The organism is Paenibacillus sp. AGC31, from assembly GCF_057334655.1.
In genome coordinates, this window is the sequence record NZ_JBHFJH010000001.1 from 1 (window position 1) to 57671 (window position 57671).

47 protein-coding genes and 1 other annotated feature (1 of these 48 running past the window's edge) are annotated in these 57671 nt (G+C 47.5%); of the genes, 5 read left to right on the forward strand and 42 right to left on the reverse strand.

The genetic code is table 11. The features are described from left to right. The 5 genes from ACE04G_RS00005 to ACE04G_RS00025 form a co-directional block, all read right to left on the reverse strand. On the reverse strand, positions 1 to 1822 hold a 1822-nt coding region (locus tag ACE04G_RS00005), incomplete at its 3' end, for an ATP-binding protein (protein ID WP_486094107.1). Beyond that, positions 1819 to 3003 (reverse strand): exonuclease SbcCD subunit D, encoded by a 1185-nt coding sequence (locus tag ACE04G_RS00010; protein WP_237174355.1) that lies wholly within the window; start codon positions 3001 to 3003, stop codon positions 1819 to 1821. The genes ACE04G_RS00010 and ACE04G_RS00005, both read right to left, overlap by 4 nt. 59 nt (positions 3004 to 3062) lie before the next feature. Beyond that, positions 3063 to 7490, reverse strand: coding sequence for a helicase-exonuclease AddAB subunit AddA (gene addA / locus ACE04G_RS00015; protein ID WP_449003567.1), 4428 nt, complete (start codon positions 7488 to 7490; stop codon positions 3063 to 3065). After that, on the reverse strand, positions 7487 to 10990 hold the full coding sequence (gene addB / locus ACE04G_RS00020) for a helicase-exonuclease AddAB subunit AddB (protein WP_449003566.1): 3504 nt from the start codon (positions 10988 to 10990) through the stop codon (positions 7487 to 7489). The genes addA and addB overlap by 4 nt, the downstream gene beginning before the upstream one ends. A 232-nt stretch (positions 10991 to 11222) precedes the next feature. After that, positions 11223 to 12599 carry a class I SAM-dependent rRNA methyltransferase gene (locus ACE04G_RS00025; protein WP_449003565.1) on the reverse strand — a complete coding sequence of 459 codons (1377 nt, stop codon included), beginning with the start codon at positions 12597 to 12599 and terminating at the stop codon, positions 11223 to 11225. A gap of 561 nt (positions 12600 to 13160) precedes the next feature. Here ACE04G_RS00025 and ACE04G_RS00030 point away from each other — a divergent pair. Beyond that, positions 13161 to 14162 (forward strand): Na/Pi cotransporter family protein, encoded by a 1002-nt coding sequence (locus tag ACE04G_RS00030; protein ID WP_017687227.1) that lies wholly within the window; start codon positions 13161 to 13163, stop codon positions 14160 to 14162. A gap of 57 nt (positions 14163 to 14219) precedes the next feature. On the opposite strand, the gene ACE04G_RS00035 is transcribed toward ACE04G_RS00030, so the two are convergent. From ACE04G_RS00035 to gpr, 18 genes are all read right to left on the reverse strand, one after another. After that, a complete protein-coding gene (locus ACE04G_RS00035) occupies positions 14220 to 14654 on the reverse strand; it encodes an NUDIX hydrolase (protein ID WP_449003563.1) in 435 nt (144 codons plus the stop codon). Positions 14655 to 14767: 113 nt separating this feature from the next. Next, entirely contained in the window at positions 14768 to 16114 is a 1347-nt protein-coding gene (gene mtaB / locus ACE04G_RS00040; RefSeq protein WP_237174351.1) for a tRNA (N(6)-L-threonylcarbamoyladenosine(37)-C(2))-methylthiotransferase MtaB, read from the reverse strand. Between the two features lie 2 nt (positions 16115 to 16116). Continuing rightward, positions 16117 to 16881, reverse strand: coding sequence for a 16S rRNA (uracil(1498)-N(3))-methyltransferase (locus ACE04G_RS00045; protein WP_449003562.1), 765 nt, complete (start codon positions 16879 to 16881; stop codon positions 16117 to 16119). Between the two features lie 138 nt (positions 16882 to 17019). Then, positions 17020 to 17700 carry a site-2 protease family protein gene (locus ACE04G_RS00050; RefSeq protein WP_339178074.1) on the reverse strand — a complete coding sequence of 227 codons (681 nt, stop codon included), beginning with the start codon at positions 17698 to 17700 and terminating at the stop codon, positions 17020 to 17022. A gap of 3 nt (positions 17701 to 17703) precedes the next feature. Further along, a complete protein-coding gene (gene prmA / locus ACE04G_RS00055) occupies positions 17704 to 18669 on the reverse strand; it encodes a 50S ribosomal protein L11 methyltransferase (protein WP_221821968.1) in 966 nt (321 codons plus the stop codon). A 190-nt stretch (positions 18670 to 18859) separates the two neighbouring features. Next, positions 18860 to 19252, reverse strand: a complete 393-nt coding sequence (locus ACE04G_RS00060) for a hypothetical protein (RefSeq protein ID WP_221821967.1) — start codon at positions 19250 to 19252, stop codon at positions 18860 to 18862. After that, the gene (locus tag ACE04G_RS00065; protein WP_339178079.1) at positions 19245 to 19424 is read right to left on the reverse strand and encodes a YfhD family protein; all 180 of its coding nucleotides are present in this window, start codon (positions 19422 to 19424) and stop codon (positions 19245 to 19247) included. The genes ACE04G_RS00060 and ACE04G_RS00065 overlap by 8 nt, the downstream gene beginning before the upstream one ends. Positions 19425 to 19452: 28 nt before the next feature. After that, positions 19453 to 19821, reverse strand: a complete 369-nt coding sequence (locus ACE04G_RS00070; protein ID WP_017687219.1) for a hypothetical protein — start codon at positions 19819 to 19821, stop codon at positions 19453 to 19455. A 240-nt stretch (positions 19822 to 20061) separates the two neighbouring features. Next, a complete protein-coding gene (dnaJ, locus tag ACE04G_RS00075) occupies positions 20062 to 21186 on the reverse strand; it encodes a molecular chaperone DnaJ (protein WP_062835521.1) in 1125 nt (374 codons plus the stop codon). Between the two features lie 129 nt (positions 21187 to 21315). Continuing rightward, on the reverse strand, positions 21316 to 23160 hold the full coding sequence (dnaK, locus tag ACE04G_RS00080; protein WP_221821964.1) for a molecular chaperone DnaK: 1845 nt from the start codon (positions 23158 to 23160) through the stop codon (positions 21316 to 21318). Between the two features lie 160 nt (positions 23161 to 23320). Beyond that, positions 23321 to 23884: a nucleotide exchange factor GrpE gene (gene grpE, locus ACE04G_RS00085; RefSeq protein WP_221821963.1), complete on the reverse strand. Its 564-nt coding sequence runs from the start codon at positions 23882 to 23884 to the stop codon at positions 23321 to 23323. Positions 23885 to 23928: 44 nt separating this feature from the next. Continuing rightward, positions 23929 to 24960, reverse strand: a complete 1032-nt coding sequence (gene hrcA, locus ACE04G_RS00090; RefSeq protein WP_076211670.1) for a heat-inducible transcriptional repressor HrcA — start codon at positions 24958 to 24960, stop codon at positions 23929 to 23931. Between the two features lie 255 nt (positions 24961 to 25215). Next, positions 25216 to 25686, reverse strand: coding sequence for an N-acetyltransferase (locus ACE04G_RS00095; protein ID WP_036668566.1), 471 nt, complete (start codon positions 25684 to 25686; stop codon positions 25216 to 25218). Between the two features lie 118 nt (positions 25687 to 25804). Beyond that, on the reverse strand, positions 25805 to 26989 hold the full coding sequence (gene hemW, locus ACE04G_RS00100) for a radical SAM family heme chaperone HemW (RefSeq protein WP_036668565.1): 1185 nt from the start codon (positions 26987 to 26989) through the stop codon (positions 25805 to 25807). A 153-nt stretch (positions 26990 to 27142) separates the two neighbouring features. Continuing rightward, positions 27143 to 28957: a translation elongation factor 4 gene (lepA, locus tag ACE04G_RS00105; protein WP_215076479.1), complete on the reverse strand. Its 1815-nt coding sequence runs from the start codon at positions 28955 to 28957 to the stop codon at positions 27143 to 27145. A gap of 145 nt (positions 28958 to 29102) precedes the next feature. After that, positions 29103 to 29462: a hypothetical protein gene (locus ACE04G_RS00110; protein WP_076211674.1), complete on the reverse strand. Its 360-nt coding sequence runs from the start codon at positions 29460 to 29462 to the stop codon at positions 29103 to 29105. Positions 29463 to 29516: 54 nt separating this feature from the next. Then, on the reverse strand, positions 29517 to 30812 hold the full coding sequence (locus ACE04G_RS00115) for a stage II sporulation protein P (RefSeq protein ID WP_076211676.1): 1296 nt from the start codon (positions 30810 to 30812) through the stop codon (positions 29517 to 29519). A gap of 145 nt (positions 30813 to 30957) precedes the next feature. Beyond that, positions 30958 to 31959: a GPR endopeptidase gene (gene gpr / locus ACE04G_RS00120; protein ID WP_076211678.1), complete on the reverse strand. Its 1002-nt coding sequence runs from the start codon at positions 31957 to 31959 to the stop codon at positions 30958 to 30960. A 175-nt stretch (positions 31960 to 32134) separates the two neighbouring features. Here gpr and rpsT point away from each other — a divergent pair, with 175 nt between their 5' ends. After that, positions 32135 to 32407 carry a 30S ribosomal protein S20 gene (gene rpsT / locus ACE04G_RS00125; protein ID WP_024628504.1) on the forward strand — a complete coding sequence of 91 codons (273 nt, stop codon included), beginning with the start codon at positions 32135 to 32137 and terminating at the stop codon, positions 32405 to 32407. A 189-nt stretch (positions 32408 to 32596) separates the two neighbouring features. On the opposite strand, the gene holA is transcribed toward rpsT, so the two are convergent. From holA to ACE04G_RS00140, 3 genes are all read right to left on the reverse strand, one after another. Continuing rightward, positions 32597 to 33613 (reverse strand): DNA polymerase III subunit delta, encoded by a 1017-nt coding sequence (gene holA, locus ACE04G_RS00130; RefSeq protein ID WP_036668560.1) that lies wholly within the window; start codon positions 33611 to 33613, stop codon positions 32597 to 32599. A gap of 256 nt (positions 33614 to 33869) precedes the next feature. Then, the gene (locus ACE04G_RS00135; RefSeq protein ID WP_449003560.1) at positions 33870 to 35156 is read right to left on the reverse strand and encodes an anti-sigma factor family protein; all 1287 of its coding nucleotides are present in this window, start codon (positions 35154 to 35156) and stop codon (positions 33870 to 33872) included. Then, positions 35153 to 35701, reverse strand: coding sequence for an RNA polymerase sigma factor (locus ACE04G_RS00140; RefSeq protein ID WP_017687205.1), 549 nt, complete (start codon positions 35699 to 35701; stop codon positions 35153 to 35155). The genes ACE04G_RS00135 and ACE04G_RS00140 overlap by 4 nt, the downstream gene beginning before the upstream one ends. 351 nt (positions 35702 to 36052) lie before the next feature. Between ACE04G_RS00140 and ACE04G_RS00145 the strand changes: the two genes are divergently transcribed. Beyond that, positions 36053 to 36355, forward strand: a complete 303-nt coding sequence (locus ACE04G_RS00145) for a hypothetical protein (protein ID WP_145323317.1) — start codon at positions 36053 to 36055, stop codon at positions 36353 to 36355. Between the two features lie 136 nt (positions 36356 to 36491). On the opposite strand, the gene ACE04G_RS00150 is transcribed toward ACE04G_RS00145, so the two are convergent. Beyond that, the gene (locus tag ACE04G_RS00150) at positions 36492 to 38510 is read right to left on the reverse strand and encodes a copper amine oxidase N-terminal domain-containing protein (RefSeq protein ID WP_449003559.1); all 2019 of its coding nucleotides are present in this window, start codon (positions 38508 to 38510) and stop codon (positions 36492 to 36494) included. 720 nt (positions 38511 to 39230) lie between these two features. Here ACE04G_RS00150 and ACE04G_RS00155 point away from each other — a divergent pair. Then, positions 39231 to 39683, forward strand: coding sequence for a hypothetical protein (locus ACE04G_RS00155; protein WP_449003558.1), 453 nt, complete (start codon positions 39231 to 39233; stop codon positions 39681 to 39683). 15 nt (positions 39684 to 39698) lie between these two features. Here the strand turns inward: ACE04G_RS00155 and ACE04G_RS00160 are convergent, their stop codons facing one another. The 3 genes from ACE04G_RS00160 to ACE04G_RS00170 all read right to left on the reverse strand — a co-directional run bounded on the left by ACE04G_RS00160 (position 39699) and on the right by ACE04G_RS00170 (position 43870). Continuing rightward, on the reverse strand, positions 39699 to 42572 hold the full coding sequence (locus ACE04G_RS00160; RefSeq protein ID WP_449003557.1) for a ComEC/Rec2 family competence protein: 2874 nt from the start codon (positions 42570 to 42572) through the stop codon (positions 39699 to 39701). Positions 42573 to 42674: 102 nt separating this feature from the next. Beyond that, positions 42675 to 43193, reverse strand: a complete 519-nt coding sequence (locus ACE04G_RS00165) for a deoxycytidylate deaminase (protein WP_017687196.1) — start codon at positions 43191 to 43193, stop codon at positions 42675 to 42677. A gap of 41 nt (positions 43194 to 43234) precedes the next feature. Continuing rightward, positions 43235 to 43870, reverse strand: a complete 636-nt coding sequence (locus ACE04G_RS00170) for a ComEA family DNA-binding protein (protein ID WP_449003556.1) — start codon at positions 43868 to 43870, stop codon at positions 43235 to 43237. Positions 43871 to 44055: 185 nt separating this feature from the next. On the opposite strand from ACE04G_RS00170, the gene comER reads away from it, so the two are divergent. Then, positions 44056 to 44901, forward strand: coding sequence for a late competence protein ComER (gene comER, locus ACE04G_RS00175; RefSeq protein WP_036615122.1), 846 nt, complete (start codon positions 44056 to 44058; stop codon positions 44899 to 44901). Here comER and leuS read toward each other — a convergent pair. The 12 genes from leuS to ACE04G_RS00235 form a co-directional block, all read right to left on the reverse strand. Next, on the reverse strand, positions 44882 to 47326 hold the full coding sequence (gene leuS / locus ACE04G_RS00180) for a leucine--tRNA ligase (RefSeq protein ID WP_449003555.1): 2445 nt from the start codon (positions 47324 to 47326) through the stop codon (positions 44882 to 44884). The genes comER and leuS overlap by 20 nt on opposite strands. A 78-nt stretch (positions 47327 to 47404) precedes the next feature. Then, positions 47405 to 47675: a binding site (T-box leader), on the reverse strand. Positions 47676 to 47786: 111 nt separating this feature from the next. Continuing rightward, positions 47787 to 48743 (reverse strand): phosphotransferase family protein, encoded by a 957-nt coding sequence (locus ACE04G_RS00185; protein WP_449003554.1) that lies wholly within the window; start codon positions 48741 to 48743, stop codon positions 47787 to 47789. Between the two features lie 226 nt (positions 48744 to 48969). Beyond that, complete coding sequence (locus tag ACE04G_RS00190) at positions 48970 to 49740, reverse strand: class I SAM-dependent DNA methyltransferase (protein ID WP_449003553.1); 771 nt, start codon at positions 49738 to 49740, stop codon at positions 48970 to 48972. A gap of 129 nt (positions 49741 to 49869) precedes the next feature. Beyond that, positions 49870 to 50775: a CvfB family protein gene (locus ACE04G_RS00195; RefSeq protein WP_405130486.1), complete on the reverse strand. Its 906-nt coding sequence runs from the start codon at positions 50773 to 50775 to the stop codon at positions 49870 to 49872. Continuing rightward, on the reverse strand, positions 50772 to 51119 hold the full coding sequence (rsfS, locus tag ACE04G_RS00200) for a ribosome silencing factor (protein ID WP_221821945.1): 348 nt from the start codon (positions 51117 to 51119) through the stop codon (positions 50772 to 50774). Before rsfS ends, ACE04G_RS00195 begins: the two co-directional genes overlap by 4 nt. Positions 51120 to 51319: 200 nt before the next feature. Beyond that, on the reverse strand, positions 51320 to 51886 hold the full coding sequence (gene yqeK, locus ACE04G_RS00205; protein WP_449003552.1) for a bis(5'-nucleosyl)-tetraphosphatase (symmetrical) YqeK: 567 nt from the start codon (positions 51884 to 51886) through the stop codon (positions 51320 to 51322). Further along, positions 51870 to 52460 carry a nicotinate-nucleotide adenylyltransferase gene (locus ACE04G_RS00210; protein WP_076328126.1) on the reverse strand — a complete coding sequence of 197 codons (591 nt, stop codon included), beginning with the start codon at positions 52458 to 52460 and terminating at the stop codon, positions 51870 to 51872. Before ACE04G_RS00210 ends, yqeK begins: the two co-directional genes overlap by 17 nt. 15 nt (positions 52461 to 52475) lie before the next feature. Beyond that, a complete protein-coding gene (yhbY, locus tag ACE04G_RS00215; protein ID WP_017687186.1) occupies positions 52476 to 52769 on the reverse strand; it encodes a ribosome assembly RNA-binding protein YhbY in 294 nt (97 codons plus the stop codon). An 81-nt stretch (positions 52770 to 52850) separates the two neighbouring features. After that, positions 52851 to 53720, reverse strand: coding sequence for a shikimate dehydrogenase (gene aroE / locus ACE04G_RS00220; protein ID WP_449003551.1), 870 nt, complete (start codon positions 53718 to 53720; stop codon positions 52851 to 52853). Between the two features lie 45 nt (positions 53721 to 53765). Beyond that, a complete protein-coding gene (gene yqeH, locus ACE04G_RS00225) occupies positions 53766 to 54893 on the reverse strand; it encodes a ribosome biogenesis GTPase YqeH (protein ID WP_017687184.1) in 1128 nt (375 codons plus the stop codon). After that, positions 54890 to 55417, reverse strand: coding sequence for a YqeG family HAD IIIA-type phosphatase (locus ACE04G_RS00230; RefSeq protein WP_221822062.1), 528 nt, complete (start codon positions 55415 to 55417; stop codon positions 54890 to 54892). Before ACE04G_RS00230 ends, yqeH begins: the two co-directional genes overlap by 4 nt. 110 nt (positions 55418 to 55527) lie before the next feature. Then, a protein-coding gene (locus ACE04G_RS00235; protein WP_449003550.1) for a DUF4129 domain-containing transglutaminase family protein crosses the window boundary here: on the reverse strand, positions 55528 to 57671 show its 3' portion. It continues 70 nt past the right edge of the window; 2144 of the gene's 2214 nt are visible here — the last part of the coding sequence; its start codon lies beyond the right edge, outside the window — the gene reads right to left on this strand; it ends in the stop codon at positions 55528 to 55530.

Sequence of the window (57671 nt, forward strand, 5' to 3'; positions counted from 1 at the left end):
CGGCTGCGGCAGGAGCTTCGCCGGCCGCAGCGCCAAGCTGCGTCAGCAGGCTGCGACATTCGTGCAGCTGCTGGCGCAGCCCAAAGCGCAGCTCCTGCAGCTCCGCGTGCAGGCTGCGCAGCAGTTCCAGGTCCGCATCGCCTGCGTGCGGACCTTCTCCCGGCGGCGCAGCCGGGAGCGGGTGGTGCGGCGAGCCGCACACCGGGCATGGCTCGCCGTCGTGCAGTTCGGCGCGCAAAGCGGAGGACAGCCGGTGCAGCTCCTGCTCGCGCATCGTGCCACGCAGCTGTTCCTCCGCAAGGGCCAGCAGGCTTTGTTCGCGGCTAATATCCTGCTCACAGGCAAGCAAGGCCTCAAGACCTGCTGACGCCTGTTCTACCAGATGCTGCCGCTGATCACTCAGGCGTTTTTCTTCCTCAGCCGACGCCTTCAGCTTGTCGGCTCCCTGTTCTGCCGACTGCTTATAAGCTTGCATGTCAGCCTTGTTTTGCTGCAATTGCTCCACGGCAGTATCCACACGATGCATCAGTTCAAGCGCAGCCTGAAGCTGCCTGCGTTCCTCTGACTTCACTTCATTTGGCTTGAGGCTCTCCTGTAGTTCCTCACGCCGTTTGCGTCCACGCTGTTGCAATTCCTTTTCTTTCTCAAGCTGCTGTCCCAGCGCAGTTTGTTCGCTCTGCCCCTGTTTCAGCAACTGCGCGAGGCGCGAGCAATCGGCCTGGAGCCCGTCCCGTTCCCGTTGCAGCTCTTTCGCTTGTTCGAGTTGCTCCAGGCGCAGCAAAAGTTTCGGTTCTTCCTCAGTCATTTGCTTGCGTGCCGTCTCAGCCTTCTCCGCTTCCTGAACAGCCAGACGCTCATGTTCCAGTGCTTGCTGATGAGCTGTCTCGGCGGTATCCTGCCGCTGCTTCTGTGTAGCTGTGGCATCTCGAACCGTCTGCAGCGCAGGCAGTATTGCATCTGCCGCAACGGATTGTTTCAGCCGTTGTTCGCCTGCCTCAACCTGCGGTTCCAGCGCTTTCAGCTTCTGCTGTTCATCCGTACGGGCCTGCCGTTCGTTACTTAACTCACGGATTTTACCCAGTTGTTCAGCTTCCTTTGCAGCTTCATCCAGCGCTTTGCGGGACAATTCAGACTGCTGAACAGCGGTTTGAAGAAGACGTTTCGTTTCTTCCAGCGTCTCCTTACTGGCATTGCCTAGTCCCTGTTGCTCCGCAGCAAGAGAGTGGTGAACCATATCATTATCCTTGACCCGCCGACTTAATTTGATGGCCAACTGGTCCCCATACTTCTCCAGATGGAATAATCGTTGCAGCATCTGGCGACGTTCACTGCCTTTGAGTGACAAAAACTCGGCAAACTTTCCTTGCGGAAGCACCACTGCCCGTGTAAAATCATCCATCTTCAAACCGATCACATCTTCAACACAGCGATTCACATCTGCCAATTTGTCGGCAAGTACCTGTTCTTCGCCATTAACCGTCTCTATGAATTTGCTGATCGTGTTACTCACCGAAACTTCATTATTTCGTTTGAAACGTCGCTCTACCCGGAACCTTCGAGTGCCTTCCGCCGACATCAGTTCAAATGTAAAAGCAACCGACAACGAATCCTCTGCATGATTCATAATGCCTTGCGTCCCGTTCACAGCACGTTCCACTTTTCCATACATGGCGAGTGTGATGGCATCGAGCAAGGAAGATTTACCACTACCCGTTGGACCGAAAATACCGAATAGCCCCGTCTCTGTAAGCACGGTAAAATCAATCTCCTGCATCTCCCGATAACTTTGCAGTCCGGCAACTTTTAATAGAATTGGCTTCATCTTTCCTCGACCTCCTCACGCACTCCCGGCTCGTCTTCATCCACAAGTTCCAGGAAAAGCTGTACCAAACTGTCTTCCGGTTGTGCACCACCGGTCTGACGCTGATAAAATTTACGGAACAGTTCGTGGACCGGCAGTTCCGATCGTTGCTCCAAAAGTCCTGCTGCAGCCATCTCGGGATACACGGGGCGTATGTGAATGATACCTTCATGTGATTTTCGCAGCTGCTGAATCTCCTTCAGGGACATCGCCTCGTCCAGCCACACTTCCATGTCGATAAAAGCCTGCGGATCACGTCCCTCATCCAGCCAGCGATATACTTCTGCCAGACCACCACGGGCCTGCCAACGCACAAGCGGACGCCCGGATGTTAACAAAACTTCCTCTACCTGTGCAGCTCCGCCCGGTGCCAGATCAACCATCGTGACAGACTTGCTCTGCCCTGCTTCCGAGAAGCTGTAGGCGAGAGGAGAACCGCTATATCGAATCAGACCGTCTCCCTTGACAGCCTGTGCACGGTGAAGATGCCCGAGTGCGGTGTATTGCGCACCAGTCGCTAAAGATGAAGGGTCCACCGTGTAGGCCCCACCGATCTGAATCGGACGTTCCGAATCACTCTCAAGTCCACCGAGCACATAGATATGACTCATGGCCAAGTTCACGGTATCCGGGCGAAAAGAAGCTGCCAGACGCTGCATTAACATGCCCACCCGGTGGCTATATGCCTGACGAAGCACATTTTCATCCCCATCTGTTGTCAGCAGTTCATTCAATCTGGCTTCAGAAGGATAAGGTAATGCGGCAATCTGTGCAATCTCTCCGGTACGTTGTGCATGGATGGTTACTGCTTCTGAAGTAGGCATGCCTACGAGTGTGATGCCTTGTCTGTTCACAAGCGGAGTCACAGAAGCCACCCGCTCTGGCTGATCATGATTTCCTGCAATCACCACGAGGGGTCTTCCATGCTCCGTCAGACGCGCTGCCGCTTCATAAAAAAGTTGTTCCGCCGCTGCGGGAGGATTCACCGAATCATACACATCTCCAGCCATTAATATGGCATCCGCCTGCTGCTCATCAGCCAACCTGACGAGTTCATCAACGAAATCTTCCTGTTCACGCAGTCGGCTTCGTCCTTCAAGCGTTTTTCCCAAATGCCAGTCCCCTGTATGCAAAATACGCATCGTCCGTTCCACCCCTCTCCCATATGAAATCCATGGTTTACAATTCCGATCCAGTTCTTTTACAATTCCACTGCATGTCCACCATCAAAAAAGTACAGCCATTTCCGATCAACTTTCCGTCCCAATATATCTTCAATGGCCCGTCCATACAGATCTAGCTGGAAGCGATAATTTTTGGTGAGTTCACCCAAACCACCACGATGCTCCAATACCCGATCCGTCTTGTAATCAAGCAAGACAAGCTCGCCGTCCACCTCATACAGACAATCGATAATCCCCTGTACAAGCACGGTTTCATTTTCAATCGTTGCCTGCATTTTGCTATCTTCTTTTAACATCTGTATATCTGAGTTCGTCGCCCGTTCATGTAGCCATTCCACTGGAGACTGATGTGCCGGAAGTCCATACACAAACGGAATTTCCCGTTTCACCCACGTTGCACGCAATAATTCTTTCCCTGGTTCTGTATTGAAAAATCCGGCCAGTTCTTCAGGTTCGATAGCCGCAGCATGATGGGGCAGCAAAATCTGAAGCTTAATCAACCGCTCAATCGTCTGTTCAATAAGCTGTGAATCAACGGATGATCCATCTATAGGAAGATGCTGCATCAACGTATGATACACATTCCCCCGTTCTGCTCCTGTCAGCTGCGTTGCCTCCATGAATTTTGGACGACGCAGGTGCAGTTTGAAAGACGTACCCACAGATCCCGCATCCGGAACGTTCACCGTAGGGTTTGAATCTGACCCTGATCCAGTCTCGCGCTCGTTAAATTCATCGGATACGCCACGTAGTACATGGCCTGCTTCATCTTTGGTGTAATTGATTCCTGGGGTGTTGTGAGCCAATAATTTCTCGGACTGTTCTCCCAGTTCCTCCATCACCTCTACGGACTGGATATCCTGCATCGCAAGTAACGTTTTCAACTCCGTGACAGATGTACTGGCTGCTACTTGAGTTGCTGCTTCGTAGGGGTACGTCCATGAAAGCCGTTGATCAACCTCGTGGATCAGTTCTGTCTCCTCTAGTTGAAGAGCTACTGTATCGGCACCTTCATCTTCAATGTTTTGGTTAGCCGTATCTTGTGCACTCTTCGTCAGCTCTTCTACCGTTGAAGATGTAACCAACTTCACGGGTTGAACCGCTTTTAGTGCAGCAATTCGCTCTTTCCGAACCGCAGTCATCCCGTCTTCTTCTCCGAGTGTCTGATCCACCACATGGTCACGGGACACCTGATCGGCGGAAATAATAGAGATTGCCCATCGTGATTGATCATCTGCAAGACAAGCTGAGAACGAATCATTGCTTCCAGCAAGTTCACGCAGCACAACCGCATCTGGATGTCTCATCAGGGATGGTCCAATCCAGTCCAGGTAACTCCGTCCAGCAGCAAGCAGATAGTCTGGCAATGCCAGTTCAGGGCTGTCCTTGACCTGAGACCACGCGAGCGCTTTTTTTGCGGCATCTTTTACAGTACCCAGCAAAATCATTTTCTCTTTGGGACGGGTCAACGCAACATACAGCACACGCATCTCTTCAGCAAGCAGTTCAAATTGCGCACGACGACGAATCGCCAGATTGGCTAATGTAGGATAGGCAACCCGGTTCTCACGATCCACAAACCTCGGACCAAATCCCAGTTCCTTATGCATTAGAAACGGTGCGTTCAAGTCCTGCTGATTGAACATCTTGGATATGCCACCGACAAAGACAATTGGAAACTCCAAACCCTTACTCCGGTGAATCGTCATGATACGTACGGCGTTGTCCTGCTCCCCAGAACTACTTGTTACAGTCCCGAGGTCTCCCCCGTTTTCCCGCAGTCTGGAAACATAGGTCAGGAAACGGAACAAGCCGCGATTCGCAGTTGATTCCTCATATTGTCGTGCGCGATCGTACAATGCCTTAAGATTACTTTGACGTTGCAGTCCTCCTGGAAGACCACCAACCCAGTCCAAATAACCGGTTTCCCGATACATACGCCAGATCAGTTCACTTAGACTGCCTTGTCTTGCCTCAAGTCTCCACTGCTCCAATTGACGCATAAAACGAATTAATTTTTGCTGTAACTCCGAGCCTGAGATCTCCGTTATGCCCAGATCCTCACTTACATGTCCAGTAACACCAGCATCCTGCATTCCATCTGTATGCCCTGTATGCACATCGAATTCATACCCATTCTCCAGGATCTCTGCCTCGACTGAAGCTGCTGTCTCCCGCTGTCCCTGTTCCATCTCTGACCAGGCTTCCGGCCACTGTAACTGGACGATATTGGAATCAGGATCGTTATCCTGACGGGATTGCGGTACGGCATTAGTGGAGGAATTGTTCCATTCACCAGCAGCAGATACAACCGCATCATAGAATGACTGTCTTTTGTCACCAAGCCGAATCTGTGCCAGTTCCTCTTCATCCAGTCCGACAATCGGAGAACGAAGCACGGAAGCAAGCGGAATATCCTGCCTTGGATTATCAACAAGCTGAAGCAGAGACATCATGATTTCCACTTCTGTAGCCTGGAAGTAGCCCTTGCTCTGTTCTCCTCCAGCAGGAATTCCCTGCTGTCTGAATTCCTCAATCATGAGCGGAGCCCACATCAAGGTTGAACGCAACAAGATGACCATGTCACCGTAACGTGCCGGGCGCATCGTTTGCAGGGCTTTGTCATATACATGGAGGGCAGGTTTGTCCGTATCCCCAACCATCTCACGAATACGCCTTGCGATCGCCCTCGCTTCCAACTGGGCTGTTTCAAGCTCGGCACTCTCCAGTTCTGCGGAGATCGATGCATCCCCATTCTCATCCGTACTCTCTGTCAGATCAGGACCACCACCCTGACGATCGATCAGCATGAGTTCAGGTGTATACGCCTCATCGCCAAGCGTCTCTGACGGGAACGTAGCCCCATATGCCAGTTGCGCTCGTTCATCGTAAGCAATCTCTGCCACACCTTCGTTCATGAGTTGCCGGAATAACATATTGACCGAATGCACGACTTCCGCACGACTGCGGAAATTCCGTGCAAGATCAATACGTTGACCTGTACGATACAGACGATCTTCCACCATTCCATCCTCACGTGCGCTTGCTCCATACTGGCGATACTTGTTCATAAATAATCCCGGCTCGGCCAACCGGAAACGATAGATACTCTGCTTGACATCACCGACCATGAATCGGTTACCCGGGTTTTCTCTGGAGATGAGCTTCACGATATCTTCCTGAACCGTATTGGTGTCCTGATATTCATCAAGCAACACTTCATCGAATCGCGAACGGTACTCCATAGCCGCATCGGAAGGCATCGACAGTTCAGGCGTTGAATCCTCATGTCGCAAAATGTGAAGGCAGTAGTGCTCCAGATCACTGAAGTCAACTTGCCCCCGTTCCTGTTTGGCCTGTCGATAACGTTCTCCAAATGTACTAACCAGCCTCGACAGTTCCTGCATGAGTGGTGCCGCTTGCTCCAGCTCCTGCCAGAACGAAAAAGCACTTCTTCCAAACAATGAACCTTTCAGGTCGGTAACTGCCTTTTTCGCAGCCTCACGGAGTTCTTTCACCTGATCCTGTAAAGCCGGGTCCGTTTGATCCTTTTTGCAGGGTTTCAGTTTGCCAAATGCAGCGGGTTGAAACACTTCAGGCAACCTCTCCCATGGCATAATCTCAACCGCAGACAGCAGCTCTTCCACCATCACCAGATCTTCTTTTAACGTATCTGCATAAGGTGCCGGACCTTCAGGCTGCATGGAAATATGAATGCCTTGACGGAGTAGTCCTGCTGCACCACTCAAAGCAAGAGCCGCATCACGCAAAATACTCTGAACCCATGCTGAATGTCCAAGTGCCTCCACACTTTCCACCTGAAAAGCAGATGCCATCTCTGAGAGCCAATGATCCGGCCAGGAATGACTGCGGGAGAAATCATACAATCGTTGCACCAGTCGATGCATCGCATCATCATTTCGTTCTCCACTGAACCAGTCGACCAATTCGCGGAATGTACTACCTTCATCTTCTTCGCCATACTTTTCCTCAAATAGTTCTTCAAGCAGTTCCTGGCGCATGATTTCCGCTTCATTTTCATTCAATATACGAAAAGCCGGGTTCAACGGAATTTGCTGATAATAACGGCGAATGACTTCCATACAGAATGAATGCAGCGTTGTAATAGATGCCCGTCCAAGCAGCGACAGCTGTTTACGCAGATGCTCTTCTCCAGGCCGTTCTTCAAGCGCACGTTCCAGCGCTTCCCGAATCCGTTGTTTCATCTCGGCGGCGGCCGCTTTGGTAAACGTGGCTACAAGTAAACGATCCACACTGAATCCTTGGGAGGGATCTGCGATCTTGCGAATAATTCGTTCAACCAGCACGGCTGTCTTGCCTGATCCCGCAGCTGCGGCAACAAGGATGTCTTCTCCGCTTTCCGAGATGGCACTCCACTGGTCATCACTCCAGAAGCTTCCTTCCGGTTTTGGCATATTCGTCATGATGTTTCCCCTCCCTTGGTGTGAGATAACATATCCCAGATTTGCTGTTTGCCCGGTTTGGACAACAGGTTATATTCATTTCCTTCAATATTCTCATCAAACTGACAAACAGGTTTATACGGACAGAACGTGCACGCCACTTCCTGCTGAATACGATAAGGCTCAATGGCCACATCCCCATCCGTAATCCGGGTACCAATCTCGCGGATATTACTGCGAACCGAAGCAAGCAGCGTATCCCATTGCTCTGGCGTAGCTACAGCGGCGCTGCTATAAAAGCTTCCGTCCGCCTTAAGAGCAACTGGAATAATCGCTGAATACCCCTTATCCAGGGTGTTGTCCATTTGTGCGATTGCATCCCGGTCCGCGAGCAGCAAACCTTTCATTTTGAACCGTTTCAACAGTTCTTGTCCGGCCTGCTCCGATGTCATGCCATTTGCAGATTGCAACAGCGGGTTATGCACATGGAAATACAACGTTCCTCCCGGCATCGCCGTTTCTCCAAGCCATTCCTCGGCAGCACTAAGCAGCACCTCCAGATAGGTGAGCATCTGCAATGACAGACCATAATACACTTCATGAAGCTTGAGGTCCGTTTGGCTTGATTTATAGTCAATGACACGCAGGAGCAGACCATTCTCTCCTTCTGCGACATCCACACGGTCAATCCGACCCACGATCTCCATCACACAGCCGTTTTCCAGTTCAAAACGTAGTGGCGGCAACGTTTTATCTGGTCCAAAATCAAGCTCCAATCCAATCGGTTCAAAACTTCCGCGTCTGGACTGTTCACCGAGAATAACGGATGCCCGGCTCACGATGTCCTTCAATTTGCGGAAAATATAACCGTATCGCTTGGTGCTTAGCAAAATCTCCCCTTGCAGCTGTGGTGCAATCTGCTCCACGGTTTGCTCGGCTTCCTGACGACATTGGTCTGGAGTCAAGCTGCCCCAACTACGATTTTCTTCACGCAACCGCATAGCCAGTTGGCTAAGTGCAGCATGAAACAGTTGTCCGATATCAGGAGCCTGAAGGCGGTACAATTGCCGTTCTTTGAGACGCAACCCGTGCGAAGCAAAATGGGAGAACGGACAAGCGACGAAACGCTCCATTCGCGAAACACTCGTCCTCACCTCTGTGCCATACAATCTGCGACTGGTAGCTGTACGTAGTGGCAATGCCCGATTACGATAAAAGATCGATCCCATCAACCGCTCCAGCTGAGGTCTGCTTGTCTCTCGAGATACATGCCAATTGTAGACCGCCCACCACATTTCAGGGATGTCTTCTCCGCGGCGCCATTTGCGCAATTGTCCAATGAGCGCAGACAGACTCTGACCTGGATGGGTGACATAGGACCAATGCGCTTCTTCAGAGTTCGCAACCGGTGGTTGAGCGAGTAATGGCTGTTCTTGTAAACCAAACATCTTCCGTACATGGCGGACAATCTCGGAAGGAAACAGTGCTTTCCCCTCATCATCAGCAACCGGGTAACTCAGCCACAACTGGCTGCTTGCGGCTGTAAGTGCCGTATAGATCAGGAAACGTTCATCCAGCATCTGCCTTGTTGCACCTGGTCCAAGCGCCATGCCACGTTCCGTCAGTAACGCTCTCTCCAGTTCCGTTAATAAGCCATCATCCTGAGGTACGGCGGGTAATTCACCATCAACGGCGCCAAGGATAAATACGTATTTGATGTCCTGAAGTCGTGTACGGTCCATGGAACCCACCAAAACCTGATCAAGTGCCGGTGGTACCAGACCCAGCTTCAGTTCCGTCAATCCGGTCTCGATCATCCCGGCAAACAGCGTGATATCCAGCCGTTCATTCCCCATCATATCGACCATCTGATCCAATAAATCCAGCACAGCTCCCCACATCTGCCGATGTTCTCTCGAACGTTCGGGGTCCCCCTGAGCTTTAGCTTCAGCAGACATATTCTCCAGCTTCCATGGAATCTCAGCATCTTCCAGCAGTCTGTATAGTGCCTCGCACTGGGCTTTGGCTGTCTTTGCCTTTTTCATTCGTTTCTCAAAAACACCCAAGGAATCTGTAATGACCGTTCGGCAGCTCTCAATTAGAGAAAGCATCTGGTCCCGCCCTCGACTACGGCCATCCTGACCGTTGTCTTCCAGCGACAGGCTTGGTACATACTTCCATGGTTTGCCATCAGTCCAGCGATACCCGTGAATACCACAAGCCAGTACATAATTCTCAAGCTGGTCCATATCTTCACGAGTGATGGAACCATCACGCGGAAGCAGCAGATCCGTTTTGACACAGCGAAATACATCCTCGTAACGCCAGTGGCGACGAACAATATCCAATGCGGAACGGATAAACTCGGATAATGGATGATGAAGTTCATTTCTTCTGCGGTCCAGAAAGACGGGTACGTCATAATCCCTGAATAGAGGTTCAGCTATATCGGCGTAGGTATCCAACTGACGAACAAGTACCGCCATATCCCGATAACGCGCACCTTCGTTTTGCGCCAAACGCCGCATCTCACGCAGTGCCCCCTCCATCTCAGCTCGTCGGTTCTCCGCTGCAACCAGTCGGATTCCGGAATCAAGGCCTTCACTTTTCCAACGAATTCGCCGGTCGAAACCAGCCTCCAGATGAGCAAGTCCCGGACGATCCTTGTATCTCGGTGGAATCTCCGAATCTAGCACGGTTATATCGCTCAGTATACCCAGTTCGTCAGCCATCCCTTTCAGGCGCGCATAGGCACTTGCCGTGGGATAGAACAGTTCCAGTTCCCCAGGCAGTGCGCCGTGATCATAAGGACGATCCAATGTCAGTGCAATCGTCACGGAAGAGGACTGCAACATCAGTCGACCAATCACACTCATCTCCTGTGGTGTGAATCCCTGAAAACCATCAATCCAGATCTGGGCATCCTGCAGCAATGCACTTTCCGACAAACGATCTGTCAGCTCAGTCAACGTGTCTTCATCATCAATATATAAATGGGTCAGTTCCTGTTCATAGTCACGATATATCAGATTCAAGTCATGCAACTTGTCCTCCAGAATCGGCGAAGTGGATGAGGTATTCCCTCCAGACAGCCCGTCTTCCAGCAATGATGGATCAACTTCATAACGTTTAAATTCACTATATAACTCATTTAATTCGCCTATAAAACCCAGCTGGCTGCCGGATGCACCAAACAGCTTCAATTCTTCCTTACGGCGCTGGATTACTTTGTAGAGCAGCATCTTTTTGCCTTCGGCTCCGATCGGAATACGAGCAGAACCGCCTGCTTCCTGCATTACGCGATAGGCTAGACGGCGAAAGCCCAGCACTTCTGCACGCATCGTACCTTTAATTGCTCCAGAAGACACCAACGCTTGCTCTGTTCGAAAGGAACTCTGTTCTGGAACGAGTAAAATCAAAGGTTTACCTTGCGGTTCTTGTTGAAGCAAGGTTGTAATTTCCCGGGTAATCAGCGAGCTTTTGCCGCTGCCTGCCCGGCCAATAACAAAACGAACGGACATGTCTAATCCTCCAAACTACACGTACAAGATTTTAATTCCCAGTATAACATATCTGACTTGGTTCGGAACATACGTTTGCCACTATCCGGTAAAAACGGAGATCATCTCCGTTAACACAGCCAAACAGCAAAAAGCCCGCAGCTATCACACTGTGGACTTTTTGCCAAAAGTATCATTTATTTAAACTTCACTTTATCTCACGAGAAATTAAAAAAAGTGAAACGAGACTCTTCTAATTCTTTTTACTGCGCACTTCGAAAATAGCAAATTTCAGGTAATGTCCTTCATCCACGCCCAAAATTTGCGGGTGATCCTTACCTGCTGCCTTCCAGTCGATTAGGCGCAGCACTTTGCCGGCATCTTCCGCTGCATCAGCAATCGTATCCAGGAAGAGGTCTGGACGCATGTGATACGAACAGCTTGCTGTTACCAAATATCCGCCCTCATTAACCAGTTTCATTCCTTGCAGGTTGATATCCTTATAACCGCGACATGCACCTTTAACTGCTGATTTCGTTTTGGCAAACGCTGGAGGATCAAGGATGACCACATCAAATGTTTTACCGCCAGCTGCAAGCGCTTTGGATGTATCCACTTTCTGTTCGCCTGCACGTGCACGTGCGGTACGTTCATCCAGCCCTTTCACTTGTTCACGCAAGTACTGGAATGCATCAGCAACTACGAATTCGACCCGGTCGGTGAAACCGTTAAGCTCCACATTTGTTCGTGCACTCTCAATGGCATGTTCCGAAATATCTAGACAAGTCACTTTCTTGGCTCCATACTTGCAAGCATTCAACGTAAAGCTTCCCGTGTGTGAGAAACACTCCAGTACGGTGGCACCGTCCCAATAAGGGAATGTAACTACCTTACCGCTTTTATTCACAGGCAACATCTGCTGTGTGCCATCCTGCTCGGTCGTTTGTAGTGTGATTCCACTCTTGTAGCCCCAACCCTTCATGAGCGGTTCGATCGCTGCACGATTCTCGCGTTGGTCGAAGAAGTAACCTGTCTTCTGCCCTTCCACGATATCCACTTTAATAAGTAGTCCATTCTCTGTAACCGTGACATGTCTTGGGCAATCTCCGTACAGTGGACCTTTGGTCTGCTCCAAACCTTCCAGTTCACGAATCGAGACATCACTGCGCTCATATATGCCTTCCGGCTGCATTACTTCAATGAGTGCCTGTACGATGGCTTCACGGCAACGATCCATGCCAAGTGTAAGCAACTGTACAACGAGGATGCTGCCGAATCGGTCAACGATCAAGCCTGGTAGAAAATCAGCTTCGCCGTAAACGAGGCGGTACGCCTCTCCATCCTGGATAAAACGTTCCCGATGACGCAAGCAATCGCGGAAACGCGCTGCAAAAAACGCGGTGTCCATCTGTTCGGACTCAAGCGGTTGATACGCTACAACTCTTACAGTGATCTGAGATGCGGGATTGTAATATCCTGTCGCCAGATAGCGACCTTGATGATTCAATATATTGACCAGATCTCCCGGCTCCGGGTTTCCGTCAACAGAGGCAATTTCATTGTTAAATATCCATGGATGTGCATGTTCAAGCCGCTTTTTGCGACTGCGTTCGAGTGTAACTGATGGCAAGGTAGATCCACTTCCTTTAATTTAATAGTTCAAAAGATAGGTTTGGTGCGGCGCGTAGGTGGCGTTTCGGTTACGAATCGATCTTCCGATCGCTGTTGTCTCCAGATTTTTTTGATTCCCTTTTTTAAAGGGAAAATCCGGAGACAAAGGCGCACGCTTCGCTTCTTCGGTAACAATTTCGTCTTCTTCGCTGCGTTTGCACGAATCACCGTATCTTTCGAATTGGGGTGGGGCAGTTGAGAGCATGTTGGCGCTAAGCTGTTACTTTAAGCGCTGTATCAGTGACACTACAGCGACGAATTGTTCCTCTGATCGCTGTTATCCCCAGATTTTTTTTGATTCCCTTTCTTAAAGGGAAAACCCGGGGATAAAGGCGAGCGCTTCGCTTCTTCGGCAACAATTTCGTCTTCTTCGCTACGTTTGCACGAATCACCGTATCTTTCGAATTGAGGGGCCGATAATTTAGGTCGCTTCCCTCTGAATTCCTTTAGGCTTGTCATGGTTGTCTTTTCTTACTCATAGGATGAGTTAAGGAACCCGGACGGAAGGAATGATATTTCTATGTTTAGAGATGTGATATTGCCCCTACTCTATGGGCTTATTATCTTTTTTGGTGGCATGAAGCTGATGGAGACGGCCTTGCAGCGCATGGCAGGGCCCATGTTGGCAGGTTGGCTCAATCGTGCCACCTCTGCTCCTTGGAAAGGCATGGCCTTCAGTGCGGGCGCAACAGCCCTGTTACAGAGCAGCACTGCGGTCACCGTACTTACCATTGGACTGGCTAATGCCAGATTAATTACCTATGGACGCACACTTGGCATCATCCTCGGCACCAACATCGGGACATGCCTGACGACGGAGCTGGTGGGACTGCAGATCGGACGTGCTTCCCTACCGCTACTCGTCCTGTCGCTAACGGGCTGGGCCATGTTTGTTGTTCTTGGTGAACGCAATCTGGCCGCTCCTGAACGCACGCGCCAGACTCTGTTTAACATCCAGTACAGCTTCCTCGCAGCTGCGGGATTTGCACTTGTTATGACAGGCATTCAGGTGATGCAATCCATTGCCTTACCCTTGCGGAGCATGGGCGTATTTCAATGGTTTCTCGACCGCTCGGCCGACAGCTTGTGGTGGGGCTTCCTGGCAGGTGCCTGTCTGACAGCGCTCATTCACAGCAGCGCGGCTGTCATTAGCATGGCGATTACGCTCGCTGCCACAGGGGTATTGCCTGTGGAGATCGGCATCGCCATTGTGATCGGGTCCAATGTGGGGACCTGCATCACCGCTGTGATTGCTGCCGCGGGCGGAGCATCCGCAGGCAAATTTGTTGCAGCCTCCCATGTTGTATTAAACATTGCGGGAGCGCTGCTGTTTATGCCGCTGATCGGCCAGCTGCATGCAGCTTCGGCCTGGCTGTCAGCGGACAACGGGGCACAGATTGCGCATGCCCAGACCCTTTTTAACATCACCAGTTCACTGCTTGCTTTGCCATTCTGTTACTTGCCAATCTGGCACAAAAAACCACCGGTCCACGCCCCAGCGGCGAAGTCACCCGTGGCTTGATGATCTGCCTATCCATACCCACAGAGCGCGCGGCTAACTGACTCGAACAATAATGCGTTATACGTTAAAGCCTAACTTGTTCAGGGCTACACGCAAGATATCATCGTTATTATCATATCCGCTCTGCTGCTGTAAGGACCATGCTTCTTCCGGAGCATGCCAATCCACACCCTTGATTTCTTCAATCTGAGGCTGTAGATCACCACTCTCGGCTTCAACGAGATAATAATGAACTTCCTTGTCCACCGGGCCAAAATCTGCATGTTGGTACGTGTAAGCAATGATATCAACCGGCTCTACAATGCGACCCACCATACCTGTCTCTTCCAAAATCTCGCGCAGTGCCGTCTGTTCGATTGTTTCTCCATCTTCCATCTTTCCCTTGGCGAGAGTTGTTTTACCATAACGATCTACGATAAGCTGAATTTGAAGACGTCCGTCTTCCCCTGTTCTATAAACAACTCCGCCTGCTGAAATTTCTTTTTTGTTCATCGTGCTCTCCCCCATCAACTTCGATATCTTTATCTTATTTTTTGCAAAAGAAGGACCTCATCTCCCCGGGTAAGCTCCCCAAGGAAATGAAATCCTTGTTTCTGACGCCTCGATCACATCGCGGCGGACTTAAGATTCTCTTCCAACACACGTACCAGCGTAGCCTGACTCTCGTTGACGCCGGCTTCAACCACTTTGACTCGGCACACTTTACCGACCATATCCATCGTTCCGTCAAAGACCAGTTGAATGTAGTTGTCGCTATAACCGTGCAGCTTGCCACTTCCCTCGCGGCCTTTGGCTTCACCTTCGGGAATAACATCCAGTACCTGTCCGACAAACTGCCCAGCGTACTCCAGTTGCATCTGCTCAGACAAGTCAATCAGTTCATGCACACGTGCATTTTTGACCTCTTCGTCCACCTGATCTTCCATCCGTGCTGCTGGTGTACCCGTACGTTTTGAATAAGGGAATACGTGCATTTCGGAAAAACCGATCTTCCGCATCAACTCATAGCCATTACGGTACATCTCATCCGTCTCACCTGGAAATCCAACAATGATGTCTGTTGTAATCGCTACATCCGGCATTGCTTCCCGAATGCGAAGCATCTTGTTGTAAAACTCTTCTGTCGTATATTTACGGCGCATACGTTTCAATACCGTATCATCACCCGCTTGCAGCGGAATATGGAAGTGACGAACAAGTTTGTCCGAACGTTTGATCACGTCGAGCATACGGTCGTCAATCTGACTGGCTTCAATCGAGCTGATTCGAATACGCTCCAGCCCCTCTACCTTGTCCAGGTCCCACAGCAGATCGGTCAGATCATAATTCTCCATGTCATCGCCATACCCACCTGTATGAATACCGGTCAGAACAATCTCCTTGTATCCGGCGTGTACGAGCTGATGCGCCTGTTGAATAATGCTATTCGCCTCACGGCTGCGTGAGAGACCACGAGACCACGGAATGATGCAGAACGTGCAAAAGTTATTGCATCCATCCTGAATTTTCAGGAAAGCTCGGGTACGATCAGCAAAATCAGGTACATCCATTTCTTCAAACACACGGGTTTTCATAATATTACGCACCGCATTAACCGGTTGACGGGACTCCTGAATTTCATTAACATATGGCAAAATCTTGTCACGGTCCTGTGTACCGATAACCAGATCCACCCCTGGGATGTCCAGAATCTCTGCCGGAGAAGTCTGGGCGTAGCAGCCTGTAACGGCCACAATCGCCTCCGGGTTGCGCCGAATGGCACGACGAATAATTTGACGGCTCTTTTTGTCGCCGGTATTGGTTACTGTACAAGTATTAATCAAGTATACATCCGCTGTCTGTTCATCAAAGTCCACTTGATCGTAACCTTCGTTTTTGAACAATTGCCAAATCGCCTCTGTATCATAGAAATTAACTTTGCAGCCTAAGGTGTAAAACGCCACGGATGGCATAATTACATTCCTCCCATTTCTCCGGATTCATATAGCACGCAAGTTAGTGCTGCCATTCCAGCTGTCTCAGCACGCAAAATGCGTTTGCCCAGTCCAACAGATACGGCACCTGCCTGATCAGCCTCTGCCGTCTCCTTCTCAGAAAATCCACCTTCCGGTCCAACCACGATCAAAACTTCTGCACTTGCACCAGGTGCAAGCTGCTCTACAAACGGCTTCAGTGCATCTCTCAGCTGTTTACCGTTTTCTTTCTCATAACAATAACATACCAGGCTGTAGCCCTCAAAAGAAGATAACAGCCCTTTCCAGGAAAGCGGCTGCTCAACGGATGGAATACGATTCCGGTGACTCTGTTCGGCAGCTTCCTTGGCAATTTTCCGCCACCGCTCCAACCGTTTGCCTTCTTTCTTGGCATCATATTGCACAATCGTACGCTCTGATAGGAAGGGTACAAATGATACCGCCCCAATCTCAGTACACCTCTGGATGACTGTTTCCATCTTGTCGCCCTTGGGCAAACTCTGTGCCACGGTTACACGAATCCGTGCTTCACGGTCCATAGCCAAAGACTCTACAATATTTGCAGTAACTTGGCCAACTTCAATGGTCTCAATTTCCACGAGTGCTTCTCTGGAGTTTCCGTCACTGACAATCAGTTTATCTCCAGGTTTACCACGCATAACCTTGCCGATATGGCGTGCATCATCACCTGTGATGATCACAGCGTGTTCATTAAACTGTTCTGCAGATACAAAATATCGCTGCATTAGTCAATCCACCCATTCTGTCCTGTTATGACTGGAATTCACCCCGCCTGATGACAAGCGTGAATCCAATCGCCACAGATGATCATACAACTTTTACGTGTATCTGACCAGTATATCAGCCCAAAACACGATGCGCTTTTAGCGATATAATTCAATAACCAGCTTTGCCAGATCCACATACATCGTTTGCGCAAACTCATACAAAGGTTGAATCGTCACATTTTGCAACGGAGGTATAACAAGAATCAATAGGAAGATAAAAATGGACCATTGCTCCACCCCTTGCATCTTGCGGCTGATTGAAGGTGGCACTATATCTTCCAGAATCCGATAACCATCCAGTGGGGGCAACGGAATCAAGTTAAACAGGAACAGGAAAAAGTTGGTTAAGTTAAAGATAGCGAAAAACGTTGTGATTGCTGTCAGCAACCGCTCATTATCGATGCCGCCGAGCGCTCCCGAACCAACCAGTGAAGCATAGATGATTGTACCGATGATCGCGAGCAACAGATTGCTCAGAGGCCCTGCTGCGGATACGATGATGCCCATCAATCTAGGTTTGTCGAAGTTAGCCCGATTAACCGGAACTGGACGTGCCCAACCAAAGCCGGCAATAATGAGCAACAGCACACCAAACAAGTCAAAGTGTACAACCGGATTCAGCGTGACCCGACCCAACAGCTTGGCTGTCGGATCACCGAATTTGTTGGCAAAATACGCATGCGAGAATTCATGCACCGTAAATGCGATCAGGATGGTCAGCAGGAAAAACGGAAGCTGATCGATCGGATAACGAAAGAACGAATTCCAAAAGTCCATACGTTACCCCTTTCTGGCTACAAACGCCAGCCAATCCTCATCACGGTGGATCGCACTCACTTCAAACCCGGAGGATACCAGCGCATCATGTACAACCTGCTCTTTGTTCTTCCAAATGCCGGATACAATATAGGTACCACCAGACTCAAGCGCATGATAGACATCGTCTACGAACAACAAAATGATCTCAGCCAGAATGTTAGCCACGACAACCTTAACTGGCAGTTGCACACCTAGCGCAGGGTCCTGACTCCCGAGGACGGACAACAGATCACTCTCTTTAACTGTAATTTGTTGCTCCAGCCCATTCAATTCCACATTCTCTCTGGCACTGATTACCGCAACTGGATCAAGATCAAGCGCCAGTACATGTTTTGCTCCAAGTTTTATCGCTCCAATAGCCAAAATTCCAGAACCTGTACCTACGTCAATGACTTCCTCGCCGCCCTGAATAACCGTTTCCAGTGTGCGCAAGCAGAGGGAGGTCGTTGGGTGGGTTCCTGTACCAAAGGCCATGCCTGGATCAAGCTCAATAATTTTCTCATCCGGACTTTCTGGCGTATACTCTTCCCACGTTGGTTTAATCGTCAGACGTTCCGATACACGTACCGGCTTGAAATATTGCTTCCAGGCTGTTGCCCAGTCATTTTCATCCACTGTACGGGTCTCATAACGAACTTCACCTGTATCAATTCCGAATTCGGGGAGTTCCTCAATTCTCGGATTAACTTCTGACTGCAATGCAACCATATCCGTACCTTCAGAGAAGTACCCTTTGATGACCGCAAAGCCTTCTGGAATATCATTTAAAGGAACGTCGTATAACTCCCCATATGTCGTATCCCGTTTTTTATTTAAAGTACCGGACTCTTCAATCGAAACCCCTCCAGCACCCGCTTCATGTAAAAAATTCGAAATCATCTCCACAGCTTCTTCTGTGGTATGTATTGTTAGTTCATGCCATAACATACTTGGTTTTTCCTCCTCATTTTTCAAACATCCCAACTATTGTACTACACAAGCTAGCCGGAGCACAAAGCCGCACCAGTAAAAGAAAAACAAAACAGGATATCCGCAGCCTGACTGCTCGAATATCCTGTCATCTATTCATACATATCTGTTTCATTTACTTCAGCATTTTGTATAATTCGAATTTCACTTAGCAAAAACGCCCACCATTTTGCGTGATCATCTCTGCGGCTTGCGGGAGCGAATCGTTGGATACGGACACGGTCAGCAAAATTTCTTGTTTCAGCCTGTTTGCCGAGTCCTCTTTGGGTGAATCATACACCTGACCATTGGACAACATTTCCGTTTCATCACTAATCAGGGCAAGTACATTCAGTTCGCCACTAAACCCTCCGACAACGGCCGTAGGAGAATTATCGAAGCTCTTAACATCGTTTGAGTCCAATGCAGACGCTTCATTGCCAAGGCTCTCAATACTCAATTGGTTCGGGTGCAACAATTCGAGGGCTCTGCGTGCAGACTCGGCCTCAGTCCAGCTTGTAAAAACAGCTTCGAGGGTCACTGCCGAGCGATCTTCAGTCATTAAGCTCCCGTCCCTGTCGTCGATCAGCCGCTTCACTGCGGCGTAGTGCTTCAACATCTTCATGATCCGCAGCTTCAGCGCTGAATTCCACGTCCTCATTTTTCGCGGATTGCATACGTTTCATCTTTTCCGTTTTCGTTAAAATCTTGCCTGGACGTTCATGTTCTGCCATTGTAATGCTCCTCCTTCAAATTGGGAAACTAGATCATTCCACCGGCTTGTTCGATAATAGACATAGCGCGGTGATGTACCGATTCATCTACGATGACAGTTAGCAATACATCTCTTCCCGTCGGTCCACCCTGTCCACCATCACTCATGCCGCTTGCAGAAGGGTCCGCCGCCGCCATGATTCCAGCACTGGCATTTGTTTGCATCGAATCGGGCACCCATGATGAAAAACTACCGGAAACGCCCGGCTTGTAGGAAGCCCCACTTGGTCCTACACCCGCATAACGGCTGAATCGATTAATTGACAGGTCCTCCACTCGCAATGCCTCCAGTTTTTTGGCTGCCCCTTGAGCCTGCTCCGGGCTGTGAAAGTACGCCAAAATATTTTTCTCGGTCATCCGCTTCACCTGCTTCCCTAATTTCTCGCATATCAGCTATGCATATCATTCTCGCCATGCTATCTTTCCGCAAGTTCGCTCAGAATATACCGAATGCTCTCACAAATTGCTGTCGTTCTTTGTAGCATAGATCCATGAATTTTGCCAAAATCACTGATACACTAAAAAAAGGCGTACAAAAAAGGACACCATACGGTAAAAACCGCTGTGGTGTCCTTAAGGATTTGCTTTATTTTATTCTCAGTCGCCGCGGAAGGCGCGTTTCACTCTATCAAAGAAAGATTGTTCATGCTCATGTGTTTGCTCTCCATCCAGCGCAGCAATTTGGCGAAGCAGATCTTTCTGCTCGTCATTCAGCTTACTAGGTGTAACCACAACCACTTTCACATGCTGATCTCCTTGCCCCATACCGCGCAGGCGTGGTACGCCTTTGCCTTTGAGTCGGAAATACGTTCCCGTTTGTGTTCCAGCTGGTACTTTCAACTTCACTTTCTCGGTCAACGTTGGGATTTCAACTTCATCTCCCAGAGCTGCCTGAGCAAAGGTAAGTGGGATTTCGCAATAAATATCGTCACCTTCACGCTCGAAGAAATCATGTGATTTCACGCGAATGACAATATACAGGTCTCCCGCTGGTCCGCCACGCAGGCCTCCCTCGCCCTCACCTGTCATACGCAGTTGCGCGCCATCATCTACACCCGCTGGAATGCGGACATGGATTTTGCGTTGCTTGCGGACTTTACCGCTACCACTGCACGTTGTACATTTTTCTTTGATAATTTGGCCCGAACCGCTACAGTTCGAACATGCACGACGATTAACCATACGACCAAACGGTGTATTTTGCACGACTTCCTGCTGACCGCTACCTTGGCAGACCGAGCAGGTTTCCGGTTTCGTTCCAGGTTTGGCACCTGAGCCATGACAGGTATCACAGCCTTCGGTACGCGGAATCGTAATATCCGTTTCTTTACCGAATACAGCTTCCTTGAACTCAATCGTCATCGTGTACTGCAGATCATTCCCCCGTTGCGGAGCATTTGGATCACGTCGTCCACCGCCACCGCCGCCAAAGAACATGTCGAAGATGTCGCCAAATCCGCCGCCGCCAAAATCACCGCCACCACCGAATCCACCTTGATTCGGATCGACATGACCATATTGATCATATTGTGCACGCTTCTGACCGTCACTCACTACGTCGTAAGCTTCTTTAACTTCTTTAAATTTAGCTTCCGCATCAGCAGCCTTGTTTACGTCAGGGTGATACTGACGGGCAAGCTTACGGTAAGCCTTTTTAATCTCATCGTCGTTAGCCGTTTTACTAACGCCAAGCACCTCATAATAATCACGCTTTTCAGCCACTCTTCCACCCCCATATCATTCACCTTATCGCACATCGTGACAAAAGGAAAGCCAAAGCGCGGGAGCCCCGGCTATGACTTTCCCTCTAATTCGAACGTCACCGATGTTTAATTCGCGTAGAACTACGAATTAGTTTTGTTTTTTATCTTCATCCACAACTTCGTAATCAGCGTCTACGACGTTATCACGTTTAGCGGAACCTTGTTGCTCTTCAGCACCTTGTGCTTCTTGCTCTTGCGCCTGAGCTTGCTCATACAGTTTCACGGACAGTTGTTGAACGATCTCTGTCAGCTCTTCTGTAGCTGCTTTAATGTCTTCCAGGTTGTCGGAAGCCAGAACGCCTTGCAATTTTTCTTTGGCAGCATTTGCTTTTTCAACTTCGCCAGCATCTGCTTTTTCGCCAAGATCTTTGATCGTTTTGTCAACAGAGTAGATCAATTGATCTGCACTGTTTTTCGCTTCAACGAGTTCTCTACGTTTTTTATCTTCTTCAGCGTGCAACTCAGCATCTTTCATCATTTGCTCAACTTCAGCATCGCTCAAACCGCTGGAAGAAGTGATTGTGATTTTTTGAGTTTTGTTAGTACCTTTATCTGTTGCAGATACGTTAACGATACCGTTGGCATCAATATCGAAGCTAACTTCGATCTGTGGAACGCCACGTGGAGCTGGTGGAATATCACCCAACATGAAACGTCCAAGCGATTTGTTACCTGCTGCCATCTCACGCTCACCTTGCAGAACATGAATCTCAACGCTTGGTTGATTGTCTGCATATGTGGAGAATACTTGAGATTTGCTTGTAGGGATCGTTGTGTTACGCTCGATCATTTTTGTGAATACGCCACCCGCAGTTTCGATACCCAGGGACAATGGAGTTACGTCAAGCAATACAACGTCTTTCACATCACCTGTCAGTACGCCCGCTTGTACAGCAGCACCCAAAGCTACAACTTCATCGGGGTTAACGCCTTTGTGTGGATCTTTACCCGTCAGTTTTTTGATTGCTTCTTGTACTGCAGGAATACGTGTGGAACCACCAACCAATACGATCTTGTCGATATCGTTAGCTGTCATACCCGCATCACTCAATGCACGACGAGTTGGTTCAAGCGTACGCTCAACCAGACCTGCAGAGATTTCTTCAAATTTCGCACGGCTCAGGTTCAACTCCAAATGCTGTGGAACGCCATCAGCAACCGTGATGAACGGCAAGGAGATTGTTGTAGTCAATACACCGGAAAGTTCTTTTTTCGCTTTTTCCGCTGCATCTTTCAAACGTTGAACAGCTGCTTTATCTTTACTCAAGTCAATGCCTTGATCTTTTTTGAATTCACTTACGAGATAATCAATGATTACTTGGTCGAAGTCATCCCCGCCCAATTTATTGTCCCCGCTAGTTGCTTTAACTTCGAAGAAGCCGTCACCCAGTTCAAGAATGGATACGTCGAACGTACCGCCACCCAGGTCATATACGAGAATCGTTTGGTCTTCGGATTTCTCCATACCGTATGCCAAAGCTGCTGCTGTAGGCTCGTTGACGATACGCAGAACTTCCAAACCTGCAATTTTACCCGCATCTTTAGTCGCTTGACGCTGACTGTCATTGAAGTAAGCTGGTACAGTGATAACAGCTTGAGTTACCGTTTGACCCAGATAAGCTTCAGCATCAGTTTTCAATTTTTGCAGGATGATTGCAGAGATCTCTTGTGCAGAGTAGTCTTTGCCATCAATTGTTTCCTTGTGGGAAGTACCCATGTGACGTTTGATCGACATGATGGTACGATCCGGATTGGTGATCGCTTGACGTTTTGCAGTTTCACCAACAACGCGCTCTCCATCTTTTTTGAAACCAACTACGGATGGAGTTGTACGTGCGCCCTCCGGATTTGGAATTACGACAGCCTCGCCGCCTTCCATTACTGCTACGCATGAGTTTGTTGTTCCTAAGTCAATACCAATTACTTTGCTCATCCGAAAATTTCCTCCCTCAACAAATTAAAATGAATGGGTCTGATCTGACCCTTATTTAGATGTTCATGTTGCTAATCGTGCTCTATGTGTACAAACCTTTATATTAAACTTCGCCCACATTGTTCAACTATGGAGCCGACTCATTCCTTCCTATAAGGAATTATGAGCTGACTTTAACCATAGCTGGACGAAGCACTTTATCTTTCAGCATGTAGCCTTTTTGGACTTCCTCAACAACGATACCTTCTTCGTACTCGTCGCTCTCCACTTGCATAATTGCTTGGTGGAATTCAGGATTGAACGGTTGTCCTACCGATTCCATTGCCGTCAGGCCTTCGTTATTCATTACGGTTTCCAATTGACGGAAAATCATTTGGATGCCCTTGGAGAAAGATTCGACCTCTGCTCCTTCCGGTACAGTAGCCATGGCGCGCTCGAAGTTATCAATAACCGGTACCAGTTCGGTGACCAGCTTCATCGAAGCGTATTTAGCCAATTCTTCTTTTTCCTTCTGAGTACGACGACGGAAGTTATCAAAATCAGCCTGTGCACGGACATAACGCTGCTGTTGCTCCTCAGCTTCTGCCTTCAGACGTGCAAGCTCATCCTGCTCCTGATCAGCCATCTCTTCAGCTTGTGCTTCTGCAGCGCCAGCTTCATTAATAGGCTCCTGCTCAGTTGCTGTTACCTCTTGTTCTTCTGTAAATGATTGCTCCTCTTTCAAGATGTTCACCTCCTTATACGAATGAAATGGTTCATTCCCGAATCTTATTTGAAACGATGTGTTAGCATCGCCGTCAAGTCACGGGATAGTGTATTTAGAATATGAATGACACGTGCATAATCCATCCGCGTGGGTCCTAGAATACCGATCGAACCCAAAGCCTCACCGTCCAAGGAATAGGAGGCTGTAATCAGGCTGCAGTTGGCAAAGGCTTCATGATCATTCTCAGTGCCGATTCGCACTTGAATACCAGATCCACCCGGCACGGGCATCATCAATTTCATGAGTGTTGGTGTCTCTTCCAGCAGGTCAAGAATATCTTTTACCTTTTCGATATCTTTAAACTCCGGTTGAGTCAACATATTGGTGGCACCACTGAGGAACAGACGATTATCATGTTCGTTGTCAAAGGCACTGTTCAGCACCTGCATAACTTCCTCGTAACGTGTAATATGCCGTTCCATCTCTTGCCCAAGTTCAGTATAGAGACGGGATTTCAATTTGTAAATTGGCACACCAACCAGCTTGGTGTTCAACAGTCGAACCACTTTCTCCATCTCGGCTACCGAGATTTCTGGAGGAATCTGGACCGTCTTGTTCTCCACCTGACCGGTATTGGTCACAATGATTGCCACAGCTTCACTTTCGTTCAGCGGAAGCAATTGGAAGTGACGAAGGGACGTATGGAATACTTCCGGTCCAAGCAGGATCGAAGTATAATTCGTCATATGTGACAAAATATTGGATGCATGTTGAATAACTTGTTCCATGACATTGAGCTTTTCGGCGAAGAACGACTTCAGATCGTCCAATTCCTGAGGCTCCACCTGATTCCAGGGAACCAAATGATCGACGTAATATCGATAGCCTTTATGAGAAGGAATGCGTCCTGCCGATGTATGCGGCTGTTCCAGGAAACCCATATCTTCAAGGTCCGCCATTTCATTACGGATCGTCGCCGGACTATATCCAACATCTCCCCTTTTGGAAATGCTCCGGGACCCTACGGGCTCAGCTGAACGGATATAGTCATCCACTATAGCGTTCAGAATCATTCGTTGACGCTCAGTTAACATGGTGAGTATTCCCTCCTTCTGACTGTACTGTCCCATGTCGTTAGCACTCCAGTTAGATGAGTGCTAAGCGGTAATACAAAAATACCAAACTGACGTGAACATTGTCAAGTGAGTTTGATGAGTGGGCTCATCTATTTATAGTATAGACCAATGTCGACAAGTCCTAACAACTTTATTGAACATACTTTGAAGTAAAAAAGGACTGCATGTAGGGCAGAGGCTGACTCGGCTCGATCCATGCAGTCCATTTAGTTGTTAGGCTGAAACGTTAAGCTCTTTTAATACAGCGATCTCATCACAACAATCCTGCTTGCTGCAATGAACACAGTCGGTCCATACTTTCTCAGGGAAAATCTCTTTTTCCACTACGGCAAAGCCATTTTTGAGGAAGAAGGATACTTCATATGTCAACGCCATAACCTTAGGAATCTGTTGTTTCTCCGCTTCTTCTACCAGTCGGTCCAGCAATCGGGAGCCAATACCGAGCCCTTTGTGCCCTTCCGAGATACCGAGTGATCTGACTTCCACCAAATCGTTCCCCAGACGACAAAGCGATCCGCAACCCACCACTTCACCATCAACTTCGGCTACAACAAAGTGCTCCAGCTGTCGGTGCAGTATTTCCCGTGATCGCGGAAGCATGATCCCACGCTCTGCATAGCCCTTAATCATTTCATACAGTGGTTCAACATCTTCCGACACGGCTTTTCTGCATATTACCGACATCCTGCTCTCCTCCTATTACCAAGCTTTCCAGAGGAAAGCTGACTTCGTAGTTGTTAAATTAACACGCTCTGTAAAATCAATATGAATAAATATACAACAGAGCGTATAGAATTTCAAGCTATGAATTCAGCGATATGGACCCGATAAACTCCGCAAAAACGTCATTTCCGAACAGGATACCCTGCTCGCTCAGTCGGAAGCCGTCTGCCGTCCGCTCAAGCAACCCTGCGTTCAACATTTTGCCCAAAGGCTTCGCAAACACTTCTTCCATGGACTCTCCGAACTGTTCGCTAAAGCGTGAGGCCGAAGCTCCCTCCAACATTCGCAGTCCAACCATCAGATAATCTTCCATGGCTTCCGGGCGAGCAATCTCAAAATGATCCAGACGAGGCAGCCCTGCTCGTGAAGCTTCAACATAAGGATTTATACCTTTAATATTCATATGCCGTTCGCGGCCCACATATCCATGTGCACCTGCACCCAGACCATAGTAGTCCTCATTACGCCAGTAGGTAATATTGTGACGACTCTCAAAGCCCGGCTTGGCAAAGTTACTGATCTCGTATTGTCCATAACCTGCTTCTTTCATACGTCTCATTAATAGAAGATACATCTCCAACTCATCATCTTCATGAGGAAGTGGTAACTGGTTCTTTTGATACAGTGTATGGAAAAGTGTATTCTCTTCCACTTTCAGGCTGTAGATGGAGTAATGCGGCAGATCCAGTTCCAGCGCTTTGTCGATACTCTCATTCAACATCTCTACGGTCTGGTTCGGCAACCCAAACATCAGGTCAATGGACAGGTTATTCAAGCCTGCTTTACGAGCATTCTCCAAACTGCGATATACATCATCCGTATTATGAATACGGCCAATACCAGTCAGCAGATCATTCTGAAACGCCTGCACGCCAAAGCTGACACGGTTGACGCCGCCTTCTTTCATCGCAGCGAGTTTCTCCGCATCCGTTGTTCCCGGGTTGGCTTCCATCGAGAATTCAATATCGTCCGCCCAATTTGGGAAATACGTCTTCACGGAACGAAGAAATACCGCCATCTCATCCGGTTTCAGAGCTGTTGGCGTACCCCCACCTACAAATATGGTCTTGATCTCACCCGGTGGATTGGCCTTAACTGTATGTTCCATCTCCCGTTCCAGCGCTTCTAGATATTGCATCACGGGCTGATCTTTCAGAACGTAGGAGTTAAAGTCGCAATAAAAACATTTATTCGTGCAAAAGGGAATGTGAAGATACACCGCTTGGGGCGCACCTGTCTTCCGGCTGTGTGCTGCCAATGTCATGGCAAGTCCCCCTCTATTTGAAAAAAGGAAAGCCATCCGGCTTCCCTTTCAGCTTAGTTATTTAATATTCTGTGTTGTACCCACGTTTGCAAGCAAACGTCCTACAATTCAATTTCGATACACACATTATGTGATGTACCCGAAATTGAATTATTAATCATCAATTTTCAGTACCGCCATGAATGCCTCTTGTGGCACCTCAACGTTACCAACCTGCTTCATCCGCTTCTTACCTTCCTTCTGCTTCTCAAGCAGTTTCCGTTTCCGCGAGATGTCACCACCATAACACTTGGCAAGTACGTTTTTACGCATTGCTTTTACCGTTTCACGAGCAACGACTTTGGTACCTACAGATGCCTGGATTGGCACCTCGAACATTTGCCGTGGAATCAGCTCTCGCAGTTTCTCACAGACAATGCGTCCGCGGTTATAGGCACGGTCACGGTGAACGATGAAGGACAGAGCATCCACCTGTTCGCCATTGAGTACAATATCCATTTTCGCCAGATTGGACTGACGGTAACCGGACAGCTCATAATCCAGGGATGCATATCCTTTGGTACCGGATTTCAACTGGTCGAAGAAGTCATATACAATCTCGGACAACGGAATCTCATAGGTAATGGTAACCCGAGTTGTGTCCAGATATTCCATATTCACATATTCACCGCGTTTAGTCTGACACAGCTCCATAATGGTACCTACATAATCATTCGGTACGATAATATCTGCCTTGACGTATGGTTCCTCGACGTAATCAATCCGGCCCACCTCAGGATAGTTGGATGGGTTGTCGATTTTCATCACTTCACCATTGGTTAAGGTGACGTGGTAGATTACACTTGGTGCTGTTGTGATCAACGGAATGTTAAACTCCCGCTCGATCCGCTCCTGAATAACGTCCATGTGAAGCAGTCCAAGGAATCCGCAACGGAATCCAAAACCGAGTGCACTGGATGTTTCCGGTTCAAAGCTCAGAGACGCATCGTTCAACTGCAACTTCTCCAACGCTTCACGCAGATCAACATAGTCCGATGTTTCGATCGGATAGAGACCACAATACACCATTGGGTTAATTTTACGATAACCCGGCAAAGGTTCCGGTGTTGGATTTTTGGCATCCGTTACTGTATCCCCGACTTGTGTATCGCCAACATGCCGGATACCTGCAACGATAAATCCTACATCTCCGACGTTCAGCTCGTCCACGATGGTCATACGAGGTTTGAACGCTCCAACTTCAATGACTTCAAATGATTTCCCTGTTGCCATCATTTTGATTTTGGAACCGGATTTGATTTTGCCGTCAACAACACGCACATATACGATTACACCTTTGTACGGGTCATAGTGCGAGTCAAAAATCAGCGCTTTCAAAGGCTGCTCAGGATCACCAGTTGGTGCCGGAACACTTTTCACCACTTGCTCCAAAATTTCTTTGATTCCGATTCCTGATTTGGCCGAAGCCAAAACCGCATTACTTGTGTCCAAACCAATAACATCTTCCACTTCCTGCTTCACCCGTTCAGGATCTGCGCTCGGAAGGTCAATTTTGTTGATAACCGGTAAAATCTCAAGGTTGTTATCCAATGCCAGATACACGTTGGCAAGTGTTTGGGCTTCAATTCCCTGAGCCGCATCCACAACCAGCAGAGCACCTTCACATGCAGCAAGACTGCGTGATACTTCATACGTGAAGTCTACGTGTCCCGGTGTATCAATCAGATTCAATAAATACTCTTCACCATCATCCGCTTTGTAAGTCAAGGCTACTGCTTGTAGCTTGATCGTTATTCCACGTTCGCGTTCAAGGTCCATCTTATCCAGAACTTGTTCCTGCATTTCACGTGAAGTGAGCGCACCTGTGTGCTCCAAGATCCGGTCCGCAAGTGTTGATTTGCCGTGATCTATATGTGCAATAATAGAAAAGTTACGAATTTTACGTTGTCTTGCCCGAATGTCAGTCATTCCTTACCCCCAGAAACAGCCTAGTGTCAATCACTTCATTATAACAGTTGAAGCACAGTGCATCAATCCCGTGATGTCTCAACTTTATAATAAAGTCTCATCATGCACTCCCGGAGGTTATATTGTACCTTAAAATTATGGTATTTTATTCAGCGACGCCGCTAAAAAGAGAGACCACCCACTTGATTCCACTGTGTGAGAGATTTTGCAATAGTCCAGCCGTTTTGTCTGCCAACACATCAACCGGAGCCTTATTTTGATCTGCCCCAAGCACTTGGCTTGGTGACTGAACAGGTACAAATGGTGGTTCTTTAATTTCCTTTTGGACAGGAGCAGTCGGAACAGATTCGGTCACCGATGAAGTTGGCTCAGTTGTCACAACGGTTGACGTGCCTCCTGAGGGATTGCCCATATGAAAGTTGCTGCCAGCCAGCTGCATTCCAAACAGAACACCCAGCAACATTAATACAGCGATGGATAACAGTCTTTTACCGAATCTGGACATGTGCATTGCCTCCTGTCACTCTCTACTATTTTTCCTTCTAAACATATATGGTTTCTACCCACCCTGCGACGAGGTTTCCACACTGGCTTTGTCCACCTTCTGATCTTCCCAATACACTTGAGAAATCATGTCTGCGAGAATCTTTGATGTCCGTTGGAGCTCAGCTCCTGTATTGTCGATACCACCAATCTCAATCAAAATGCTGTTAGGTGAAAGGGTTTGGTTATACTCTCCATTGTTGGCTCCTCCGCCATCCTTGCCCCACACACCACGGGATACCCCAGGATACTTGGCTTCCAGTTTCTTATGAATTTTCGCTGCAAAGGCTTCATTCTGCCGCCAATTTGGATTTTCATGTCCAATAATGAAATATACTTTGGCGTAGCCCAAGTCATTAATAGTTGTTGTTGTTTTGCCATGACGCTGTGAATCGCGATGAATGTCTATGAGATACGTCAGATCATCATTTTGGGCGAGTGCCGCTTTTACCGTTTGACGGGAGTATTTATAGGAATAGTTCCAGTTATAGTCCTTTACTTTGGTGGGGTAATCATCCTTGGCGTGTTCTACGCCGATTCCCAGCTTCTCCAGACTGTCTGAGAGGTAGGTTCCCACTTGAAACACATTACCTGTTGATTTGCCTGATGATGGATTATCACTTTTCGTACCAAGCAGTGGATTATAGCCTTCCCGTGGATGGGAATGATAGATAAGAATTGACTTTTTACCTGTTGTCGGTGAGCCTGAATTGTCTTTTTCGCCATTCTTCGCTGGGGGATCTTCTTTACCTTCTCCATCTCCAGGCTCAGTCGACTCAGGTGGATCCGTATTGTCCTGGCCTGGTGGAACATGCAGCTCACTACCGGGTTTTCCTCCACCTGCGGAAGCAGTATCCGTAAGACCGGGTCCGGGCTGATAATCTTCGGGAGCCTCGGCTTTTTCGTTACCAGATCCAGGACGGAGCAGAACAGGTTGGTTGGAACCCATGCCCGGCATTTCTCTCGCAATCAGGCTCTTCGGATCTTGTGGATTTACATTTGTTAGTAATTGGAAAACAAAAGAGGTGAGATTCTCACCAGATATGGCAGAGGTCTGTTCCTTCTGGGTGAGATGAGGCATCTCCATACCGAGCATATCGACGAAAAAGCGGCTTGACACGGCACTTGCAAATCCTTTCATGGAAGAAACGGGTGAATTATTCAAGCGTTTCTCTGCCATGCCCCCCAGACCCAGTACGACAAAAAACAAGGCAGATATGATCATAAGCAACAACAACGTACGGCCCATGGCCAGCACGTGCAGACATCTTTTTTTCCATTTCCCAATATTCCAGGCCAATATCTTGTTCATTCTGCTGTCTCCTTCCCTGCTGGACAACTCTTATACTTCAACTCTATGAGCCGGTCCAATTTGATAGAACAGGAAAATGAAAGATTCCAGAAACAAAAAAAGAAAGTCCGATAGATTCGGACCTTCTTCTCAGCAGTTTTAAGTTTTAATGTGTATAAGCGGCTACGTTATCTGGATTCACGGCATCATGGAGCGCGGCGTTAAGTCCTGAAGCGATAACATTGGCAATTCCCTCAATAAACTCATCGATTTCCTTTGGGGTCACAATGAGGTCATGACCTAGTGGCTCCAGTACCTCTTTCACCAGACTCAAGCGATCTTGTTCACCGATGTCGTCCAGCATGCCCATGATCTGTTTGGTCTGATCCGTTTCCTGGCGAAAGTGTGAGCTCATCATCTCAATCACATTATTCACGATGGTGGACGCATAACATACGGTTGGTACTCCGATGGCGATGCAAGGCACACCTAATATCTCACGAGTCAGGCCACGCCGTTTGTTTCCAATACCGGAACCCGGGTGAATACCAATGTCCGCGACCTGAATCGTTGTATTTACACGTTCCAAGGAACGGGAGGCCAGCGCATCAATCGCAATAATGGCATCCGGCTTGGTCCGGTCTACAATCCCCTGTACGATGTCACTGGATTCAATGCCTGTTGTACCTAATACACCGGGAGCAATCGCGCTGACTTCCCGATACCCTGGCGCAACCTGATCTGGCACCAATTCGAAATACTGACGGGTCACCATCAGATTTTCCACAACAAGTGGACCAAGTGAGTCCGGGGTGACATTTAAGTTGCCCAGGCCCACAATCAAGACCTTGGATGTTTTGTTGATTCCGGCCTTAATCATAAAATCTTCCATTTCACGGGTGAACTCGGCAGCAACTCGCTCCTGTAACTCGGTATCACCATTCCGTAGTGAAGGTACTTCCAAGGTGACATAGTGACCTTTCACCCGTCCAATCGCTTTGGCTGCTTCTTCATTCAGGACATCAATACGTGTAATCGTAATACCCTCTTTTTTCTCTACATCTTCCCGTAGTCCGGGAATCGTCTGTTTCTGTCCACCTTGCGCCATTTCCTTGGAGTCGATCGCCAAATCGGTACGAACTGTATAGTTTTGCAAATCCAGTGTCATTCTGTCCCTGCCTCCCTTACCGCATTTGAGCATATTGTGTGGGAAAAAGAGTTTCTTTATGCAGCATGTCGAACATCGTAGGAATATCTGTTGCATTTTACATGCTAGCGTGATAGAATATTTTAAGTTGTGAAACGTTTGTATTCATGCAAATGCCTTACAGGAGGTGAATGTAATGCCAAACATCAAATCCGCTGTTAAACGCGTAAAAACGAGCGACAAGCGCCGCGCACTCAACGCTTCCCAGAAGTCTGCACTCCGTACAGCTGTTAAAGCTGCTGATGCTGCTCTGGTAAGTAACGAAGTTGATACTGCAAAAGCTGCGATTCAAGCTGCTTCCAAAAAGCTGGACAAGGCTGTAACTAAAGGTCTGGTTCATAAAAATGCTGCAGCACGCAAAAAGTCTCGCTTGGCGAAAAAACTGAACGCTCTTTCCGCACAAGCGTAAGAAGCGTTACTTATACGATCCAATGGAAAAATCCTGAACAGCATAGGCTTTCAGGATTTTTTAGTATCTGATTCGATAAGTATAAGACACAAACAAAAGCGACCTTTATTCCGATGATTTAACCATCATGGAGCAAAGGTCGCTTTGTTTGTTATTCACACTAGTAATCTATTACGTTTACGTATTCATTCACGCACCAAGTCTCAATAAGAACAGCTCCAGACCAAGCACTTTATCCACCGCTCCTGTTTTCATCTGGTAATCCAATTCGCTGAGGTGACTCAGAATCATTCTCAGACGTTCCGGCTGAAATTTGCGGGCTTGCTCACCCGCAATCTTAACAGCATAAGGATGCAGCCCAAGCTGACTGGCAATCTGCTGCTGGGAGTAACTTTGTTGCCCCAACTCTTTCACCTGGATCATGATCCGAAACTGGCGTGCGATTAAAGCCGCAATTTTAATCGGTTCTTCCCGCTGCTTCAGCAACTCATAGAAAAGAGCCAACGCTTTCTCCAGTCGCAAATTAGCAAGTTCCTCCACCAGTGAAAATACATTTTGCTCTGTACTACGGGCAACCAGTGACTCGATATCAGCACGCTTGATTGTCCCCCCATTACCCGCAAACAAACATAACTTGTCTACTTCAGCAGACAGGGTCTGAAGACCTGTTCCTGCATAGCTGATCAACGTTTCCGCCGCTCCCGTCTCCAAGGAAACATCCCGCTGCTTCGCAAGTTTCACTATCCAATTCAATAACTCTTCTCCACTGAGTGGAGCAAAAGCAAGAACTACTGCCTGTTTCTTGACAGCTTTCACCAGTTTCTTACGCTCATCCAGCTTATCCCCTTGGGCCAGGAAAACAATCGTACTGTAATCTGCCGGATTTTCCATATATGTAAGCAGACGATCAACCTGATGTTCAATCTTGGATTCTTTACCTGCAGTGAACAAGCTCGCGTCTCTTACAATTATTAATTTGCGTGGAACCAGAAAAGGTACAGTCTCTGCTTCTTCAATAACGACCTCCACAGCCGTTTCAGACAAATCATATGGAATAATCGCAAAATCACGATGTTCTTCTTCAATAACCTGTTCTTTTAACATATCCGTAAATTGCTGTATCTGGTACTTCTCCGTTCCGTACAGCACATATATCGGTGCCGTTTCTCCATTACGTATTGCCTTTGTTGCACTTTTTACATCCATTCACGGCGCCTCCTTATCCCTCTTATCCTACCAGAAAAAACGCAAGACAACAAAGGGACCTTACATCCAGTTATGGATGAAGGTCCCCTGTCCTACATCTATATAAACGCTGACACCAGCAGTTCTAGAAAAAGCCGGTGCGCGGTCATACGACGTCAGTTGTTTGAACTGAGATAGGACGTTTTGTTACTTCCACTATATGCTTGTCATGCTGAAATTGTTCTTTCGTTTAGAGGAGCGCACTCCCCATTTTTAATTATTTCGCAGGAGCTCCACCTGAAACAGCAGGTACATTAAACGAGTTCTTGGCTGTTGTTCCGTCCTTGTCCGTTTCGTAATTAAATAGGGTGCCATCCTTCGACCAACTCGCTGACTTCAGTGTTCCCTCTATGCTGCGTTGTTCAACCAGATTCAGAACATCCGGTTCGCTCACAGGTTTGGAGTATATGCTGATTTGATCACCAATAAGCATAACTACATAGGAGCCGTCAGGTGACTTCCATTCTTTTGGTGCTGCTGTTGTAGCCATTCCCTGATCCGGTCCTGCTGCGAATCCTTTGTTTCCTCCAGAAGCGTCTGCACCTGCACTGGAATCAGGTACAGCGTTACCTTCAACCGGAACATCTTCAGTCATATTAGGTGTTGTATCCTGAGAAGTGAAGGATTGCGCATCTCCATTTTCTGTTTCTGTTACTCCACTCTCTTCCCCATCTGCAGAAGATTTAGGAGAATCTCCAGATTCCTGAATTCTCTGCTCAGAATCCTGGTTCTGAACCTGATTATTCTGATTATCGGTCGGAGGAGTTTTGGACGAATTATCCTGCGGTCCTTTATTCGGAGCAGGCGTTGATTCGGTAGCCGGTTGTTGTTTAGGTGTAGGATTTGACTGAACTTCAGGCTCCTGCATCTCATCTCCACCGTTCTCTTCAGGAATTGTTTCTACGCCTTGGTTATCTGGTTCAGTTGGTGAAACATTCGATTGATCCACAAACACATCGTTGCTGCTTGGTTGGGACGAAGTGGCAGGATCATAATTTTCAATATTCTTGCTTAATGGATTTTCATCCACATTGCCGCTCTCTTGAGAAGCTCCAGAGCTCATCAACATGGAATCGGCATTCTCAATCTGTTCAGGCTGATATCCCCAGATGGCGAATCCCAATACAACTGCCGCAGCCGCTGCACCCACCGACATACGTCCTGCCATCGAGTTAAGCCATTTTTGCTTCGTTTTCCGCTCACTTGAACGTTGTAGATTCTCAAATGCAGCGGGGACAGGATTCATTTCCTGTATGGTGCTACTTTGTTCCTTCCGCGCTTCGTCAATAGCATCAAGCTGTGGCATAATCGCATCAACCAGACTAAATTTCGGGCTTACTTGCGGTAATTCTTCCAGTTCTCTGGAAAGAGCTCTGAGTAAACTAAAATTCTCGGCGCACTCCGGACACTTCGCCACATGCTGTAGCATCTGCGCGGTTTCCGCCTCGCCCAGATCATGATCCAGATAGCGGTGCATCCATTCCACCACCTCTTCGCATTTCATCCTGTCACACCACCTTTCTGATATTCCTGTAGTAGATTCTGTAATTGCTGTCTGGCTCTAAATAAATAAGATTTCACCGTATTCAACGGAAGATCGAGACAATCCGCAATTTCATTGTAGGATAAGTCCTGCAAATATCTTAGAACAATAACGGTACGATGATGCTCGGGAAGTTTGTTGATCGCATCCTGAATGTCTTGGGCCACATATGTAGACATGACCTCGTACTCCACATCCTGATTATCCTGAAAAACCATGTCATGTTCGTCAATGGAGACAGACGGCTTGGTTCTTCTGAATTTATCAATACAGATGTTTGTAACGATGCGTTGTACCCATGTTTTGAATTGGGCCTTTTCTTCGTATGAATTGATTTTGGTGTAAATTCGGATCAACGCTTCCTGCGCAGCATCCAAAGCGTCCTGTTCATTATTTAGAATGTAATATGCGGTCCGATAGACATGTTGTTCAATCTCCCGCAATAGGGTAATTAGAGCGTCGCGATCGCCCGATTGAGCGGCTCTGATGAGTTCCGGCTCTACCACAAAGGATCCCCCTCTCCCTGCAACCTTACAGACGTGATCATCAATAAAATTGTTGCAAAGTTAAGTATTTTTTAAATTTGCCATAACAAAATAACGGCGTATGTATTAGGGCCGCTGAAATCTTCTCTTAGAATAACAGAAATTGCATAACGAGTCACCAAACGTATCCAAAAGGGATTCCATTACTTACACGACTCAATTCAAATGCAATGGCATACATTATAGATAAGCACTTTTTTGGGTCCAAAAATAAAAAAAGTCGAAATTTGTCCAAATTTAAGCTGTTTTTAATGCAATTTTCATGAAAATAGTGTATTGTAAATTTACATTCATAAACACGAGGTGATGAGCATGCCAGCTCTTGCGAAAATTCAAGCTTTAAAAGAACAAATGCCCAAAGAATATCAAAGTATTTCCCACTTTGTGGAACATGCATTGGAGTCCATTGATACTCTGGTTGAGGAACATCGGAAGTACGTAGCTGCACAGGCATTATACGGCGATAAAATCGTTGGAACGGAAGAACGCTTGTACAGAGAAACCGTACTTGATGTGAGAGCACAACTGTTGATGACTCTTGAGAAAACGGTAGAAGATCTGTTGCACAAGGGCGATAAACACTGGAACAAACACTTTAAGGATGGCGTAGAATAGTTCTTATATTTCTTCTACATTTTGAAAAAATGGCCCGTTTTCCGATATTCTCCCTCGTGGAGTGTAACGGAAAGCGGGCTTTTTTTGTGCTGTGCTGTAACCTGCAATCAAATGAAGTGATTAATTGGTATATTCATCAGTAAATCGCCATCAGTTTGCCATTGAGAAACCCTAAAGCTCTTATGCCTGCGGAGCTGGCATACACCCAAACCTCGATTTTGCCTTTTGAACTCGTTTCATACGTAATGCTCGATGGATCTCCCCATGCAAGGCGCACCTGAGTTATGTTCATTCCTAAAGCTACTTCTCCAGCAATGATTTTATTCCAAGTGGACTTGGACCAATTGTATTTCTTATACGGATCAGAAGAGAAGAATTGGTTGGAATCGGCAAGCATCTCCGTCACACTGGAAGGTGCACCTCCTGCGTAGGCAGAAACGGTTTTTCCTTTTGCATTACGGAAGATAATAGAGTAACTTCGATCACCGTATTTAATCTTCTCAATTTTGATATCTGATATGGTCACTTTACTGAAACGTTGCCCTAAACTCGTATCACTGTTGATCCAGTAGGACTTGCCAATGAAGCGAGCAAGGTTCCCCAACTCTTTTTTCTTGATCAGTGCAAGTGTATCCTTCGATTCCACCAAAATAGAAGAATTTCCAACCAGCACCTTGGCCTGCTTTAGCTCAGCATCCCATCGAACCTGAATACCCGCAGCCTGTCTTAACAAGTCCGCAGGAAATACAGTTTGTCCTCCAATGGTTTGTACTTTCCCTTTCAACTTCAGCTCTGTGTTGTTTAATCGCGCAACAGCACTCCCTTTTTGCAAAACAATACTGTCATCTCCAAATTGAATTTCAAAAGATGAACCCTTCACATCAATTTTGGCTCCCAAAGTTTTGAACACCGACTGTACTGGCAAGTATACATTTCCATCCAACAATGTGGCGCCTGTTAACTTTTGCTGTGAATCAACGTTCAGTTGAAGACTTGAAGCCAAATCACCTATCTTCAATGTGACTTTGGTTGTTCCCATGCCCGTAACCTTCAGTTTGCCTCCTGCCTGAATCTGTGCAACTTGGGGCTGCTCCACTATAATTTCTTCAGGCAATGGCGCACGTTTGTTTTTGAATCCATTACTATAATTCTCCTGAACGGTAAGGGTGATCGTATCCCCTATATTAGCGTCCTTGGAAGATGCTGTAAGTGTCACTTGATCTAACGCGGGAGCTGATAGAGGAGTTAACTTTCCATTATCATATGTAACCCACGATCCATCCTGTAACTGTGCATATAGTTCATCCAGATTAGGCCCATACACCATCCGCGATACGTTACTTAAACCCGGCAGTTGCTCGCCCTTATATTTGGCAGTTCGATCGTAGCTCCAGACGGTTCCATCCTGTTTCACTGTGAGCAGCTTATGCGTACTCCCCCACCAAATCAAAGATTGCACATTATTCGCAACCGTGATGTAGTCATCCTCATACAGCATACTTACGATCACTACCGAGCCATCATTTTTCAGCACAGCTGCGTAAACACCATTCGTTGCAATTGCTTTACCATCAGGTACATTTCCAGCTTTACGTATTTTTTTGTATTTGTCATAATATATATCTCCTGATGAAGATAATGCGCTATAAGAAGAATCGCTTCCAAAACTATAAGAATCCGCATCGATAATCGATTCCAAAACCTTAGCCTGATCATCAAAATTATAAAGGTTTCCATCCTGAAGCTGAACCCATCCATGACCATATACCTTAATCACACCATTGAATTGTTTCGTTACTGGTATATGCGCATTGTCCTTATTCCACCGAATCACTTGGCCATCGGCAGTCCAACCAAAGATGAAATAATCGTCTGATTTTGAAATACCAATCAGTTTTCGATTTTGTGTCCATACTCCACTTGTGATCCCTTTTGACCAAAGTGTACCATCGTCCAGCAAATAATCATTTCGGTCAAGAACTGAAGTGATGGAGTTACCCGATCCGGATGATGCAAAAGCGGAGGACTGTCCTGCGATCAAACCGATAACTAAAAGTCCAATGCATAGGGCTATCGCTTTTCTAATCCATTTCACTCTAAACTTCTGAGTTGCATTTCTGTTCTTTTTACTTTGCGACATTTCTACAAGTTCCATTTTCTTGATCCCCTCATTATTATGTATAGTGCTACGATCCCTAAGTATCTCTATCCCTCCTCTAAGGTGGGCCTAACTATTATTCGGTAAAAACAACCATAATCCTGCAACAAAAATCACCTAACAATAATAAAACCGCAAATCAAACCATATTTTTACATAACTTCAACAAACCAAATACAAATGATTGCATTTAATAATCTAAAATAGAAAACATATTACAAACGAAATAGGGCGTGCAACCGTAACAAACATCTAAATGGATATGCGGGAGACTAGATGAATCTAAAAATATTTTTCGAATACTTCCTGGGATTCTTTCTACTCAGTAGTGCTTTATTCATTGCATTTAATATGATAATAGGGCATAAAAGTTGGGATCAAATTGATCACATACTCAACTTATTCAGCGCAACTATAATTAGCTTGCCGATTAGTATCTCAAAAGCAAGAGAGTGAGAGTAGTTCCTCCTAGTCAACTATACTAAATGACAGCCTAACTATCCTCATAACGCATAACGATTAGAATGTGTTATTATTATGAAATTCAAAATGAAGTCGTTCGCAGGGGAACGACTTTTTTCTGTTATGGGTTAACCAAGTACTACTTTCTCCATGTCCCTCATCATTCTTTTTCAACATGTGTATGTTAAAATATAGTAACTCCCTAAGTCTATCAGTTGTTGAATATAGTTATTCAAGATGGAGGTCAATTTTCGAATGACAAGCACCCATAGAATCAATCAGCCACGCGGAAAAATAGTTGCAGCTGTATTAACTGCAGTGTTCATTTCACTTGCAATGGGGATATATCACTATGTCCCTATAGATGAAAGATTAGAGAATACCTACTATTATTCATTCGGGTATAAATTTGCAGTTGGATTATTGATTAACCTCGCTATTTTACTTTTCTTACTTACGCCCCTTTCTATATTGGTGGATGGATTACTTTTATGCAGAAAAAAAGATAATACGTATATGAGATTGCTCGTTGCTATTGCCGCATATGTTCTATTAGGCTTCACAGGTGGGGTCACCTACTCGATATTTACACGTAACTTCACTACTTTTTCCGCTCAGACTATCCACATTGTGGTATGTTCTCTTGTCTTTTTAACCTTACAGTTGGTATTAAATCGGCGTTTTCTTCACTCTTCTACTCACCGATAAATAGATCGTGTGCCGTCACTCAACTCCAAACAACTTGTATCGAATATCAATCTTCCCATCTTTCACCCTCATCTGGACCTCACCCATCTGATCTGTCCGATAAATCTCTGACCCGGTAGCTTCCAGACGTTCCATCACTCCCGGATTGGGATGCCCATATGTATTGTTAACTCCTGCAGATATCACAGCGGTTTTGGCGTTCCAGTATTGGAGCCAGGCTTCGGTCGACGACGTTTTACTACCATGATGAGCGACCTTTAGAACGTCAATGGATACAGACGCCTCCGCTGAAGCATCATTTGAATCAACCTGCAACGGGCGTGTAAGTACCCTTTGTACGACCCCCTCTGTAACTCCAAGATCTGCACCTTTCTGTTCAAACTGGGCAGCCAATGAGCCATCTTGAATCATATAGAGCAGGTCCTGCTCGGCTGCTGCATCCATATCTCCGGTGAACAACATGGAAGCCCCCGCCATTTCCAGCAAAAAGACAACGGAATCATGATTCTGGTGTTCAGATACAGGTAAATTGCCTGATGCATTTACATCCATATGTGCCAGATCCGGAGCTATAAAATGTAAACTTGTCTGCTTATCAGCCTTATAGGACATGCCCTGCTGAATAGCGTACAGAGGAATTTTCCGTTCCATGGCTGTGTCCAGTAATTTATCAAAGTTTTCTTTACCGCTGGTCGTGCCATTAAACATGAAACGTTTAACCGGAATCTGTTCCAGCACAGCCTGTAGTCCTCCGGCATGATCCTGATCGGCATGCGTTACAATGACAGCGTCCAGTTGATGGATACCTCTCTTTTTCAATAGAGGAACAACGACCTTGGCTCCCACCTCATACGGATCACGCCTTGTTTTCCAAGATTGTTCGTTGTTCCCAAAACTAACTGTTCCCCCGCCATCCACCAGAATGTGTTTGCCTTCCGGGGTTGTAATCAATGTGCTGTCTCCCTGACCAATATCCAAAAACTGCACGATGCCGGTTCCAGCAGGCTTGGGAGTCTGATATGCCCACCACATTCCAGAAATAAAGCTGATAGCGAGCAACCCGCACAACCATTGCTGAGCTTTACTCATTCGTTCACTTGAATAATAACCTGCACCTCGTGCGGTAAATGCACTTGTATATTCCGGCCAGGCAATGCTGGCTCCTAATGTCGTTAATGAAGTTTCTTTTCCATCTACGCGGTTCTTACCTTGATCCTGTGCCACGGTAGACATCGAAGAGCGAATGCCCACATTCGCCATGGAAACTGGAGGTCGTCGCCTCACAAGAGGAGCCGTCTCTTCCTCAACAAACGCTGTTTCTTGCTGCTCACCATTGCCACGATGCAACAGGTAGAGTAAGGCATACAACACAGCATAATATGCAGCAATCCACAACAGGGAAGGTGTTGCCCAGATCAACACAAAACCTGGCAGGCTATTCATCCACTCCACGCTTACAAATGTCAGTTGATTCAGTTGCATCGCTATCCATGCGAGGGGGTTCGCCAAGGGAACCCATATAAACGACAATAACATGGCAACCGTCCCCAGAGGTAATACAATGGCACTGATTAAAGATACAAGCAGAAAGTTGGCCACAAATGAGAGCAATGAGAACTGGTTGAAATATAAAATGGTTACTGGGAACGAAATCAGCTGAGCGGTCACGGTAACGGATGCTGTTGCTGCCAGAGATTTAGGCCAGCTTCTGAACAGTCGGTTTATCAGTGGCATATAGATCATCAGGCCTGCGGTCACAAGAAAGGATAACTGGAAGCTGACGCTCAGCAAAAAGTACGGGTCCCACCACATCATCAGCAAAGCTGCTGCACTAATCATCTGAAGGCCGTCTCTGGCGAGGCCTCGACGTGCCATATACAACCCAATCATGGACATCATTCCTGCCCGAATCACTGAAGGTGAACCTCCGGATAACAGTACATAAGCTGGCACCAGGATCAGAACAATCGTAAGTGCCGTCTCTCTGGTAAGCCTTAGCCAGGATAAAATAAGGAGAAGAGAAGCTACATATACAGCGACATGGGTCCCGGATATTGCCAGGATATGCGTTAGACCCAGTTGTGAAAACTGACCATAGGTACCCGGATCGATATCAGTAGCCATCCCGATAATAAGACCCTTCATATATCCAGCATGAGGCTCTGGAAATAACTGCTCAACCGCCGAGCCCAACTTATGCCTAGTCCAATCTGTCCACCGTAGTATGTTATATTGTCCAAGTTCCTCAGGAGCAACTGCTGTTACCGAACTGGCTCCCTTCACTTTGAACAACCAGTGGATATGCAGGGTTCGCAAATAACTGCGATAATCAAACCCGCCAAAGTTTCTTGCTTCGCCAGGAAGGGCAAAAGAGCCATTAAGTGTGATTTCATCGCCCCTCTTCCAGCCCGCTGCTACCTGTTGTTCTTCTTCCTCCAACAGTCTGACTTGTACGATCAATTGTTCATTTATGTTGAATGCAGATGATGATGCGAGATCTGTATCTGCTGACGAATCCGATATGGGTAATATTGAAGACATCTGTATCTTAAAGTCAGCCCGGTCTCCATCAATGCGAACATCTGACACCAGCTCACCCTGAATTTCGGCTGCCAAACCGTCCAACTCTTTAGCAGAGATGTGAGTAGTCTTGGACAGACTGCTATGATTGCGTGCATCATTCCATTCCCAATGTGCAGCGCCTCCAATAAAGGCAACAAGTAAAAATAAAACAGACCATCCACGCACATTAATAAAATGAAGTAAAAGTGGCAGACATGCCAGAGCTCCAATTAGCCCCCAGATTAACGTCCAGCCTGTTAACGCGCATGCTATCCCGCTCCCGCACAACCAACAAATCGTAAAACTTAATAACGGTCTGCCTTTCATTTCTACCCCTCCCTCATTTCACCCGTTGAACGCAGAAAAACCCCCGGAAAGCCAATTCAGGCTTGCCGGAGGTTCTCCCTCACGTATTCGACCATATTCACATTAATTGCTCACAGTCATCATCGTTTCCCGCGGGGGCTGGTAATTCTCCAGCCTGCGGAACGTTATGCCCTTCTGTTCCATCATATTGGTAACCTTGCCGGTATCTTTAGGATAAGAACGATGAAACACGATTTCTGTAATCCCGCTATTCGCCAGCATATTGGCACATGTCCAGCACGGTTCGTCGGTCACGTACACGGACGAGCCTTCGCGGTCGATTCGATCTGTGAATAAAAGCAAATTTTGCTCCGCATGGATTGTGCGAATGCATCGTTGCTTTTTCACCATTTCTTCTTGCCCATCGGTCACGACCAACTCATACTCTTCCGATATCATGCAACCTGCTTCAGAACAATCCGGGACGCCGGTGGGTGCACCATTATAGGCTGTTCCCAGCAGTTTCTTCCCCTGAACAAGAACGGCACCCACATGACGACGCGAACAGCGGGAACGAGTGGAAACCATATACGCGATGTCCATAAAATACGTATCCCAGTCCTTGCGTACCTCTGTACTCATGCTGCTTTCCTCCCGCTCAACACATTTTTTTATTTCTAATATTACCGGATCTGCACATAAGGTGCCATCTTCTCCAGCATCTTCATGCCGATCCCTTTGACCTTTGTCAGATCACTCACTTTTGCAAAAGGACCATGTGCATTCCGATAGTCGACAATAGCCTGAGCTTTCTTCTCTCCAATTCCGGGAAGATTCGTAAGCTTGGAGACAGGTGCAGTATTCACATCAATCTTCCCATTGTCGCTAGCTTCCTCACGAACTACAGGTGGGTTACTGTTCGAGCCCGTCTCGGAGGTAACCGAAGGATCAGAATTCGTACCCTGCGTAACTGGTTCAATCGAATTTGAGGTGTCCGGTGGATTATCATTCGTCTGACTTGTAGTTTGAACAACTGAATCACCTTCAACCCCAACGCTCGCAAGCTCTTTAGACTCTTCTGCCTTAGCCTCATTCCCAGTCTGCATCCCACTTGCATCCGCTCCCGAAGATACTCCTGTATTGCCCTGAACCGAAGTAGCCGACAGTACAGCAGGGAGTTCCTGCTCTATCGTCGGCTTCTCGGTGCCGAGCTGCAAGGGTTCCCAGCCACTAGGTGGTTGTTCACTTTTGCCCGACCATAATATAAGTATACTTCCAACCACCGCAGCAGCAATGGTCATCCCTTTGTTCCATCTCATTCTTCCACACCTCTCCCTGAATTCAAAATCATTCATTTCGAACACGGGCGGTGCTTCCGAACCGTTGAACTTTCCTGATGAAACAAGTTGTGCATTTTTCATGTCATGTGAAACAGGTCCTCACGCATAGAATAGAGGGAATGAACTGCGCCAGTACCGTAAAGCATGAAAGGAGGCCTGAAACAATGAAGGTTGGATTTATCGGAACCGGCAGCATGGGCAGCCTGCTAATCTATGCCCTGATCCAATCGGGTGCACTTGAGCCCCGGCAGATCGCGGCCAGCAATCGAACCCCGTCCAAAGTACGTCAGTTATCCCTCCGTTACCCCGGTCTGCATGAATCCCAGAGCAATCGGGAAACGGTGATCCGAAGCAACATCATCTTCCTGTGCGTGAAGCCGCTTGAATTCAAACATGTTATTGACGACATCCTGCCTGTCGTGAATCCCAATCATATAATTGTCTCGATCACCAGTCCCGTGCAGCTGCGACATCTGGAATCTTCACTTCCTTGCAAAGTCTCCAAGGTAATTCCCAGCGTCACACACCAAGTCGGCAGTGGAGCATCCCTCTGCATACATGGCGAACGAATGACCAGTGAAGACCGCGCTGTGTTGGAAAGTCTGCTCAGTCATATAGGCAGGCCGTACCAAGTGGATGAAGCCTGTACACGAATCACATCCGACTTCTCCAGCTGCGGACCTGCATTCATATCGTTCTTTTTGGAACAGTGGATCGAAAGTGCAGTGAAGCTGACAGGCATCAAAAGGGCAGATGCCTGCGCTCTGGCTGGCGAAATGCTCCTGGGAACAGGCAAGCTGCTCACCGAAGGAGGATACACCCCGCAAGAGCTTCAGGCTCGTGTCGCTGTACCTGGCGGTATTACCGCTCAGGCACTTGCACTGCTGAAGGTTAGTCTTGACGGCGTTTTCGACAGCCTGATCCACACGACACATGACAAATATGATGAAGATTTGTTAAAGCTGGATGAACTATTCCGAGCCGGTGAGATTAACCGGCAACAATATTAACGAGTTTGCCTGGAACGGCAATGACCTTGCGAATGGTCTTGCCTTCCAGCGCCTGCTTAACAGGTGCCAGCTCCATCGTAAAGTCCTGCATACCTTGTGCATCCAGATCCTTCGCGATTGTAGCACGAGTTACAATTTTACCATTTACCTGAACAACGATTTCTACTTCCGCATCCACTGTCATGGACTCATCATATTCAGGCCAAGCCACGTAAGAGATTCCACCTTCATGACCCAAACGGCTCCACAGTTCCTCTGCCATATGCGGTGCCAGTGGTGACAACAGCTGTACAAATTTCTCCATCGCTTCACGAGGCAGTGTGTCCGCTTTGTATGCATCGTTGATGAAAATCATCAGCTGGCTGATGGATGTGTTGAAGCGCAGATGTTCCAGATCTTCCGTAACTTTTTTGATCGTTTTGTGAGCAGTCCGTTTGAACTCATCCGTTCCACCGTCCACCGTAATCTTGTCATTGATGGCTCCTGTGTCTTCGTTAATGAAGAGACGCCATACACGTGACAGGAAGCGGTGCATGCCTTCAACCCCGTTTGCATTCCACGGTTTTGTCGCTTCCAATGGTCCCATGAACATCTCGTACAGACGCAATGTATCTGCACCAAATTCATTCACGATTTCATCCGGGTTAATGACATTACCACGAGATTTACTCATTTTCTCATTATTGGTACCCAGGATCATACCTTGGTTCACCAGTTTGTGGAAAGGCTCTTTGGTCTCCACAACACCCAGATCATACAGCACTTTGTGCCAGAAACGAGCGTACAGCAAGTGAAGTACCGCGTGCTCTGCTCCGCCAATGTACAGATCAACTGGCAACCACTGCTGCTGTTTCTCCTTGGAGATCAGTTCCTTGTCATTGTGCGGATCGATAAAGCGCAGGTAATACCAGCAGCTACCCGCCCATTGTGGCATGGTGTTGGTCTCACGACGTGCCTTCATTCCCGTTTCCGGATCTACCGTATTCACCCACTCCGTAACATTCGCCAGTGGTGATTCTCCTGTACCCGAAGGTTTGATCTGGTCGATATCAGGCAGCAGCAGTGGAAGTTGATCCTCCGGTACGGTCTTCATCGTTCCGTCTTCCAGATGCAGAATCGGGATTGGCTCACCCCAGTAGCGCTGACGACTGAACAGCCAATCGCGCAGACGATAGGTCACTTTCCCTTGTCCTTTACCGTTCTCTTCCAACCAAGCAATCATCTTGGCAACCGCTTCTTCATTGTTCAGTCCGTTCAGGAAATCGGAATTCACATGCGCGCCATCACCCGAATACGCCTCTTGTGTAACGTCTCCACCTTGAATAACCTCGATGATATCTAGACCGAACTGCTTCGCAAATTCCCAGTCACGCGCATCATGACCCGGAACAGCCATAACCGCACCTGTACCGTAACCTGCAAGAACGTAATCAGCAATCCAGATCGGCAGTTTTGCACCATTAACAGGGTTGATTGCATAAGAGCCAGTGAATACACCTGTTTTGTCTTTGGCCAAATCTGTACGTTCCAGATCACTTTTACGAGAAGCCTGCTCCTGATAAGCCTGAATCGCTTCACGTTGGTCATCGGTTGTAATTGCTTCTACCAATTCATGTTCCGGAGCAAGTACTGCAAAGCTCGCACCGAACAATGTGTCCGCACGGGTAGTGAACACCTTGATGACTTCCTCGCGACCTTCAATGGCAAATACAACTTCTGCACCTGTCGATTTACCGATCCAGTTGCGCTGCATATCCTTGATGCTTTCAGACCAGTCCAGCTCTTCCAGGTCTTCCAACAGACGCTCTGCATACTCGGTAATTCTTAGTACCCATTGACGCATCGGTTTACGTACAACCGGATGTCCTCCACGTTCACTCTTGCCATCAATAACCTCTTCATTAGCCAGTACCGTTCCAAGGGCTTCACACCAGTTAACTGCAACTTCATCCACATAAGCCAGGCCTTTATTGTACAGCTGAATAAAGATCCATTGTGTCCATTTATAGTATTCAGGGTCCGTTGTGCTGATCTCACGATCCCAGTCATAGGAGAAACCAAGCGATTTGATCTGGCGACGGAAATTGTCAATATTGCGGAATGTAATATCTCGTGGATGTTCACCTGTATCCAGTGCATGCTGCTCAGCAGGCAGACCGAAAGCATCCCAACCCATTGGGTGCAATACGTTGTAACCGCGCATACGTTTGTAGCGGGAAACGATATCCGTTGCCGTATATCCTTCCGGGTGACCTACGTGCAGACCTGAACCGGATGGATAAGGGAACATATCCAGCGCATAAAATTTCGGTTTAGCTGGGTCCTCACCCGTTTTAAACGTTTTATTTGCATCCCAGTATTGCTGCCAACTTTTTTCCATGACTTGTGGCTGATAGCCGTGTTTCGGCTGGTTATTCTCACTCATCTATTGTTCCTCCTTCAGGTTATTCGCGTTAGCTTTAATTGCAACAAAAAAACCTCAGCATCCCGTAGCGTTTGCAGCGCTAGGGACGAGAGGTTGAATTCCCGTGGTACCACCCTAGTTAGCGGACGAACGTGCTTCGTCATCCACTCCCTTTGGACCTGTAACGGCGGTTAACCGATGCGGATTTCCATTCCTGAACCCAAAGTTTTATACAAGCAGGTTAAACAGAATGGTGTAATCACCGCATTTCTCCAAGGCGAGTTCGCAAATCACTGTCAACCGGCTTGCACCAACCGCCGGCTCTCTGTTATGTACAGGAATTACTACTGATCCTTATCATCGAAATATGTATACAATATCGGGACCATTATATAAAAAAGCAAGCCCAAAGTCAATATTACACGTTATAATCGCCATCTTGAAGTCTACGGTTCATACCGTTCATAACACTCGTTGCTGTTCAGGATATCCGAAAACGCTCAATGCCTTCCTCCAGATTATGAATGGTCCAATTCACATGTTCCTGATTATCATATTGGCGATAAGCGCATTCAATGCGTAATACCAGATCAAAGTACAAGTCGTATAGACTTCTTCTTCTCAGCTCACTTTCAGTCGTAATCGCATGCCCGTATCCCTTTACGAATCCGGGAGTATAGTTAAAATGACTGAAGTAATGCTCCATCAGAGGATCTGCCCACAGTGAACGTTCAAAATCAATAATCGCTGTGATACGACCTTTGTCTACTAGAACATTGCCATCCCACAGATCCCAACTCACAAGAACAGGTTCTTTTACATCGTCCAGCACATTCGATTTTTCTCCAATCAAGCGTCTCAATTCAGGGTAATCAATCGAAAATGTAATCCCCGCTTCTTCCCCGTCGGTAAGAATGTCATCCATCAGATTCATAAATGCTTCTTTCCATGTGGAATAACGCTGTTTTTCCTGCGAGAAATATCCAAACTTCTCGCCCTTGATTTCATTAATTCGACGATTGTACCGACCCAGCTGGTGTTCAATAGCTTCCTGCTCTTCCACAGAATATTGATCCTTGACCTGATTATAGGGTGCTCCAGACATGTACTCCATGATAAAATAACGCGCTGAAGCCATAGTTAATGAATCATCATAAGCCAACACTTGGGGTACGGGAACATCCTGTAGCTCCGTGATGAGGCGTAGTGCCTCAACTTCGGCAATCATGAGATCCTGCTCACAGCGCATCAGATTTGTCGAAGCCGACGGTGCAATTTTCAGTACCACTCGCTGTGCGTCACTCAGTGTGATGAGATATGCATGATTGGCCCAGCCATCCACCATTTCCTTGTAGTCCTCTATACTTGCAGAGAAATGCTGCTCTATTATGGCATTCAACTGTTCTGACGTAAGTCTTGTTTTATATGTACTTTCCATTTCTACACCTCATATTGACATTTGATTTATTTCCTCAGAAAACGCTTTCTATCCGACTATTATCGCCTCCTTTACTTTAACTGGCAATACTTTTTGTCACGTCGTTATGTCTTTCCTAGCACTCCCTTTCCCAATTACAGAATCTTGCTATTCATTTTCCATAAAAAGTCAAACAAAAAAACTGCCCTTATGCACCATACATAAGGACAGTTCTCATTATTCGCTCTTACTTCACAGCCACGTAGAACAAGCGCTGAGCGCTGTCTCCGGCCTCTTTCCATTCAAAATCCGCATATACCTTCACGTCTCTAAAACCTGCCTTGGACAACTCCAGCTTCATCCAGTCCGGATTATATGCACGCTGGACATGAACTTCTTCAAACCGCTGATACATATCCTTGCTACCGTCATCCACACGCGAAAAAATACTAAGATGATGTTCAATCTCACAGCGATCCTGGTCCAGATCACAAGTCCAGATATACGACACAGAGCGCTCATCCAGTACAAAAGGCTGCTCCTCATTATAACGAATAAGGGTATTGGGATGATGCACATCAAACAGGAACGTTCCATCAGGCTTCAGCATCTCATATGTCCGCTGGAATGTTCGAATGACATCTTCTTGTTCAAGCAAATAATTGACACAATCACAGAAAGATATCACCGAATCCACAGGGTCTGGAACTCGCCATTCCCGCATATCCTGCTGCACCCAACGGACACTGCCCTCGCGATACAAGCGATGACCCTGAGGTGTAGCCTCCATCTTGCTGCGCGCAACCGACAGCATATCTGCTGAGAGGTCAATGCCTGTAACTTCAAAACCGGAGTTCACGAGCGGGATCGTAATGGAGCCCGTTCCACAGCCAAGTTCAGCGACACTTTTGGGCATTCCATGCTTTTCCCATGCTGTTCTTGCAAACCTTATCCAGTCCGGATAAGGCATATCTTCCATTAATTCATCATACACATAGGCAAATTTCCGGTAAGACATGTCAGGCACCGCACTTTCAATTTCATTTTCCAATCCTGTTAACAAAAGAAAAAGCAGGGGCATCCGGTGTTTACCCAGCCTATCCCTGCCTTATCCGAGTTCCATATTACAACTATTTAATCAAGAAAATTACTTGTCTTCACTTTGATCCGCAGAAGCAGATTCGGACAGATACGTCCAGCTTTCCTTTTGAACCACCAGTCCATCCTTCATCAATTTGCCCAAGGCACGCTTGAACGCAGACTTACTGATGCCAAAGCGCTGCTTGATGATATCCGGCGGAGTTGCATCCGAGTAAGGCATGCCGCCCATAGGGCGCTCTTTCATAAAGGCGAGCAGCTTGTCTGCATCTTCGTTACGTCCAACTTGTTTGAGTTGAGTCATGGCCAGATTCACACGTCCGTCTTCACGTACCAGTGTCACCCGACATTTCACTTTTTCACCAAGACGCAGCATATGACTACGTTCGGATGAATGAATCATGCCAATTGCGCCAAAGCCCAGTACACCGCCCTCTACAAGTACAAAAGTACCCATCTGCAGTGGCTTGTATACCGTCGCTTCAACCCACTCGTTTAACCATGAAGTTGGAGCATGGAAAGACAATGGTGAAAGTTCACGTTCCCCGGCCAATTTGGCACGCAGACGTCCTTGCTTGTCATGTTCCATGATTACAAAGACTTCATCCCCCACTTGAGGACGCAGTTCTTCCAGTTCAGGCAGTTCGCGAATAGGAAGCAGCAATTGCCGTCCAAGGCCCATTTCCAGGAAACAGCCCAGTCGTGGGTGAACATCTGCCACAACCAGTCGTGCCATTTCGCCGAGCATCAGATAAGGCTTTTTCATCGTTACGGCCAGACGATCTTCCGTATCAAAGAATACAAATACCTCAAGCGTCTCACCAATCTTAATATCCCGTGTTAACTCGGTATAGTGAAGAAGTACATCTTCCGATCCTGTCGTCAAAAAGAAGCCAAACGGAGACACTTCACGTGAAACCGGTAAAGAGACGACTGTTCCAGCAATCAAACTCATACAGTTTCCACCACTTTGGCATCAGACCAGAGTCGTTCAATGTTGTAGTATTCACGCTCGTCGCGGTGGAAGATATGAACAACAACATCGCCCATGTCCATCAGTACCCAACGTGCAGAATCCATACCTTCGATACCTTTGATCGTCGCTCCGGCTGCATGAGCCTGTTTGCGAATTTCAGTGGCAATGGCTTGTACCTGTGTATCGGAATTCCCGTGGCAAATAACAAAATAATCCGCCACCAGAGAAACATTAATCAGATCCAATGCTACAATATTGGATGCCTTTTTGTCGTCTGCGGCAGTAACCGCCATATTCATAAGTTCTTTCGATGATACTGTCATGAACCAACCTCCATAATCTATAATTGTGTGTTCAAAAAGATCAGTTTTCAGTACCGAGAAGATGGAATAAAGCTAGAAATGGAGTAGCGGAGCGTAGGATAACTACGTGAGCAACGGACATTTCGGCTGAATTTCATATTCGATGCTGATGATGCCGCTAGGCATCCTTCGTAATCAAAAGTGGACTTTTTGAACAACCTCTATAATTGTGCAATTAAGTCATTCCGCGACAGCATGGTCAAAGGATAAATGACACGTCGTTGCGAGATCAGCAAGCTAATCGTCGAATCGAATCCGGCAATTAAACCTTCCTCCAGACTACGTTCAGCCTGTTCGCGAATGTGTTCCACTCCCGGGAAATCTCGTCCCGGTTCAATGTAATCGGCAAGACATACTACTTTGTCCAGCAAGCTCATGCCTACCCGACCCGAGGTATGCCACCGGATGGCATTAATAACTTCGGAATCCGTTACACCGTAATCACGCTCGGCTACAAAAGCACCGACTTCGGAATGCCAGAGCTGCTTGTCATGCTGCAGAAGTTCCTGGTTTAATCCGTTATCACGGATGACCGCTTCCATCTCCGCTATGGGCCAGTACTTCGCCACATCATGCAATATCGCTGCCAGATCTGCTTTCACAGGATCAGCACCGTATTTTTCAGCCAACATCACTGACGATTCCATTACACCCAGTGTATGCTTCCAGCGTTTTTCCGGCATTTGTCCGGATACGGCTTGAATCAGTTCATCACGGCTTAGTGCCATATAAACCGCTCCTTACAATGTATTGGTGCACTTCATCAGGAATCATGAAGCGTACCGAATGTCCTTTGGCCAGACGTCTGCGTACGGCTGTCGATGAAATATCGACCAAGGGCATCTCGGCCAGCAGGACCCGATCCTGTAACTCGTCTGGTAAATCATCCAGATGTAACTGGAAGCCCGGCCGACCAACACCGATAAAGGTTAAGCGTTCTGCAAGCTCTTCAATCTGCTCCCATTTGGGAAGATAGTTCACCATATCCGCCCCGATAATGAAATAGAATTCATGTTCAGGATGGCGACGCCACAGTTCCTTCATCGTATCAATGGTATAAGACACTCCGCCCAATTCCATCTCGATATCCAGCACCTCATATTGCTGCACACCCTTCACAGCCGCTTCCGTCATATCGAGACGTTGCTGTCCCGAAGCTCCGGCTCCGCGTTTGTGAGGTGGAACATGGGAAGGCATAAACCAGATCTCATCCAGTGCATGCGAGTCCCTTGCCGCTTCAGCTGCCAGGAGATGTCCCATGTGGATCGGATCAAACGTACCACCCATGATGCCGATCTTCACCTGCGTCACGCTCCCTTATCTAGGTAGTTCGATTTGTTTGTTATCGCGAGATTCTTTGTACAGGATGATTGTGTTACCAATGAGTTGCACAAGCTCACTTCCCGTTTCACGGGCAACTTCTTCTGCCATCTCTTTTCTGTCCTCGTCATTGTTGTTCAATACTTGCACTTTCATCAATTCGCGCTTCTCAATCGCATCTTCGATGTGACGGAACAGGTGCTCGTTGGTTCCACCTTTACCAATCTGAAATACAGGGGTCAGGTGATGTGCCTGTGACCGCAAAAAGCGCTTTTGTTTACCGTTTAACATGAATACTCCATACTCCTTATGTTGAGCAGGCCCTGATTGACAGTTCAAAGACTGTCCGGACCTGACCGTTCATTTATATTTTCACACTTCAAAACTTTTTAACACCGCTCGTCTCATCGTCGCCACAGGAGCCGGAATGCCGAGCCAATGTTCAAAGGCCACTGCACCCTGGTATACAAACATCCCCAGACCACCGTGCACTGTGCATCCACGTAACCGCGACTCCCGAAGCAGACGGGTCTCCAGCGGATTATAAATCAGATCACTCACAGCTGCGCCTTCACGAATTAGTGCGGGATCAACCGGCAGGTCATCAACATGAGGATACATTCCGGCAGCCGTTGTGTTGATCACAATATCAGCCGTAGCCAAGACCGTCGCAGCGTCTTCCATGCCACTGCCTGAGATTTCTCCCAAGCCATGGCCCCGTAAATCCGAAGCAAGTGCAACAGCCCTGTCCGCTGTACGATTCAGAATGTGAATCTGCTCAGGCTTCTCCAATGCAAGTGCGTATATAACGCCTCTTGCCGCTCCACCTGCTCCCAGTACAGCAATACGTTTACCCGCAAGCTCAGGCACAGCCTCTTCCTTCAACGATCGGACATAGCCAATACCATCCGTATTGTACCCTGTCAGTGTTCCACTTTCATTGACGATGGTATTCACCGCACCAATCAGGCGAGCACTTTCATCGATCACATCCAGGTACTGCATCACCTGCTCTTTATGCGGGATCGTGACATTGACACCACGATAGCCCAATGCCACAATTCCCCGAACTGCCGCTTCCAATTGATCCGGATGAACATGCAGCGGCATATACATTCCATTCACTCCTGCAGCCTGCAGGGCCGCATTGTGCATTGCCGGTGATTTGGAATGAGCAATAGGATCACCCATAACGCCAAGCAACACGGGAAGTGAAGGGTTGCCCTTTTTATCCTCAGACATAGGTCCGCCTCCAATCCGCTCTGATGTACAGGTTCTGAGATTACATTAGATTAAGGATGGACGGATCTGTACACGAATGCCTTTTGGAGCATGCACAGCAACAAGTGCTCCAATATCGCCATTAACCTTAATCCAGCCCAGACCCGAGATGAATACATCCGATTGACTGCCGCGTTTGATGCGGAATTCATGTCTGGTCCATTCAGCCATCTCTGCTGCATCCTCACGGGTTGGCGGAGACAACAATTCTCCCAGGTGGTCGCGGTACAGATCATCTGCACGCTCCAGCTTCGTCCGGTGAATATCTAGCGCAGTGCTGATAAAACAAGTAAACGACTGGCGATCACCTTCCACAAAGTCAAATCGAGCCATGCCGCCAAAGAACAGCGTCTGACCGGAATTCAACTGATACACAGCCGGTTTAAGCGGTTTTTCAGGCATGATGGCAGCGAGATCCTTACGTGAAACAATCTCGCTGAAACGCCATGGATACACAATTCCAGGCGTATCAATGATATATTTCCCATCATCCAACGGAATGTTCACCATATCCAGCGTTGTTCCCGGATAACGGGATGTGGTCAGCTCCTGCTCCAGATCGCTGTAATCACGAATCAGACGGTTAATCAGTGTGGATTTACCCACATTGGTACCACCAACCACGTACACGTCACGATCTTCGCGATACGTTCCTACAAGCTCAAGCAGTCGGTCGAAGCCCTGATTTTGCTTTGCACTGCACAAGACTACATCCACGGTACGCAAACCCTGTTCTTTGGCTTGCTTCTGTACCCAGTTGCGAACCTTGTTCCAGTTGGTTACTTTCGGAAGCAAGTCCGTTTTGTTCACAGCAAGCAATACCGGATTGTTGCCTACAAAACGTTGCAGACCGGAGATAATGCTGCCATCAAAGTCAAACAAATCAACGATATGGATGACAAGTGCATCCTTATCCCCGATTTTGCTAAGCAGCGCCAGGAATTCGTCCTGATCCACCGTAACGGATGATGACTCATTGTAGTTTTTGATGCGGAAACAGCGCTGGCATATAACCGGTTCACGATCCAATGCCTTCTCGGGGATAAACCCTGGTAATTCCGAATTTTCTGTTTGCAGATGCACGCCGCATCCGCTGCACCTTACGGCAAGATTGCCGTTATGCGGTTCTGTCATTTCTTCTTTTCCTCCTCAAGCCATAAGCCTTTCCTGCGTAAACTCGTTAGAGCAATCCGTTCCACGCGTCGATTGAAGCGGGTCATAAAACCTTCGTCCCCAATGGAGATTGGCAGTACCAGAACGGTATATAACCCCATTCGGTTCCCTCCATAAACGTCCGTAAGCATCTGATCACCTACTACAATCGTGTTCTCAGGAGATAACTCCATCATTTTCATTGCTCTACGAAACGGTACATTCGATGGTTTGCGTGCACTATGCACAAACTGGATATCCAGCGGGGTCGCAAACAGGGATACACGATTCAAATTGTTATTGGACACAATCATCAGTTTGAAACCCGCCTCTTTCACACGTGCAAACCATTCAATCAGTTCGGGCGTAGCGTCAGCGGCTTTGGCTCCAACGAGTGTGTTATCCAGATCAGTTATAATTCCACGGTAGCCTTGAGCGTACAGCTCTTCCAGATTAATGTCAAAAACCGTGTCTACACGCAGCTTGGGCATTAACATTTTAAACAAAGAAGTCACCTCAGTTTCATACGACACACTATATCACAAATCCGTCTTTCCTGAAAATGCATACAGCGCCTGATGGCATAGGAAAAAAGGAAAAACGGGACGGGCAACAACTATGCCCGTTCCGCTTTCAGTTCCTTCCGCAGCTTCAAGGCGGTCTGATAGACGCCCTTCCAGTCGTCGGCAGTTACGGACGCTGGACTGTAACGAGTCTGTTCAAACTTCGTGAGAAGCTCATGCAATGTTGCTTCTGCAGCAGGTTTTGCCTGGCTCCAGCGGGCTACCGATTCACGAAGTGTCTCGTCTCCGCTCCGGGTCAACCCTTTGCGTTTCACATACTGAATCCAACGCTCGGTCTCTGCCACTACCTTCTGTTCAGGGGTGAGCGGTCCACCTGTCCGTAGACGAAGCAGGAAGAATCGCATGGAGAAACGATTACGCCAGAACATATATGCTACCCACAATACAATAATGGCTCCTGCAGCCCAGATAACAAAAGTCGGGATGGCAGACGATGTCTGCTCAGGTGCAGGGGTCTGCTCTTCCTCTTGTACTGGCTCCTCTTCTGGCTCTTCTTCTGGCTCATCTACAGGCTGTACATCAGGCTGTTCCGTCAGCAGCGGCATATCAAAGCCCGGCGTTGCTTCAACAGGAATCCATCCATACTCACCAAAATAGACCTCTGCCCAGGAGTGTGCATCTGCATTGGTAACGGTGTAGGTCGTCTCAATCTCCGCGCCAGGTTGACGTGGAGCCTGCATGTCCGAGTTCAGGGACAGTTGTCCAGGCGCATAACCTTTAACCCACCTTGCAGGAATGCCCTCCGAGCGCGCCATCATCACCAGCGCAGTGGAGAAGTAATCACAGTAGCCTTCCATAATGTCGAACAGGAAACCTTCCACAAAGTCGCTGCTTACTTTTCGAGATAAATCCGGATTGTTCGTGTATTCAAAATTAGTTTGTAAATAGTTTTGCAGTAATGCCACTTTTTCATACGGAGTATTCGCAGATGCCGTTATCTCGGCTGCTAGATCTGACACCCGGTCAGGGAAACGGGATGGTAACTGCAAGTACATATCATCTGCCGGATTACTGTTATACAGATCTTCAAATGACTTCGTACGAAGCTCATCTTCCACAATCACAGGGGCTTCCGATACGACAGTATACGTCTTGGGATACTGCGGTTGCTGACGGTCTGTCACCACATGAAGTTCAGCCTGTTCGGCATTCCACAACATCCGTTCCGTTCTGTCTTCACCATTAATCGAGCTAACTTCAGCGATCGAATAAGCACCGAAGAGAATCGGATAGACATTATCATTCAGCATCGTTACATTCTGAGTCACTTGTTTGGTATTCACATTACCGGATTCCTGGTTCTCCAGAGGCTGTCCGGCTTCAACATTCTCTGTTGAACCCCGTCCACGGTCATCCCAGCCTGTGCCTGTATACTCTGCACGTGTCTCACCGCGCCAATAACTGCGCTCATTGGTGGTGACAGACATGACAGGGGTATAGTCGAAGTTGAATCCTCCACCAAGCTGATTGTCTTCCCTGCTGTATCCCGATTCGGTAGCCGTCGGAATATCAAGGTTTCCATTACCAGCCTGATTGGTAGAAGTTCCGGTATAGTTACGCCAAGCTGTGTATGGATCCGTCAAGGTGGGTGGAATCTCCGGCATATTAACGCTGGCTACAATAATCAAAGAAAAGATAATGGCAATATTGGCCAGGACCTTATAAGGATAACGGATGATTCGTTTCCAACCTTGTGGATACTGTAGCTGATAGTTACGGAAATGCTGACATACGAGCCATCCCATCCCCGCAAACATCACCCACGCGATTTCAATCCAGAGTGGGATCTGAGTGAAAGAATCGAGAATCCCCATCGAAATGATGTTAACACCCAGAAAAACAAGAATGCGACGTGTTGTGGTCACGAGTCGAAGCGCAGCTTCAAGCATCACCCATGCACACAGGGAGAACCAGATGTACGGCGTCATGTGTAATATGAATTGTTCCGCTCGGTCCGTTAAAGAGCCATAAGGGATGTACACCGTATAATCAATTAGCGTTTTATGCAAAATGTAACCAACAACGACCGCCTTGATGATCGCCCGATACATCGTTTTGAAGGGCAGAATGACCTCCAGCACACTGACCGCTGCAAGTGTCCATAACACCAGAGAAGTTGTCTCCGTGTACCACGATTCCTGCGTAAATGAAATCCACTGCATTCCAATCAGGAAAA

Coding starts and splice junctions, on each gene's coding strand:
- prmA (WP_221821968.1), bottom strand. CDS start 18,669: ATGTTATGGCATGAACTAACAATACATACCACAGAAGAAGCTGTGGAG.
- yqeH (WP_017687184.1), bottom strand. CDS start 54,893: ATGACAGAACCGCATAACGGCAATCTTGCCGTAAGGTGCAGCGGATGC.
- ACE04G_RS00045 (WP_449003562.1), bottom strand. CDS start 16,881: ATGCAGCGATATTTTGTATCTGCAGAACAGTTTAATGAACACGCTGTG.
- hrcA (WP_076211670.1), bottom strand. CDS start 24,960: ATGTTAACTGAGCGTCAACGAATGATTCTGAACGCTATAGTGGATGAC.
- lepA (WP_215076479.1), bottom strand. CDS start 28,957: ATGACTGACATTCGGGCAAGACAACGTAAAATTCGTAACTTTTCTATT.
- gpr (WP_076211678.1), bottom strand. CDS start 31,959: ATGACACTGGATTTGCAAAACTATACAGTTCGTACCGATTTGGCGATC.
- ACE04G_RS00160 (WP_449003557.1), bottom strand. CDS start 42,572: ATGAAAGGCAGACCGTTATTAAGTTTTACGATTTGTTGGTTGTGCGGG.
- rpsT (WP_024628504.1), top strand. CDS start 32,135: ATGCCAAACATCAAATCCGCTGTTAAACGCGTAAAAACGAGCGACAAG.
- ACE04G_RS00195 (WP_405130486.1), bottom strand. CDS start 50,775: ATGAGTTTGATTGCTGGAACAGTCGTCTCTTTACCGGTTTCACGTGAA.
- ACE04G_RS00145 (WP_145323317.1), top strand. CDS start 36,053: ATGCCAGCTCTTGCGAAAATTCAAGCTTTAAAAGAACAAATGCCCAAA.
- comER (WP_036615122.1), top strand. CDS start 44,056: ATGAAGGTTGGATTTATCGGAACCGGCAGCATGGGCAGCCTGCTAATC.
- addB (WP_449003566.1), bottom strand. CDS start 10,990: ATGTCCGTTCGTTTTGTTATTGGCCGGGCAGGCAGCGGCAAAAGCTCG.
- rsfS (WP_221821945.1), bottom strand. CDS start 51,119: ATGACAGTATCATCGAAAGAACTTATGAATATGGCGGTTACTGCCGCA.
- aroE (WP_449003551.1), bottom strand. CDS start 53,720: ATGTCTGAGGATAAAAAGGGCAACCCTTCACTTCCCGTGTTGCTTGGC.
- addA (WP_449003567.1), bottom strand. CDS start 7,490: ATGACGAATATGCCAAAACCGGAAGGAAGCTTCTGGAGTGATGACCAG.
- ACE04G_RS00190 (WP_449003553.1), bottom strand. CDS start 49,740: ATGTCTTACCGGAAATTTGCCTATGTGTATGATGAATTAATGGAAGAT.
- ACE04G_RS00185 (WP_449003554.1), bottom strand. CDS start 48,743: ATGGAAAGTACATATAAAACAAGACTTACGTCAGAACAGTTGAATGCC.
- ACE04G_RS00115 (WP_076211676.1), bottom strand. CDS start 30,812: ATGAACAAGATATTGGCCTGGAATATTGGGAAATGGAAAAAAAGATGT.
- ACE04G_RS00050 (WP_339178074.1), bottom strand. CDS start 17,700: ATGGACTTTTGGAATTCGTTCTTTCGTTATCCGATCGATCAGCTTCCG.
- ACE04G_RS00070 (WP_017687219.1), bottom strand. CDS start 19,821: ATGACCGAGAAAAATATTTTGGCGTACTTTCACAGCCCGGAGCAGGCT.
- dnaK (WP_221821964.1), bottom strand. CDS start 23,160: ATGAGCAAAGTAATTGGTATTGACTTAGGAACAACAAACTCATGCGTA.
- yqeK (WP_449003552.1), bottom strand. CDS start 51,886: ATGGCACTAAGCCGTGATGAACTGATTCAAGCCGTATCCGGACAAATG.
- leuS (WP_449003555.1), bottom strand. CDS start 47,326: ATGAGTGAGAATAACCAGCCGAAACACGGCTATCAGCCACAAGTCATG.
- ACE04G_RS00155 (WP_449003558.1), top strand. CDS start 39,231: ATGACAAGCACCCATAGAATCAATCAGCCACGCGGAAAAATAGTTGCA.
- hemW (WP_036668565.1), bottom strand. CDS start 26,989: ATGACATTGGCAGCACACAGCCGGAAGACAGGTGCGCCCCAAGCGGTG.
- ACE04G_RS00165 (WP_017687196.1), bottom strand. CDS start 43,193: ATGAGTACAGAGGTACGCAAGGACTGGGATACGTATTTTATGGACATC.
- ACE04G_RS00010 (WP_237174355.1), bottom strand. CDS start 3,003: ATGCGTATTTTGCATACAGGGGACTGGCATTTGGGAAAAACGCTTGAA.
- ACE04G_RS00065 (WP_339178079.1), bottom strand. CDS start 19,424: ATGGCAGAACATGAACGTCCAGGCAAGATTTTAACGAAAACGGAAAAG.
- ACE04G_RS00150 (WP_449003559.1), bottom strand. CDS start 38,510: ATGGAACTTGTAGAAATGTCGCAAAGTAAAAAGAACAGAAATGCAACT.
- ACE04G_RS00135 (WP_449003560.1), bottom strand. CDS start 35,156: ATGAAATGCGAAGAGGTGGTGGAATGGATGCACCGCTATCTGGATCAT.
- holA (WP_036668560.1), bottom strand. CDS start 33,613: ATGGATGTAAAAAGTGCAACAAAGGCAATACGTAATGGAGAAACGGCA.
- ACE04G_RS00060 (WP_221821967.1), bottom strand. CDS start 19,252: ATGACTGAAGATCGCTCGGCAGTGACCCTCGAAGCTGTTTTTACAAGC.
- ACE04G_RS00110 (WP_076211674.1), bottom strand. CDS start 29,462: ATGTCCAGATTCGGTAAAAGACTGTTATCCATCGCTGTATTAATGTTG.
- ACE04G_RS00030 (WP_017687227.1), top strand. CDS start 13,161: ATGTTTAGAGATGTGATATTGCCCCTACTCTATGGGCTTATTATCTTT.
- ACE04G_RS00095 (WP_036668566.1), bottom strand. CDS start 25,686: ATGTCGGTAATATGCAGAAAAGCCGTGTCGGAAGATGTTGAACCACTG.
- ACE04G_RS00035 (WP_449003563.1), bottom strand. CDS start 14,654: ATGAACAAAAAAGAAATTTCAGCAGGCGGAGTTGTTTATAGAACAGGG.
- ACE04G_RS00170 (WP_449003556.1), bottom strand. CDS start 43,870: ATGAGATGGAACAAAGGGATGACCATTGCTGCTGCGGTGGTTGGAAGT.
- mtaB (WP_237174351.1), bottom strand. CDS start 16,114: ATGCCATCCGTGGCGTTTTACACCTTAGGCTGCAAAGTTAATTTCTAT.
- yhbY (WP_017687186.1), bottom strand. CDS start 52,769: ATGTTAAACGGTAAACAAAAGCGCTTTTTGCGGTCACAGGCACATCAC.